Origin of the sequence: Blattabacterium sp. (Cryptocercus kyebangensis) (assembly GCF_003226855.1) — a bacterium.
Lineage (GTDB): Bacteria > Bacteroidota > Bacteroidia > Flavobacteriales > Blattabacteriaceae > Blattabacterium.
This window is the reverse complement of record NZ_CP029820.1, coordinates 230,686-288,007: the sequence shown is the minus strand read 5'-3', so window position 1 is coordinate 288,007 and position 57,322 is coordinate 230,686. Positions and strand designations below refer to the sequence as shown.

Below are 57,322 nucleotides of genomic sequence, written 5' to 3'. Positions count from 1 at the left end.
TCCTATTGTTCAAATGGGAGAATTTAAAGATAAAGAAAAACCAAAATTTTCTCCTTTATTAATTCATCAAAAAATCGATACAATATCCCTAAAAGAGGCTTTAAAACTCTTAGAGCTACCTAAATCTTTAGGATTATTTGAAGAAGATGAAATATTTCTAAAAGTCAATAAATATAATATTTATATTAAACATAAAAATAAATCAATTCCTATTGAAGAAAAAATTTTTTTTCATTCATTTAGTTTAGAAAAAGCTATTAATATTATATTAATAAATAGAAAAAAAAATAGTTAACTATCAAAATATCTTTGATTTAAATATGTTGTAGGATAGGCTTGATCATGACCTGTACGTCTAACATGATCTAAATATTTAGGAATATAGGACAAAGCTTTTATTCTATCAGATAAAGACATTCTATTCCATAGATTTTCTGCCATTTTTTTTTTACCTACTTTATATCTATAATCTATCCAAAAACGATTAAAAGACAAATCTAAAGGAATTTCCTCTATAGAAAATGCAGCTTTTGTATTTTTCATTTTATTTATAATAGATTCATTATAAGGTAAATATTTTCCTATCCATATATAATGTGATAAAGAAAGTCTTTCGGGAAAGATAATTTCCCTTAAAAAACCATTAAGATCATACTTAAAAATAATCTCTCCAGATACTAAACGGCTTCTAAATATATATTGTTTTCCTTTCATTCTTTTTTTTATTTCATCAGCATTTATGAATAAAATTATTAACTATAATATATTTATTTGATAATGAAAATTAAAAAAAACTGAAAAAATGTTTTACATAATCTAAAACCTATTTTTATTCTAATCTACAAATAGAAAATAATTCCAAAAAATAACGTATAAAAAATGACAAAAATTATGGATTTTCATTCTATAAAAAATAGAGATAAAAAAAATCTTATGATCTTTTTTTCATATATTATTCTTTTTTTATTCTATTAAATGTTATATATTGTTCCTACACCTATAGGAAATTTAGAAGATTTCACTTTTAGAAGTCTACGAATATTAAATGAAGTAGATCTTATTTTGGCAGAAAATTATAAAGTTTCAAAAAAATTATTGAATTTTTATAATATTAAAACACCTATAAAAACTTATCATATTTATAATGAACATAAAATAATTCCTTCAATTTTAGAAAAAATAAAAAAGGGTAAAAAATTAGCATTAATTTCTAATGCTGGAACTCCAAGTATATCTGATCCAGGATTTTTACTTATTAAATCTTGTATTAGAGATACTATCTCTGTAGAATGTTTGCCAGGCCCCACAGCGATTATCCCAGCATTAGTCATCTCTGGGCTTCCTATTAATGAATTTACATTTATTGGTTTTTTACCAAAAAAAAAAAGACAAACAAAACTAGAAAAATTATCGAGAGAAAATAGGACTCTTTTATTATACGAATCTCCTCATAGATTATTACGGACTTTAAACGATTTAAAAGATTTTTTTGGATTGGAAAGAAATATCGTTATATGCAAAGAAATATCTAAAATTTTTCAAGAAACATTGAGAGGAAATATTGAAGAGATGATTTTATATTATAAAACTATACAAAAAATATTTGGAGAATATATTCTTATTATTGATAAAAAGAAATAAAAATATTAAATATATTTTCTTTTTATCAATAATTCTGCAATTTGTATTGCATTCGTAGCGGATCCTTTTCGTAAATTATCTGCTACAATCCAAAGATTCAAAGAATTTAAACAGGAATAATCTCTACGAATACGTCCTACAAATACTTCATCTTTTCCATGAGAAAATAAAGGCATAGGATAAATATTTTTTTTAGGATAATCTTGAACAACAATTCCTTTTCTTTTCAAAAAAATTTTATATATATGATCAATATCAGGTTTTTTTTTAAATGTTATATTTACACTTTCTGAATGACCACCTATAACAGGAACACGTGCAGCAGTAGCTGTAATAGCTATATTTTTATCATTTATAATCTTTTTTGTTTCCTTCATCAATTTTATTTCTTCCATTGTATAACCATTTTTTACAAAAAAATCACAATGTGGTAAGACATTTTGATAAATAGGATGTGGATATATTTTTTCATAAGAAGAAAAACCATCTTTTTCCTGATTCATTTGATTCAAAGCTTTCTTTCCTGTTCCAGTAACCGATTGGTATGTAGATACAATAACACGATCTATGCAATATTCTATATGTAATGGGAATAATACCATAACTAATTGTATAGTAGAACAATTAGGGTTTGCTATGATTTTATCATCCTTAGACAAACAAGAAGAATTTATTTCAGGAATAATCAGTTTTTTTTGGGGATCCATCCTCCATGCAGAAGAATTATCTATAACTGTTGTTCCTATTTTTGCAAATTTAGGTGCCCATTTCTTAGATACATCTGATCCAGCTGAAAATAAAACGATATTAGGTTTTTTTGAAAATAATTCCCTAATACTAATTATTTTATATTTTTTATTATTATGAATAAATTCTTTTCCTATTGATTTTTCAGAAGCGGAAAGATATAATTTTTCTATTGGAAAATTTCTATTTTTCAATAGATCTACCATTACACGTCCTACCATTCCTGTAACCCCTACTATTCCTAGTTTCATATTAAATTTAATTCAGATTATTGTGATATTTTTGGATTTTTATTTTACTAACATAATACAGATATAGAAAAACAAAGTTAGAAAATAATAAATAAATAAAAAATATTACAGTATATGCTTATTTTTCATTATTAAATGAAATAGATATTATGAAAAAATGAAAAATGGAAAAATGATTATTTTATCTGGTCCATCAGGATCTGGAAAAACAACTATATCAGAATATTTACTTTCAAAAATTCCAAAATTAAAATTTTCTGTATCATGTACTACACGTTCTATACGGAATAATGAAAAACATGGAAAAGACTATTACTTTATTTCTACGAATAAATTTATTTCTAAAATAAAAAAAAATCAATTTTTAGAATGGGAAGAAGTTTATCCTAAATTATTTTATGGAACTCTAAAAAGTGAAATATCCAGAATTTGGAACGAACATAAACATGTTTTATTTGATGTCGATGTAAAAGGGGGATTATGTTTACAAAAACAATATCCATATGATTCCTTATCTATCTTTATAATGGTAAATTCTATGGAAATCTTAAAAAGAAGACTTTTTTCAAGAAATCATGAGGAATTATCTCAAATTAATATACGTTTAAATAAAGCAAAAATGGAATGGAAATATGCAAAATTATTCGATATAGTATTACTAAATATTAATTTATCTCAAACACAAAAAAAAGTAATCAAATTAGTTTATAATTTTACAGAAAATCGGGGTTGACTGGAATTGAATCATCGAACGTACGAAATGACCAATAGGAGATAATCAAATAGCCTTATTATTATATAACCAAAGCTCCCCAGGCTGGATTCGAACCAGCGACACCCTGATTAACAGTCAGGTGCTCTGACCAACTGAGCTACTGAGGATTATTTATTTTAAGAGGATTATTTATTTTAATTGGAATTTTTTTTATTCTTATTTTATGTCTTCCACCTTCAAAATCTGTTTGAATAAATATTTTAACTATTTCTAAAACATCTTTTTTATTTTCTATAAAACGAGCAGGCAAACTAATAATATTGGCATTATTATGCCTTTTTGCTAAAAAAGCAATTTCTTTTTTCCATACTAATGCAGCACGAATTTTTGGATATTTATTGGCAATCATAGCCGCTCCATTTCCACTACCGCAAATTACAATACCAAAATCAGCTTTTCCTTTTTCTATAAATTCCGCTGTAGGATGAATAAAATCAGGATAATCAACCTTTTCTCCATAACGAAATAATCCAAAATCTTTTACATGATCTCCTTTTTCAATCAAATAATTAACTATTAATCTTTTATAATCTATTCCTGTATGATCAGATCCTATTGCTATTCTCATTTATCCTAAAATTCTATAAAAATACATTAAAAATTTGGAATTTTTTTTCATTTCATGAGTTCTTGTTTTTCGTAATAAAAGATTCAATAAGTTTGTATATTTTAATTTTTATTTATATGAAAGAGGATATAAAAACTGTAAATGATTTTAATTTTAAAAATAAAACAGCTATAGTCAGAGTTGATTTTAATGTTCCTATCAACAATAAATCTAAAAAAATACTAGATGATACACGTATTCAATACAGTATTCCTACCATTCAAAAAATAATTTATGAACATGGAAAAGTAGTACTACTCTCTCATTTTGGAAGACCAAAAGGGGAACGTTCCAAAATTTATTCTTTGAAATTTATAGTTTCTTATTTATCTAAAAAATTACAAATTCCTATAAAATTTTCAGAATATTGTATAGGAAAAAATGTAGAAAAACGTGTAAATGAATTAAAAAATGGAGAAATTTTACTGTTGGAAAATATTCGATTCTACAAAGAAGAGGAAGAAGGAGACGAAAATTTTGCTTTTCAGTTATCAAAGCTAGGAGATATTTATGTAAACGATGCCTTCTCCGTCTCTCATCGTTTACATGCTTCTATTACTAGTCTTCCAAAATTTTTTGGAAAAAATAAATGTATTGGATTTCTCATGAAAAAAGAAATACATTCTTTAAAAAAGATCTTTGAAAGAGGTAAAAAACCCATTACAATCCTATTAGGAGGAGCGAAGATATATTCTAAAATATCCATTATAGAAAACCTTATTAATTTAGTAGATCATATCCTAATAGGAGGTGGGCTAGCCTATCCTTTTATCAAGGCAAAAGGAGGAAAAGTAGGAGATTCCATTGTAGATATATACAAATATAATGAAATTGAAAAAGTATTAAAAAATATTTTTTATAAATATAAAAAACAAGATAAAACAAATATCTCCTTTCCAAAAGACGTAGTTATAGCAGATTCTTTTAAAAATAATGCTAATAAGAAGATTTCTTCCATATATTCTATACCAAATGGATGGAAAGGTTTAGATTTAGGTCCAAAATCTATAAAATATTTTTGCGAAATCATCAAAAAGTCCAAAACCATTCTTTGGAATGGGCCGTTAGGAGTATTTGAATTCTCCAATTTTTCTTTAGGAACTAAAGCTATAGCAAGATCTATTGTAAATGCAACTGAAAATGGATCTTTTTCTTTAATAGGTGGTGGAGATTCCATTGCTTCATTAAAAATGGAAAAGTGCGAAAAAAAAATTAGCTATTTATCCACTGGAGGAGGTGCTATGTTAGAAAGTTTAAAAAATAAAATACTTCCTGGAATAAAATCTATAATCTCAAAGGATTTAACAAATCCTAATATTGGATCTTTTTAATTATATTTGTTTTTTAATAAAAAAAATATGTCATTTAAACTTCCTAATTTATCTTATTCATACAAGGATTTTGAACCTTATATAGATCAAAAAACTATGAAAATCCATTATATAAAACATCATGCTGCATATACCAATAATCTAAATAAAGCTATTAATGGAACAGATATGGAAAACTTATCTATAAAAGAAATTTTAAGAAGAGCGAATATTGAAAATCCAATAATAAGAAATAATAGTGGGGGTTTTTATAATCATAATTTATTTTGGGAAATATTAATTCCTCATTCAAAAAGTACTCCTCCAAGTGAGTGTCTAAATGAAGTTTTTAAAAAAAAATTCAAAACATTCGATCTTTTCAAAGAAAAATTTACGGATGTAGCAATGAATCGTTTTGGTTCTGGATGGGCATGGCTATGTGTAAAAGAAAAAGAATTAACTATTTGTTCTACAGAAAATCAAGATAATCCATTAATGTTAGGGATTGGTTGTGAAGGTATTCCTATATTAGGATTAGATGTTTGGGAACATGCTTATTATCTTCAATATCAAAATCGAAGAATCGATTATATTTCTTCATTTTGGAATATCATTAATTGGAAAAAAGTAGAAGAAAATTATAAATATTCCATAGTAGAATAACCGAATGGGAAAGATTATTCTAGAGAATATAAAATTATTTGGATTTCACGGGTGTATTCCAGAGGAAAAATTTTTAGGTTCTTATTATACAGTCAATATAGAAGTAGAATTAGATCTTTATAAGGCTTCTATTAGTGACGATTTATCAAAAACTATTGATTATGTATATTTATTTCGTATTGTAAAAGAAGAAATGGCTATTAATTCTAAATTATTGGAACATTTAGCCTATAGAATAATCCAAAGAATAAAAAAGTATAGGATAGATTTAGTTAAAAAAATAAAAATAAAGATTTGTAAAGAAAACCCCCCCCTGCAAAGCAGTGTGGATAGATTTTGTGTTATTTTAGATGACCTAAATTAATTCTTTGTAATTTTGGCACGGTGGCCGATTGGAAAGGCATGGGTCTGCAAAACCTTTTATAGCGGTTCGATTCCGCTCTGTGCCTCTATATTGTTCAATTAACTTTTTTAAAAAAAATATTTTTAAATGATATTGTACTCTTTTTAAAAGATCAATATGATTGTCAATCTTTTTTGTGTAAAAATGGTAATTGTACAAAAATTTTTTCTTTGTAAGATTATATCTTTTATAGATTACATCTTCTTCATTTTTTTTATGAAAAGAAAACTCCTGGAAAAATAAAATTTCTGTGAGTAGATTTATCATTCTTTTTTTAGAAATAAAAACACTTATAGGTATACTATTATCTGAATAAATGAAAAAAAATAGTAAAAGAATTATTTTTTTTATCAAAATAAATTTTTTATACTAGTTAATAATTTTTTTCCTTATTCTTTTTTTTTTGTAAATTTGCGAATTTAAATCATAATTAAAAATTTTTATTCTGTATAAATCAATGAATATGCAACAATAATAATGATGAAGATCAATAATATTCTCATTTCACAACCTCTAAAAGGTTCAAATTCTCCATATCTAGAATTAAGCAAAAATGTGAAAATAGATTTTAGATCCTTTATAGAAGTAAAAGGAGCATCCTCTATTGAGGTAAGAAAACAGAAAATTAATTTTTCTGATTTTACGGTAGTTCTTTTCATTAGTAAAAACTCTGTTGACCATTATTTTAGATTAGCAGAATCTATGCGATTCAAAGTTCCTATTTCCATGAAATATATTTGTCAAACAGAATCTATAGCTTATTATTTGCAAAAATATATCATATATAGAAAAAGGAAAATATACATTGGAAAAAAATCATTTAAAGATATATTGCCTTTTATTAAAAAAAATACAAATGAAAGATTCCTTTTACCATCTTCAGATATATTAAAATCAGAAATACCAAAAATGTTAAATAAACTAAATATTTCATGGAAAAGAGCTATTTTATATAAAACTAATTCTAGTGATTTATCTGATTTAAAACATATCATATATTATGATATATTGGTATTCTTTAGCCCAGCATGTATAAAATCTTTATTTGAAAATTTTCCTAATTTTGATCAAAATAATATAAAAATTGCTACTTTTGGAAAAAACACTTTAGATGCTGCTTATAAAGCTGGATTAAAAATAGCTATTAGAGTCCCAACTCCGGAATTTCCTTCTATGGCTAAAGCTCTAGAAAGATATATAAAAGAATATCAAAAAAAATAAAAAAGATTATTCTACGGTTACAGATTTTGCTAAATTTCTTGGTCGATCTACGTTTTTTCCTCTTAGAAAAGCAATTTGATAGGCCAATAATTGAAGAGGAATGATCGTAATTAAAGGACTTAATTCTTCAGAAATAATTGGAATTTTTATTACATGATCTGCTAACTTACTTGCTTGAATATCTCCATCATTGACTATGGCTATAATTTTTCCTTTTCTAGCTTTAATTTCTTGAATATTTCCTATTATTTTTTCATAACATTCTTTTTTATTAGCTATAATAACTACTGGCATATGTTCATCGATTAAAGCCATAGGTCCATGTTTCATTTCTCCTGCAGGATAACCTTCTGCATGAATGTAAGAAATTTCTTTTAATTTTAAAGCTCCTTCTAAAGCTACTGGAAAATTAATTCCTCTACCTAAATAGAGAAAATTATTTACATGATGATATAATTTAGATATTTTTTTGATAGAATTATCTATTTTTAACGTATAATTAACTTTTTCTGGAACAGATCTAAGTTCTTTACAAAAAAATTCATAACGAATATCTGTAATAACAGATCTATATTTTCCTATTTTCAAAGCTAATAAAAAAAGAACTGTTATCTGAGCTGTAAAAGATTTTGTAGAAGCTACTCCAATTTCTGGACCTGCATGTGTATAAGCTCCTGCATCTACATTTCGTGCAATATAAGATCCTGCAACATTACAAATTCCAAAAACAAAAGCACCCTTTTTTTTTGCTAACTTTAAGGCCGCTATAGTATCTGCGGTTTCTCCTGATTGAGAAATGACAATAACAATATTTTTTTCTTCTATAATTGGATTTTTGTATCTAAATTCCGAAGCATATTCTACTTCTACTGGAATATGCGTTAATTTTTCCAACAAATATTCTCCAATTAAACTTGAATGCCATGAAGTTCCACATGCAACGATAGTTATACATTTTGCATTGATAAAAATATCCTTATTAGATTCAATCCCATCAATACATATTAATCCATCAGAAATCAATAATCTACCACGCAAAGTGTCCAAAATTGTTTTTGGTTGTTCATAAATTTCTTTTAACATAAAATATTGATATTTTCCTTTTTCAATCTCTTTAAGATTAATTTTAAGTTCTTTAATTATTGGACTAAGTTTGTGATTATCTATAATTTTTCGTAAATCTAACTCTTTATCCTTTATAAGAATAGCCATTTCTCCATCTTTTAAATAAAGTGCATTATTAGTATAATCAATGAATGGAATAGGATCAGATGCTATAAAAAATTCTTTTTCATTAATTCCCAATGTAAGGGGGCTCCCTAATTTAGCAATAACGATTTTATCTGGATCAGATTTTTCTATTACAGCTATAGAATAAGCTCCAATTACTTCATTCAAAGAAATCCTAACAGCTTCTTCCAAAGATAATTGGTTTTTTTTTTGAATAAACTCAATCAAGTTTACAAGAACTTCTGTATCTGTTTCACTTTTAAAAGTGAAACCATTTTTAAGTAAAATAATTTTAATTGCATGATAATTTTCTATGATTCCATTATGAATCAGAACAAGCTCTTTAGAATTAGAAACATGAGGATGTGCATTAATATCATCTGGAATACCATGAGTTGCCCATCTTGTATGTCCTATGCCAGTTGTCCCTTTTATTGAAAAAATTTTTTTCTCTAATTCATAAACTCTTCCTTTTGTTTTATATAAATTATATTTTCCATCATAAAAAACAGCTATTCCAGAACTATCATATCCACGATATTCCAATTTTTTTAATCCATTAATAAGAATGGGATAGGCTTCTCTATATCCCAAATAACCAACTATTCCACACATTCTAACCTATAGAATCAGAATTTTTAATTTTTTTTATTGATATAGATTAATTCATCTTTTCTAAAAAAGTTTCTTTATAAAATTGTTGATAAACGGTTTCTATTTTTTCTACAGGATAATATTTTAACACTAATAATTTATTTTTTTCTATATAATCATCTATTTCTTTAGGAAAAGAAAGATCACCTTTGATTATTGCATCAGAAAAGTACATACATAACTTTATCAGATTAAAATAGTTAGGATTTTCCAATAATTTTAATTTTCTAGATTTTATTCCATCTATTTTTACTTTTTTAATAATATCCTTATTAATAGATCCTTTAAATGGAGTATTATATATAGATGTAACAATTTTTGTATTTTTATATACAGGACCATTTTTGTAAAAATTCTTAATATATAGTGGAATAAAAGAACTAATCCAACCATATATATGAATAATATCAGGACTCCAATTCAATTTTTTTACGGCTTCCAAAACTCCTTTTGTAAAGAATAAAGCTCTTTCGTCATTATCCGAAAAAAGATTACCATTTTCATCTTCATACATAGCTTTTCTTTTAAAATATTCTTCATTATCTATAAAATAAACTTGTAGTCTAGCATCGGGAATAGACGCAACCTTAATCAATAAAGGGTGATCTACGTCATTGATCATTAAGTTCATCCCTGACAAACGAATCACTTCATGTAATTGATGCCTTCGTTCATTTATCATTCCAAAGCGTGGCATGAATATACGAATGTCATTTCCTATGGATTGCATAAACTTGGTAGCTTTTAAAACCGATAAAGAAATAGGACTCTCTGAAGAGAAAGGGAATAAATCTGAAGAAACATATAATATACGTTTACCTGTCATCTTAGAGAAATTTTTTTATATTTGAAATATATATAGTAAAAAAAACGAATCATTACAAAGATAATAAATAATATCCAATACTTATTTACAGAGGTGACAGATATAAAAAATCTATAGAATCCCTTTTATATTATATTAGAGAAAACCTCGTAGATTTTAGATTTTTTTAACCGTTAATTAAAATGCCATTTTATTTGGAAAAAAAGAAAAAAAAATATTCCATTGAAAAAAAAATTCAGTATAAAAATTGGTCTACTGCTACTGGATTAATCACTATTACTAGTTATGGATATGCATTTGTAAATGTAGAAGGATTTCAAAAAGAAATTTTTATTCCTAAAAAAAAAACTAATCGAGCTATAGAAGGAGATTTAGTTCGAATAAAACTAAAAAACAAAAAATTAGGAAAAAAAATAGAAGGAGAAGTTATAAAAATAATAAAAAGAAAAAGAGAAAATTTTATTGGAATATTAAAAATTCAATCTAATTCCAAATATGGATCAGTAATAGTTCATAACAAGACTATTCATGTAAATATAGATATTCCTAAAAAAAAATTAAAAGGATATTATCATAATGAAAAAGTATTAGTTAGAATAATTAAATGGCCAAAAAATTTCAAAAATCCTTTAGGAGAAATTATTAAAGTATTTGGACCATCTGGAGAACATAAAACGGAAGTTTATTCTTTGTTGGAAGAATATGGATTATCTTATGAATTTCCTAAAGAAGTAGAAAAAGAAGCAAAAAAAATTGTATTTAAAAAAAATTCAGATAACAATCTTAGAAGGGATATGCGAAACATTAATACCTTTACTATAGATCCTTTCGATGCAAAAGATTTTGATGATGCACTTTCTATCAGAAAGTTAAATGCTAATACTTGGGAAATTGGAATTCATATATCCGATGTTTCTTATTATGTGAAAGAAGGAAGTTTATTAGATAAAGAAGCATATACACGTGCAAATTCCATTTATTTTATTGGAAAATCCATTCCTATGCTTCCAAAAATATTATCCAATGATCTTTGTTCTTTACATCCAGAAAAAGATAAATTAAGTTTTTCTTCCATTTTTAATGTAGATAGTAAAGGAAAAATATTAAAAAGTTGGTTTGGAAAAACGATTATACGATCTAACAGAAGGTTTACATATGAAGAAGTTCAAAAAATTATAGAAAATAAAAGAGGAGATTTTCACAAAGACCTTTATACCTTGTTTTCTTTTTCTAAGATTTTTACTAAAAAAAGATTAAAAAATGGATCTATTTACCTAGATAAGGTAGAAATAAAAATTCATTTGGATGAAAAAAAAAACCCTTCTAAATTAGATTTAGAAAAAAATAAAGAAGCTCATCGTTTAATAGAAGAATTTATGTTACTAGCAAACAGAAAAGTTTCAGAATTTGTTAGTTTAAATTTGGAAGGCTCCCCTTCTAAAAAAACGTATATTTACAGAACACACGATAAACCAGATTTTCAGAAGATTTTCGTTTTAAAAAAAATAATAGAGCCTTTAGGTTATTCCTTAGACTTAAAAAATCTAAAGAAATCTCTTAATTGTTTATTAACAAATATTCAAGGTAAATCAGAACAAAATATGATCGAAAATTTGATTCTTCGTTCCATGAGTAAAGCTAAATATTCCACAAAAAACATAGGACACTATGGATTATCCTTTATTTACTATTCGCATTTTACTTCTCCTATAAGGAGATATTCAGATATTATAGCACACCGTTTATTAAATTATTATTTAACTAATAATGAATCTAAATTAAAATCTCTAGATTTTTATGAAAAACAGTCTGTACATTGTAGTTATAAAGAGCGTTTATCAATAGATGCAGAAAGAGAATTTTCGAAATACATACAAGTTAAATATATAAAGAAATTTCTAGGAAAAGAATTTGATGGAATTATTACAGGATTTACAGACTGGAGTGTTTTCATTGATTTATTGTCATTTCAAACAGAAGGAATGGTAAGATTACGTGATATTGGAGGAGATATTTACACTCTAAATTCCAATAATTATAGTATAATTGGCAAAAAAAAACAAAAAATTTACCATTTAGGAGATAAAGTAAAAGTAAAACTTATAGACGCAAATATAGAAAAGAAACAAATTCTTCTTGAGTGGTTAGATATTTAGAAAATTTTCTTATTAATTCTTACATATTTAGGAACAAATATGGTATAATTTCCTCCATTTTTTATAATATCTCTTACCATACAAGAACTAATATAAGATTTTTCATAAGAAGAAAGAATGAATATGGTTTCAATACAACTTTTTTTATCTAATTCTTTATTTGCATAATAAATATTCTTTTCAAATTCAAAATCTAATTGATTTCTAATCCCTCTCAATAAAAATTGAGCCTTTTTTTTTTTACAAAAAGAAATAGTTAAACCTTGAAATAATTCTATTTCTATTTTAGGAAACTTAAAAAAAGTTTTTTTTATCCATTCTTTTCTCTTTTTAATAGAGAACATCTTATTTTTTTCCGAGTTATTTCCAATAGCTATAATAATTTTATCAAATAAATTTAAAGATCTAACAATGATGTCGTAATGTCCTAAAGTAATTGGATCAAAAGTTCCAGGAAATACAGCTATTCTATTATTCATATTTATTTATGTATTTATGAATTTATATCAAAAAAAATAAAAAGAGGAATAAAAGTTTTATTTTTGTCTTTAAAATTATTTTAATAATGGAAAAATTATGTTCCAGTTGTTTAACAACACAATGTTTTATTAACAAGGAAAATAATATTTCCAATAAAAAACAATGTTTAAAACTGAATGTAGTGGATTGGTTATCCGATATAAAATCTCCTTTTGGAGATGAATATGATCTTGTAGAAGTTCAATTTAAAAATGATAGAAAAGAATTTTTTCATAATCAGGATAAAATATCCCTTTGTAAAGGGGATATTGTAACTGTAGAATCTAAATCTATTGGATATGATATAGGAATAGTGACTTTAACAGGAGAATTGGTAAAATTACAGATAAGGAATAAAAATATTTCTTTGAGTTCTTTAAAAAGAAAAAAGATATATAGGAAATCTACGGATATAGAAATAAATATTTGGAAATCTTTAAAAAAAAAAGAACATATATATCTTTCAAAATCTAAAGAAATTGCAAAAAATTTGAACCTTTCTATGAAAATTTGTGATGTAGAATATCAAGGAGATGGAGAAAAAGCTATTTTTTATTATACATCGGAAAATAGAATTGATTTTAGAAAATTAATTAAAAAGTTAGCTATCTCATTTCATACACGTATAGAAATGAAACAAATAGGATACAGACAAGAATCCGCAAAAATTGGAGGAATAGGATCTTGTGGTAGAGAACTATGTTGTTCTACTTGGTTAAAAAATTTTAAAAGTGTTACGACTAATTCAGCTAGATATCAACAACTTTCTATAAATATAGAAAAATTAACTGGACAATGCAGCAAATTGAAATGTTGTTTAAATTATGAATTAGACGCTTATTTATCAGCTATAAAAGATTTTCCAGATTTTGAGAGTAAAATACACACAGAAAAAGGAGTTGCAAAATGTATGAAGATTGACGTATTCAAAAAACAAATGTGGTTTTCTTATATTAAGAATCCAAATACTTGGTTCAGAATAGGAATAAAAAAAATAAAAGAAATTTTAGAAAAAAATAGAAAGAATCAAAAGTCTTCTCCTCTAGAGGAACTATCAATAATTAAGATCATTCAAAAAACAGAATTAACATTTCAAGATTAATTTATTATAAATAGATGATTCTAAAATTTAGATTATGCAAATAAAAAAAAGAATTCTTTTAAGTGTATACTAAAAAAAGAAAAAAAATTAGCTTTGATTTTCGTATACTTCTTTTTTATTTTTGGTTTTTCTTTTTTCTAGGGATTTTTTCTATTTTTTTTATATTTTATGCAGCTTCTAAAGGTTATTTAGGAACTTTACCAAGCACTAAAGACATAGAAAATCCTACAATGGAAGTAGGATCGGAAGTATATGATTCCAATGGAATTTTATTAGGAAAATTTTTTTCCGAAAATAGAACTCTAATTACTTATAAAAAACTTCCAAAAAATCTTATTAATGCTCTCATAGCAAAGGAAGATATTCGTTTTAAATATCATTCTGGAATTGATGCAAAATCTCTTCTTAGAGCTATTTTTTCTTTAGGTAAAAAAGGAGGAGGTAGTACCATTTCTCAACAATTAGCTAAACTTCTTTTTACAGGTCCATCTGCAAAAAACAAGTTGCAAAGAATGCATCAAAAACTTTTAGAATGGGTAATGGCTATTGAATTAGAAAAACGTTATACAAAAGAAGAAATTATTACTATGTATTATAACAAATTTGATTTTTTATATAATGCAAAAGGAATTGAAACAGCTGCACATACTTATTTTAATAAAACAGCTTCTGAACTTAATTTGGGAGAATGTGCTACGTTGGTGGGGATGTTAGAAAATCCTTCATTATACAATCCAAAAATATATCCTTATAGAGCAAAAAAACAAAGAAATTTAGTTTTATCTCAAATGAAAAAATATGATTTATTGAATGAATATAAATATAAAGAAGAATTGAAAAAACCCGTAAAAATAAATTTTAAAATGCAGAAAAAAGATTTTGAATTGTTAACTTATTACGGTGAATTTTTGAAAAAAGAAATTCAAGAAGCATTAAATGACCATGAAAAAGAAACTGGACAAAAGCTTAATCTTTATTCTAGTGGATTGAAAATATATACATCTATTGATGAAAAAATGCAAGATTATGCAGAAAAAGCAGTAAAAAAACACCTTAGTAAATTACAAATTTTATTTAATAGTTCTCAAAAAAAAAATAAAAATGCTCCATTTTTAAATATTACTCCAGAAAAAACAAATAGGATTTTTCTATCTGCCATGCGTAGGACACAACTTTATCAATATCTTAAACAAAAAGGGATGACAGAGGAAAAAATTATAAAAGAATTAAAAAAACCAAAACCTACAAAAATATTTACCTGGAATGGATCCCAAAAAGTATTAATGTCTCCATGGGATTTTATTCGTTATCAAAAAAGTATTATTCAAGCTGGTATGCTATCTATAGAACCTTATACAGGCTATATAAAAGCATGGGTCGGTGGAATAGATTTTAATTATTTTCAATATGATCATGTTGCTAAAACAAAACGTCAAGTTGGTTCTGTTTTCAAACCTATTTTATATGCTGCAGCAATTAAGGAATTGCATTATAATCCTTGCACAAAAATATCAAATGAAAAATTTCATATAGGAAAATGGAGTCCTAGAAATTCAAATGGAAAATATGGTGGTCACCTTACTTTAAAAGATGGATTAGCATTATCCGTTAACACTATTTCTGCTAGACTTATAGCACAAATAACTCCAGGCCCAGTAATAGATTTAGCAAAAAGAATGGGAGTGGAATCCATGATCCCTGAACATCCATCTATAGCTCTTGGATCTTCTGATTTAACCTTATATGAAATGACAGGAGCTTTTAATACATTTACTAATTATGGTAATTATGTAAAACCAAGTATTTTAGTAAGAATAGAGGATAAATATGGAAAAATAATTAAAGAACGAATAGATATTAGCATAAGGAAAGTATTTAGTGAAGAAGTTGCGTATATTATGTTAAAATTAATGGAAGGGGTAGTACAGTATGGAACGGCTAAAAGATTACATAAGTATAATTTTATTTTGGAAAATATAGCAGGAAAAACCGGGACCACTAATGAAAATTCGGATGGATGGTTTATAGGAATGATTCCTAATTTAACTACTGGGGTTTGGGTTGGTTGGGAAGATCGATTTGCTCATTTTGAAAACATAAAATTAGGACAAGGAGCGAACATGGCATTGCCTATATGGGCTTATTACATGAAAAGTCTATATAAGGATACAAGTCTTGTATATCATGAAAAATTGTTTTTTCATAAACCAAAAAATTCCAAATATAATTGGGATCAATGTGAGGAAAATAAAAATAATAATGAGGAAAATAATTTCAAAGATTTTCTAGATTTTGATGAAAGTTTAAATACTGAAAATCCTTTAGATTACGATAAATAGATGGTATCTTATTATTGAAAAATGTATGATAAAAAAAATTTTAATTTTAGATAAAAATCATCCTTTTATCATATATAAATTAAGAAAAGAAGGATTCATTTGTAATGAAAATTATTATGATCCTATAGAAAAAATTATAAAGATCATATCTCTATATGATGGAATTATTTTAAGAAGTCGATTAAAAATAGATAAAGAATTTATTAAAAAAGCTAAAAATTTAAAATTTATAGCTCGTGTAGGATCTGGAACAGAAAATATAGATCAAAATTATGCTTTCAAAAATGGGGTCACTTTAATTTCTTCTCCAAAAGGGAATAAGGATGCTGTAGCAGAACATGCTATAGCTATGCTTTTATCTATGATGAATCATATCATTCGTTCTAATCAGGAAATTAGAAAAGGGAAGTGGAATAGAGAATCTAATAGAGGAATAGAAATAATGGGAAAAACAATAGGGATTATTGGATATGGTAATACAGGAAAGGCATTTGCTAAAAAAATTTCTGGATTTGAACCTACAATATTTTGTTATGATATCCTTCCTAAAGTAGGAGATATTTATGCAGAACAAGTAGATATGAAAACAATTTTTATGAAATCGGATATAATTAGTCTACATGTTCCTTACACAAAGGATACTAAAGGAATGGTAAACGAAATATTTATAAAAAAATTTTTTAAACCTTTTTATTTTATTAATACATCTAGGGGTGGGTGCGTACTTACCGAACATTTAGTGACCGCTTTAAAAAATGGAAAAATATATGGAGCATGTTTAGATGTATTAGAATATGAAAAATATTCTTTTGAACATTTTTTTTATCACCGTAAACTTCCAAAAAATTTTTTTTATCTTATTTATTCCGATAAGGTTATTTTAACCCCACACATAGCTGGATGGACTAAAGAATCAAAATATAAAATGGAAAAAGAGATCGTTGAAAAAATTATTTTTCTAAAAAAAAGTTTATATAATTCTTCAATTAAAACTTGAAATCTATGAAAACTATTTTTTACATGTTTTTTTTCTTAATTACCTTATATAAAATTCGAATACTCTAATAGGATCACCAAAATACCTAAAGAAAAAACATTATTATTCCAATAATGTATTCCTAAGAAAAAAAAAGTTATTGCACTATAAGTAATAACAAAAAATTTTCCGATTTTATTATATATATTTAGGAGTTTTTCATTCCATCTTTATAGATAGATCCACAATATTAGAAAAAAATACAGTCAAAGGAAATATAAAAAATTTATAGAAAAAAAACTTTTTATTAATTTTTTTTCTGTTTTTTTTTTTCAAATGAGTTTTTTAAACATTGATTCGTTAATTCATTTAATTTTTTTACTTTAAAATCAAAATTTCCTTTCAATTTTTTTCTTATTTCATGCATTTTAATCAATACTTCATTTAATTCATGAGGTAAAAAATACGAAAAAATTTCTTTTAAACGTTTAGCTATAGTAGGAGATTTACCATTGGTAGAAATGGCTATTTTTAGATTACCTTTTTGTACAATAGATCCAAGATAAAAATCACAAAGTTCAGGTTTGTCAGATACGTTTACTAGTTTATGCATTTTTTTTGCATCTTTTTTTATTTTCTCACTTAAAATTAGATTATTAACAGCAACAATAATAACATCCATATTTTCTAAATCGGATACCCCATATGATTTTTTAATTAATCTTATGGAATTAAATAATTTAGATAGTTCATAAAATCTTTGATCAATATGAGAAGCTATCAGATTAATTTTTGTATCAGGATTATTTCGTAATACGGTATTTAATTTTTCTAAAGCAGTTTTTCCTCCTCCAATAATTAAAAGAGAAAGTTTTTCTAACTTTAAAAAAATCGGAAAAAGTCGATTATTTTCTTTTTTTATCCTCATTAGATTATACAATCCATTTCTTTCTAAAAGAAAAATTTCCTAATTTTTCTCCAAAAAATCTTTCTTTTTTAAAAAAATAAAAAATAAGATCAAGTTCCTTTAAAATAGAAAATTCATCCATATTTTTTTTATATAGTTTATTCAAACGTCTTCCTTCTTGATCCCCTCCTAAATAAAGATTATATCTTCCATAAGAAACCCCTACCAATCCTATTTCTGATAAATAAGGACGAGAACAACCATTGGGACATCCGGTCATACGAATAATAATATTTTCTTTATCCAACTGATACTTTTTTAAAATAGTTTCTATTTTAGATATTAAATGAGGAAGATAACGTTGTCCTTCAGCTAATGCTAAAGGACAAGTATTAAATGCAACACAGGCCATAGAATTTTTTCTTATAGAAGAAAGACTATTCATATAATTGTAAATTCCATATTTATCAAGAAAAAATTCTATTTTTTTTTTATCATTTCTATGAATATGAGTTAATGTCATATTTTGATTACAAGTAAATAAAAAATCACATATTTGATATTCTGCTATTTTTAATAAAGCAGATTTTAATTTAAAATTTTTTCTATCAAAGATTAGACCATTTTCTATAAAAAAAGTATAATTCCATAATTTTCTATTATCTTGAATCCAACCAAAATAATCACATCTTTCTGTAAAAAAAAATGGGTGTTCTTTTTTTAAAAAAAATCCAATTCTTTTTTCTAATTTATTCTTAAACCAATCGATTCCATAATGGTCTATGGTATATTTTAAACGAGCTAATTTACGATCTCCTCTATTTCCATAATCACGTTGAATTTTTAAAATTTCGTATATTATTTTTAGTATTTCTTTCTCAGAATCATAAAATCCAATTACTGTACCTAATCTAGAATAAGTTTTGGAATTTCCATGTGTAGTAGATAATCCTCCTCCAACAGATATATTAAATCCTTGAAATTGGTTATTTACGATAATAGCTATTAATCCTATATCATTTGCAAATACATCTACATCATTATTTGGAGGTATAGCTATTGCTATCTTAAATTTTCTAGGCAAAAAACAATCCAGGTAAAGAGGTTCTTTCTTTTTTTTTTCAAGAATTTTTTTTTCATCTAACCATATTTCATAATAGGCTCTTGTTTTTGGAAGTAACATTTTGCTAATTTTTAAAGCATAGTTAAATATTTCTTCATGAAAGTATTTTCCAATATATGTACTACATACCACATTTCTATTAACATCACCACAAGTAGCAATAGAATCCAATTTTTCAAGATTAAAAGATTGAATAGTAGGTTTTATTTTAGATTTTATTAATCCATGTAATTGAATAGTTTGTCTAGTTGTAACTTTGATTACTCCGGTTGAATTTTTTTCCGAAATTTTATGTATAGCTATCCATTGTTTAGAATTAATAAGACCTCCTGGGATTCTTAATCGAATCATAAAAGAAAAAAAACGATCTAATTTTTTTTTAGATCTTTCTTCTCTTATATCTCGATTATCTTGTTGATATAAACCATGAAATTTAACTATAATTTTATCCTGATCATCAAGGCCCCCAAATAATTCATTTTTTAAACTATCGATAATAGTCCCTCTAAGACCTAGACTTTCTTTTTTTATTTTTTCCTCTCTTGTTTTTTTTTTTTTTTCTAAAAAACTATCTTTTTTCATATTATCAATCAATTTAATTCTAAAAAACAATTTTTGAAAAAATTAGTATACATCTTTTAAATAACGTCCATCTTCTATCATTTTTTTTACAAAAAATTCTGGAGAAGAATATCCCCCAACTTCTTTTATTATACGAAATATAGTGTTTTCAACATCTATACTCATAGAAATTTTTTTTCCACAAACGTATACATAAGCCCCATTTTTTATCCATGAAAAAAATTCTTTCCTATTTTCCCATATTTTATTCTGTACATATATTTTCTCTTTTTGATCTCTAGAAAAAGAAAGACTTACATGATGTAGTATTCCATTTTTTTTCCAATTTTGTATTTCCTTCTGATATAAAAAATCCGTGTAAAAGTGTTGGTCTCCAAAAAAAAGCCAATTTTTACCCGTAGATCCTATAGCTTCTCTTTCATATAAAAAAGAACGAAAAGGAGCTATTCCTGTTCCAGGTCCAATAAGGATAATATCCTTATTATTGGATTCTGGCAACTTAAATAAATGATTTTTGTGTATATAAAAGAATAAATCATCCCCTACTTTTAATTTAGAAAGAAAATTTGAACAAAATCCATATCTAATTTTTCCATTATTCGTTTGAAAACGATGACGTGATACTGTAATATGTATTTCAGAATGATGTACTTTAGGAGAAGAAGAAATAGAATATAATCTAGGTTTTATAGGATCCATTATTTGAACCAAATCTTTTAAAGAAATTTTCTTTCCTATAGGAAATTCTTTTAAAAGATCAAAAAAGATCCATTCTCTATTATTAGGTATATCTTTTCCTACCAATAAAGAATATTTTTTTAACATATTCCTGGATAAATAAAAAATACTCAAGTTTTTTTTCAATAAATTAAAGATCATTTTTACTTCATTGGAATTTTCCAGTATATCTTTATCTTGTAAAAGATTTATAATTTTTTTGACTTCATATTCAGAATTTTCAGCTTTAACAGCTATAGAATCTCCTGGAAGATAATCGATTTTTTCCGATTCATTTTTTTGAATTAAAATTTCAATATGATAAATTTCTTTATTAGATCCTCTATCTTTATCATTTAAAAGTATTTTAGTCAAAATTTTTCCATGAATCTTTTTTTTACCATCCTTTTTTTGGAATATATTTTCTTCCAGTTTTTTTATTTTAAAAATATTTAAAAAGTTTAAAAACCAACTTTCTGCTCTTGATTCAAAATCAACATCACATTTATATAAGGGGATCTTCCTATCTGCTCCCATTTCATATAAACGTTTATCTAAATCCTCTCCAGCTTTACAAAAAAAAGAATAAGAACGATCTCCTAATGCTAATACTCCATATTTCATATTATCTAAACGAAGATTTTTTTCTTGAAAAAGGAAATTGAAAAAAGATCTTGCGGATGAAGGGGGCTCTCCTTCTCCATGTGTGCTAATAATTATGAAAAAATAATCTTCTATTTTTAAATCTATAAAACGATATTGATCTAAACTTATTAATCTAATTTTAATTTTTTCTTTTTTAGCTTTTTCTACAATAGAAAATGCTAAATTTTTAGCATTTCCAGTTTCTGTTCCATATACAAGTGTAATTTTATCTTTATTCTTTTTCAATTCTTTCGAATTTTTTTGAAAAGAAGAGAATATTCCAGATATATATCCATACATCCAAATAATTTCTTCTTTAGAAGAATTTTTTATTAATTCTACAAATACTTTATTTTTTGATTCAGATAACATTTCATTCAAATTAAAAAAACATAAATAAATAGAAAAAAACAATAGGATTTTAATAAATAAAATAATTCTTTTTATCGAGAAAATTGGATCTATAATTCCATTTAAAATAACTATATAGATTGACTATTTTTCCAAAAATCACTAAAGAAGGAGATAAAAATTTTTTTTCTTTTTTTATCATATCTTTGAAATTATAAAGAGTACTTGTATATACTTTTTGCATAGGAGTTGTAGCTTGTTCTACAATTGCTATCAATTTATCTGTGTAAAGATTCCTTTTATTCATCATCAACTTATCCATAATATGATATAATTTATGAACACACATATAAAATACCAAAGTATCCTTAGTTTCCATAAATTCATTCCACTGATTTTTATCAATAGAATTTGGATTATGAAGAGTAACAAAACGTACTGAAGAGGCATATCCTCTTGCTGTGAGAGGAATTCCTGTATAAGCAGAAGCTCCTATAGCTGCAGTAACTCCTGGAATAATTTCATAAGAAATATCATATTTTTTTAGTTCCATTAACTCATCCATAATATTAGAAAAAATAGAAACATCACCTCCTTTTAATCGGACTACATATCTTCCTTTTAATGCATGATAAACCATGAGATGGTTAATACTTTTCTGAGTATGAGTAAAAAATGATTTTTTCTCCTTTTTATTATGCATATCATTATACTTACCTACATAAATAATCTTTCTTCTAGGATTTAAATATTTATTTACTATTTCAGGACTTACAAGACGATCTACCAATACTACTTCAGATTTTTTTAAATGATTAATAGCTTTAATGGTAATTAAATCAGGATCTCCTGGTCCTGCTGAAATAAAAATTACTTTTTTCATATTTAAAAAATATATAGGAAATCATAAAAAAAGATTCTTCACTGAGATATACCTTTCTCCAGTATCATAATTGAATGTAAGTATCCTTGAATTTTTAGAAAAATTAGGTAATTGTTTTGCAATAGCAGACAAGGAAGCTCCAGTAGAAATACCCACCAAAATTCCTTCTTTTCTGGCTGTTTTACGAACGTAACTAAATGCTTCTTTTTTGGAAACTAAAAAAGTTCCATCCAATATATTTTTATTTAAAATAGTAGGAATAAAACCAGCTCCAAGTCCTTGTAATTCATGAGGATTAGGCTTACCTCCAAATATAACTGGAGACTCTACAGGTTCTACAGAAAATATTTTTATCATCGGAAATTTTTTTTTTAATACTTCTCCTATTCCAGTAATATGACCACCAGTTCCAACACCCGTAATAAAATAATCTATTCCATCAGGAAATGATTTTATAATTTCTTTTGCTGTAATGTATTTATGAATATTGGTATTAGATAGATTATCAAATTGTTTTGGTATCCAAGAATTAGGAATTTTACGACTTAATTCTTCTGCTTTTTTTATAGCTCCCTTCATTCCTTCTTCTCTAGGAGTAAGAAAAAATTCCGATCCAAAAATAGAAAAAAGTTTTCTTCTTTCTATACTCATAGAATCAGGCATTACTAGAATAAGACGATACCCTTTTACAGCTGATACCATGGATAATCCTATTCCAGTATTCCCAGAAGTAGGTTCAATGATTACATTTCCTTTTTTAATAATTCCTCTTTTTTCTGCATCTTCTATCATTGATAAGGCAATTCTATCTTTAATACTTCCTCCAGGATTACTCTTTTCCAATTTCATCCAAACTTGATGATATGGATACAATCGACGAAGAAGTACATGAGGTGTATTTCCAATAGTTTGCAATATATTTTCTACTTTCATTTTTTTTATTGGTTAACCTTTCTTTATATTATATAATTAATAGGGGTAGAAAAAGGACTATTATTCCTCATTTTTATTTCACTTTTTTGATAAACTATGGAAAAAGGAGGGATGCTATGTGTAATCCATACATTTCCACCAAGTATACTATCATGACCAATCACTGTCTCCCCTCCCAAAATTGTTGCTCCAGAATAAATAGTAACTTGATCTTCTATAGTTGGATGACGTTTTTGATTGGCCAATTTTTTATTTACATGAATAGCACCTAAGGTTACTCCTTGATATATTTTAACACTATTTCCTATTTTCGTACTGGATCCAATTACTATTCCTGTTCCGTGATCAATAACAAAAGCTTTTCCTATTTCTGCAGAAGCATGAATATCCACTCCAGTTTTACTGTGAGCATATTCGGTTATAAGTCTTGGAAGAATTGGGATTTTTAAAATCCATAGTTGATGAGCTATTCGGTATAATGCAGTAGCAAAAAAACCAGGATAAGATAGAAAAATTTCCTCTATAACTGTTGCCGCAGGATCAAAATTTAATATAGCATTAGCATCTGTGATCAATATTTGATAAATATTAGGAATATGTTCAAAAAAATTTTGAACATATTTTTTGGACTTTTTTTCTTCAAAGTTAAATTCAATGAAAATAGAATATAATTTATGTTTTAATTTTTGGTAATTTTTTTTTAAGGAATCTATTCCTTCTAAAAGATATTGATCCGGGGTAAAAAGAAAATGAAATAAATCTTCTAAAAATTTTTCATATGTATTCTTATTAAAAAATGGATATTTCCATTTTTTTTTATTATTTTCGAATAATTTCTTTAAAAAATTTGGATTAGACATTTTTTTAATTTTTTCATGATTGAATCATACAAGCCGCTACTGTAGAATAACTTATCTCATCTATTAAAATAGAGCATCCATTTTCTTTTATTTTTTTATAAGGATCATGTGGAATAGGATTAGATGTTTTTATTCTAACTTTTACCAAATCATTTAATCTTGCATTTTTGGGATATTTTTCTTTTTTTAAAGTATTGACATCTATACGGTAAATGATATCTTTTATCAAAGCCGGTACTTGTAAACTATGAATTTGAAATAAATATTTATCTCCTCGTTTCAATAAACGTTTTTCCATCCAACAAAGAAGAACATCAAACTCTTTAGAAATTATAGGAAGATCCTCGTTACTCTTTACAAGAAGATCTCCACGGGAGATATCTATTTGCTCTTCTAAATACATAATGATGTTTTGAGGAGCAAATCCTTCTTGAATTTTTTTTCCATTCATTTCTATATATCGTATTTTTGTATGAAATTGAGAAGGATAAACAATGATTTCATCACCTACCCTATAAATACCACTAATAATTTTTCCTGCATATCCACGAATACTTCCATGAATATTTTTCGAATGTAAAACATATTGTACGGGAAACCTAGAAGGTTCTAAATGAGGATATTTTTGAATAACAATATTTTCTAACAAAGAAAGTAGGCTAGACCCCGTATACCATTTCATAGAAGACGATTTATCTACAACATTATCTCCGTTTTTTGCACTTATTGGAATTTTTTCTATTATTTTCAAACCTACTCTACGAGCAGTCAATTGATACTGACTTATTATAGCTTTGTATACTCTAAAATCATAATTAATCAAATCCATTTTATTAATAGCTAAAATAATTTTTGGAATATTGAGAATTCCAAGAATTAAAGAATGTCTTTGTATTTGTTCTACTACTCCATAACGTGCATCAATCAATACAATAGCTAAATCTGCATTGGAAGCTCCTGTTACCATATTTCTAGTATATTGGAAATGTCCAGGAGTATCTGCTATAATAAATTTTCTTTTAGATGTAGAAAAATATTTATAAGCTACATCAATAGTTATTCCTTGTTCTCTTTCAGCACGTAATCCATCTGTTAATAACGATAAATCTATTTTTTTCTCATATTTTATATTTTTTTCCATGATTTCAGATAATTGATCTATCCATACAGAATGACTATCATATAATAAACGTCCAATAAGAGTACTTTTCCCATTATCTACACTTCCCGATGTAATGAACCTTAAAGTATCCATAATTTTTTAAAAATATCCTTGTTTTTTTCTATCTTCCATGGAATTGTCTGAAACAGTATCATCAATTCTTGTTTGTCCTCTCTCACTTATTTTTGTATTTAAAAGTTCCTGGATTATTTGTTCTACATTTTTAGCCTCTGATTCTATAGCTGCCGTACAAGTCATATCTCCTATAGTACGATATCGCAATTTTTTCACATGAATAGATTCATCATTTTTAGGCTGAATGATCTTAGAGATAGCTATCCATTTTCCTTTAAAATTAATAACTTTTCTCTTATGTGAGAAATAAATGGAAGGCAATAAAATATTTTCTTTTTGGATATAATTCCATACATCTAATTCTGTCCAATTACTGATAGGAAAAATTCGCATATTTTCTCCTTTATGTATTTTTCCATTATAAATATTCCATAATTCAGGTCTTTGTAATTTTGGATCCCAAAATCCAAATTCATTTCGAATAGAAAAAATTCTTTCTTTAGACCTAGCTTTTTCTTCATCTCTACGTCCACCTCCAATACATGCATCAAATTGGAATTCTTCAATTGTATCTATAAGTGTATATGATTGTAAAATATTTCTATTAGGAAATCTTCCTTTAGGTTCAGATAAATTTCTACTTAAAATAGTATCTTCTACTTTACGTATAATAATTTTCTCTTCTATTTTTTTTACAAAAAAATTTCTAAATTCTAAAGTTTCAGGAAAATTATATCCAGTATCTATATGGACCAACGGAAATGGAATTTTTCCAGGTCTGAAAGCTTTTAAAGCCAAATGAACTAATAAAATAGAATCTTTCCCACCTGAAAATAACAAAGCGGGTCTATCAAATTGTCCTGCTACTTCTCTATAAATATGGATGGTTTCTGATTCTAATTGTTCCAAATAATTTAAATGATAAGTTTTCATATTCATCTTAATCCACTTTATATCATTATTTTTTTGATTCCAAATTTTTAAAATGCAATCCACATTCTTTTTTTACAGAGTTGGATTCCCACCACCAACGTCCACTACGATAATTTTCTCCATATTTCACTGATCGAGTACATGGAGCACATCCTATACTCAAATATCCTTTATTATACAAATGATTATAAGGAATATTATATTTCTTAATGATTTTTTCTATTTTTTTTAAATTCCAATCAAAAAGAGGATGATACTTAATTAAATTATAATTAGCGTCCCATTCTAAATCATTTAATTCTTTTCTTTCAATAGAGTGTTCTGAACGTAATCCAGTAATCCAAATTAAATTCCCTTTTAAAGCTCTTTTCAAGGGTTCTACTTTTCGTAAAAAACAACATTTTGTTCTATTTTTAACATTTTCATAAAAAGAATTAGGGCCTTTCTCTGATAAAAATTTTTCTAATCTATTCGGATCTGGAAAATAGGCGGAAATAGAATGATTATAAAATTTATTTGTATCTGACCAAACTTTATAAGTTTCTTTAAAAATCCTACCTGTATCTAAGGTAAATATTTTTATAGGAATTTTTCTATCAAGAATAAAATGAGAGATTAGTTGATCTTCGATATTAAAACTTGTAGAAAAAACTATTTTTCCGGAAAATATTTCTGAAAGAGTTCTTAATTTTTCTTCTATAAAAGAAGATCTTATTTTTTTTGAAAGATCAGATAAATATTTTTTTATGGGTTTTTCAATTTCATATTGTACCATACCATTATTAGAAGTAGATTAATTTTTAAAAAATCCTTTGAATGAATAAGAATTCAAAGAACGGAATATTGTAAATAAACCCCCTTTAAAAAACAAATATAAGAATTTCTTTTCTTAATATTTTATTAAAAATATGTAATATTATTATAAAATAATTCATTATGGTAATATGAAAAAAATAAAAGTTACTAATCCTATAGTAGAAATGGATGGAGATGAAATGGCCAGAATTATATGGAAGTATATTAAAAAATATTTAATTTTTCCTTATTTAGATATCAAAATTATCTATTTTGATTTAGGAATAGATAATAGAGACTTTACAGAGGATAAAATTACTATAGAAGCTGGTTATGCAATCAAGAAATATAATGTTGGAATAAAATGCGCAACAATTACACCTGATGAAGAAAGAATGAAAGAATTTCATTTAAAAAAAAAGTGGAAATCTCCAAATGGTACAATAAGAAATATTCTTGATGGAACTATTTTTAGAGAACCTATTATAGCAGGAAATATACCTCGTCCAATTCCAAATTGGAAAAATCCCATATGTATTGCTCGTCATGCATACGCAGATCAATATAATGCAATAGATATTCTTGTTAAAGAAAAAGGAAAATTATACCTTAAGTTTATACCAGATAATAAAAAAAAGAATTTTAAAAAATTTGAAATCCATCATTTTATAAAACCAGGAATTTCCATGGCTATGTATAATACTGATCAATCTATCTATGGATTTGCCCGTTCTTGTTTCAATTATTCCATTTACAAAAAATGGCCTCTTTTTCTCTCTACAAAGAATACTATTCTAAAAAATTATGATGGAAGATACAAAGACATTTTTGATGATTTGTATAAAAAAGAGTTTTTGTCAATTTTTGAAAAAATTAAAATTACTTACGAACATCGTTTGATTGATGATATGATAGCCTATGCGATAAAATCTAATGGAGGATTTGTATGGGCTTGCAAAAATTATGATGGAGATGTTCATTCGGATACTATAGCTCAGGGATTTGGTTCTCTAGGAATGATGACTTCAATGTTGCTAACTCCAGATGGAAAAACAATGGAATCAGAAGCAGCTCATGGAACAATAACTAGACATTATAGATTATATCAAAGAGGATTAAAAACATCTACAAATCCTGTTTCTTCTATTTTTGCTTGGACTCGTGGTCTTAAACACAGAGCCTTTTTGGATAAAAATTCTAGTTTAAAAAAATTTTCGGAAGATCTGGAAAAAACTTGCATAGAAGTAATAGAATCAGGAACAATGACTAAAGATTTATTCAAACTTTTATACGGATATAATACTTATGAAAATAGAATGAAAAACTACAACTACTTAGATACAGAATCTTTTTTTAGTGTGTTAAAATCTAATTTTGAAAAGAAAATACTAGAGTAAAATTTAATTTTTATTTATAATATTTTCCATCAGTTTATTTTTAATTTCTTTTCTTTTAAACTTACCCAAAGTATTTTCTATAAAATTCTGTACAAAAAAGATATTTTTGGGTTTATAAAATCTTGTTTTCCCTATAAAAATTGATTTTGGAATTTTAACAGAATAAGGAGATCCTTCAATAATTAGTATTACTTTTTCTCCCAATATTTTATCTGGAATCGAAGAAATAAAAAATCTTTTGTAAAAAGGAATAAAAGGAGATATTATTTTTTCTACCAATTCAGGAATAATTTTTATCCCCCCGCTATTAATAACATTATCGTATCTACCTATCCAATTAAATTTATATATAGAAATCATATGAACAATATCATTGGTTTGAATAAAGGAGTTCATACAATATGGAGAAAATATTCCTAAGCAATTTCTTTTATCTATACTAATAGATATATTTTTTAATGTTTGATAATAATTAGTTTTATATAATCCATTAATCTTTTTTAAGGCTATATGACCCAATGTTTCTGTCATTCCATAAGTAGCATAACAAATAGTAGAAACATTTTGTAATTTTTTCTCTAAATCAATGGAAATTGGGCTACCTCCTATCAAAAGAATTCTTATTTTCCCCAAATTTTTTAAACTATAATAAACTTGCATTGGAACCATAGATACAATATCAAAATATTCTTTTATATTTTTCAAAGGATTAGATGATGGAGGAATGCAATAAATATCCCACTGAAATATAATAGCACGAATCAAAAACATTTTTGCTGCTATAGAATCTGGAGATAAACATAAAAGACCTCGAATTTTTTTATCTTTTAGATTTAAAAAGTCGACCGTTTTTTTTGCATATTCATACATATATTTTTTATTTAGAAAAATTTTTTTAGGAATCCCAGTTGTACCAGAAGTAAAATTAATCAATACCGATTGATTCCCATTATTCCAATTTTCTAAAAAAGAAAAAATAGATTTTTTCCATAAATATAAAGGGTCCTCCTTAAAAATTAAATTATTCGATCTTTTTTTTGAAGAAAAATTAATCCTTATTTTTAAATAAGATTCTTGAACTTCCATATTTTTAATGGATTATACCAAATACAACCTTTTTTTATATGCAAAGGAGAATAAAAATCATTATGAAAATATCCTATATTTAATCCATGAACTCCCGTATTATATTTTTCTTCCATTTTAACAGTCCATTGTGCTATTGCATTAATTCCTATTTTACTCTCTAAAGAAGAACTCATACACCATTTTATTTTTCTTTGATATGCTTCTATTATCCATTCCTTGGATCCGGAGAAACCTCCGCATATACTAGGTTTTAATATTATATATTTAGGGGATATAATATCTAATAACCTTTTTTTTAATTTTAAATTATTAATTCCTACTAATTCTTCGTCTAATGCTATAGGTAATTTTGATTTTTTACATATCTTGGATAGATCTTTCCAATTTCCAGATTCTATAGGTTGTTCCACTGAATGAACAATACTTATATCATAAAGCTTATTAATACAATATAAAGCCTCTTTACTATTCTTAAAAGATCCATTTGCATCAACACGTATTTTTATATATGGATACTTTTTTTTTATTTTTTTTAAAACTAAAAATTGATAAGGAAATAATTTTGGGCTTATTTTCATTTTAATAAATGAAAACCCCCTATCAATCTCTTTTTCTATCTTTTTTACTTCATTTTCTACCTTAAATAAAGAAAATAACCATATTAAGCTATTGATAGAAAGACCCAATTCTCCATTGGTAAATTTAGAATCATACAATATTGGATATCTATTTTCTAATCCTAGAAATGCTTGTTCTAATCCAAATAAAATTGAGGAATAAGTAATATAGGAATGATAATAATAAAATTCTTTTTTTTTAATGATATTTATTCTATCAGAAAGATATCGCAATTCTTTTTCATAACGATCTAAATTTTTAAATGAAAAATTATCCAATAATGGATTACATTCTCCAATTCCTATCTTATCTTCTTTTCTTAAAATTAAGAACCAAATTATATTATAATGGAATGTTCTTTTAGAATTTTTTATTTTTCCTTTAAAAAAAAATTTATGCTTTCTTAAAAAAGAATTTATTATCATATTAAAACCTATTTAAAATATTTTAAAAATTAATTTTAAAATAGGATAAATTAAATACATATAGATTCTCCCATTTCTAATAAAAAAAGTTGTTTTTTCTTATCAAGAAATTTTTCTTTTGCTTTTTTTCGATCAATTTTTATTGATTCAAAAGTATCGTAATGTACCCCTAATATTTTATCACATTGTAAAAAATTTGAAGCAATAATAGCTTCTTCAACATCCATAGTATAAATTCCTCCTATAGGAAGAATAGATATTTTCAAATTTCCAAATTTAGGAATAAGATTCATTTCATATGTTAAAGAAGTATCTCCAGATAGATAAATATTTCCTTTATCTGTATGTAAAAGAAACCCCCCAGGATTTCCTCCATAAGTTCCATCATTAAAAGAACTAGAATGAGAAGCCCAAACATATTTTAATTTTCCAAATGGAAAAGAAATGAAAGATCCATAATTTATTCCATACGTTTTTAATCCTTTTTTATTAAAAAAATTAGATATTTCATAATTTGAAATGATTAAAGAATTAAATTTTTTTGCAAAAAATTCTACATCACATACATGATCATAATGAGCATGAGTTAATAAAATATAATCAATTCTTTCAAAAGATTGGATATATTTATTTGATAATAATGTCCTTTTTTCTAGAATAGGATTTTCGGAAAAAAAAGGATCTATCAATAAAAAATTTTTATGTATTTCTAACATACATGTGCTATGAGTAAAAAAAGTAATTTTCATTTTTATTTTTTTTTGATTCTTTTATGAAGAAAAATATAGAGCTCCTATACCTATGCTCATAGAATATGAAAAAGTTAGTATAACTAACTTTTTTAGTTCATAATTGAAGTCTTTTGGATTATTTATATAAATAATTTTCTTTAAATGTTGTATCAAAAAAGGGATATTTAATATAAAAAAAATCCATTGGTAAAAATTCTTATAAATTAAAAAATTAAATAAAAATCCTAAAAGTATAGATAATATAACAGATAAAATATGGTATATTTTTGCATATTTAATCCCCAATATTCCTGCTACAGTATATTTTCCATTTTTATAATCATTATCTATATCTCTCATATTATTAATATTTAAAACAGAAATATTCAACAATCCTATTGATAAAGATAGAAAAAATATTTCCTTTGGAAATATTTTTGTATATAAAAAATAACTCCCTCCTATAGAAATAAAACCAAAAAATATTAAAACAGATAAATCCCCCATTCCTAGGTATCCATAAGGATAAGTTCCAATACTGTATTTAATAGAACTATATATACAAATCAAAATTCCTATAAAATAAAAAAAAAAAGGAAAATATTTTGTAATTTAATAGATTTATAAATTAATATAAATCCAAAAATAAAAGATAAAATAGAAAATATATTTATTGCTTTTTTCATTGAATTTAATGAAATTAATCCACTTTGAATCGTTCTATTTGGTCCAATTCGTCTACAATTGTCTACTCCCTTTATACTATCTCCATAATCATTTGAAAAATTAGCTAACATTTGCAAAAGTATAGCTGTTACAAGACATAAAAAATATGTACAATAATCTCCATATCCTCTGGATTTAGATATTAAGAAACTTAAAGTAATTCCAGAAGAAGAAAGGAGTAAAGTATGTAAACGAATTGCATAAATCCAATATTTTAAATTCATAAAAATTTTGTAAATTTTCTAAAATTTGGTTCTCTTTTTTCTAAAAAAGCTTTTTTACCTTCTTGTGATTCTTCCATTAAATAAAACATTAAAGTAGCGTCCCCTGCTAATTGCATTAATCCATGCTGTCCATCTAATTCTGCATTTAAACAACGTTTAATCATTCTCAAAGACATGGGACTCCTCTTTTGTATTAATTGACACCATTTTATAGTAGTTTTTTCTAATTTATTTAAGGGGACTACTTTATTAATTAATCCCATTTTTAAAGCCTCATTAGCAGAATATTTTTTACATAAAAACCACATTTCTCGTGTTTTTTTTTGACCAATATGACGAGCTAAATAAGAGGAACCGAATCCCCCATCAAAAGATCCTACTTTTGGACCTACTTGACTAAAAATAGCATTATTAGAGGAAATAGTTAAATCACAAACTACATGTAATACATGACCTCCTCCTATAGAAAATCCATTAACCATAGCAATAACCGGTTTAGGTATTTCTCGTATTTTTTTATAAAAATCTAAAATATTTAACCTTGGAATCCCATCTTTTCCTAAATAACCTCCCAATCCTCTTTTATTCTGATCCCCTCCAGAACAAAAAGCCTTTTCTCCATATCCAGTTATAATCAATACATCTATATCTCTTCTATCACGACATATATCTATAGCATCTATCATCTCTTCTACTGTTTCTACACGAAAAGCATTATGACATTCAGGTCTATTAATTTCTATTTTAGAAATTCCTTTCCAAAAACAGAATAAAATATCCTCATATTTTTTTATAGGACTCCAATTTATTTTAGAACACATGACAAAATAAAATAATTTATTTTTACAAAATAACAAAAAAAATACTTTTTTAATAATATTCTATGTATAGAAATTTTTTTGCAGTAGTCATAGGACTATCAGTTAGTATTATTGAAATAATTTATTCCATTAAATTAATAAAAAAATGGTTTATAAATATAGAATTCATTCCATTAAAAAATTTACAATATGTATTTGTTAATGCCCCTTATGAATTTTTTATAACCTTATTTTTTTTCTATGCTTTTAGTGCTTTATTAGGAGGAATTACAACCGCTTTTTTTGTACAGAATGCTAAAAAAGCTTATGCAGGATTAACAGGAATTATTCTATTTATTATTGCTTTTATTCACATTTTTTTATATACACTTCCATTGTGGTTCAAAATTATAATTCTTCCTATTTTTTTTCATTTTTCATATTTAGGAGGAGCATTTATAGAATTATTACAAAGAAAAAAATGGATAAATTAATAAATATAAAAAACCAGATAAAAATCCTATAAAAGCTAACCAACTAATTTTTTTTAAATACCAAAAAAAATCTATTTTATCCATTCCCATAGCTGTTATTCCAGAAGCAGATCCTATAAGAAAAATACTACCTCCTGTTCCAGACATATAAGCCATAAAATGCCAGAATTCATGATCTATAGAATAATTAAACATAGCTATAGTAGCTGCTACTAAAGGCACATTGTCTATAAAAGAAGATATTAATCCTAATATAAAAGTTTTTGTTTTCCATGAATAAACGATATGACTAATCCAATTAGATAAATCATACAGTTTCCCTAAAGATTCCAAAGAAGAAATAGAGAGTAAAATTCCTAGAAAAAATAATATACTAGAAAAATCTAACTTTTTAAATACTCTATCCATAGAAAAATGATTTTTATAATAAATATTAGTTATTAAACAAAGCATTCCAAATGAAAACATCATCCCCATATATGGAGGAATACCAGTTATAGTTTTTAAAATAGGAACAAATAATATAAGACCTAAGCCCAATTTTAATATCCAAAAACCTTTTTTAAGGTCTGATTTTGATAAATTATTTTTTTCTATTTGAATAGATCCGTTAAAAATAGGCATTAATGAACCTATAAAAGTAGAAACAAACATACATAAAGCCGATGGTATGAATACCTTTTTTATAAGATTTATAGTTGTTACTTTATTAGAAATCCATAACATTGTAGTAGTTATATCTCCTATTGGAGACCAAACTCCTCCTGCATTAGCAGATATAATGATTAATCCTAAATAATTCCATCGTTCTTTATAATTAACTATAATTTTTTTTAGAATAGTAATCATAATTATAGTAGCTGTAAGATTATCTATAATTGCAGATAAAAAAAAAGATAAAATATTTATTATCCATAAAAAATTACGTTTTGTATTGGAATAAAAAAAACTTACTAAAACTTCAAAACCGGAATACATATCAATAATGGATATTATTGACATGGATCCAATAAGAAAAAAAATAATTTCAGAAGCATTTCCTAAATGATGCAATAATAAGTAATTAGGATCTTTCCATTTAATTAAAGAATTATCTAATTCAAAAACGGGGATGTTCCAAAACATAATTAATGACCAACAAGTAGTTGCCATAAGAATAGATGGAATTACCTTATTTAAGGATATAAAATTTTCAATGGTAATAAATAAATATCCTATAATAAAAACTAATATGATTACTGATTCCATAGTTTTTTAAACTAAAAAAAATCGTTTTACGATTTTTTTTAGTTTAAAATCCATCTTGGATAATAAGAATTTTTTCCAAGTAATTCTTCAATACGCAATAATTGATTATATTTTGAAGTACGTTCCGAACGACAAATAGAACCTGTTTTAATTTGTTCAATATTAAAAGCAACAGAAAGATCTGCTATAAAAGGATCTTCTGTATCTCCAGAACGATGAGAAATAATATTATTATATTTATTCTTTTTTGCTATACTTATAGTTTCTAAAGTCTCTGTAAGTGTTCCTACTTGATTTACTTTTATAAGTATAGAATTTGCTATTTTTTCTTTTATTCCTTTATTTAATCTTTCGACTTGTGTAACAAAAAGATCATCTCCAACTAATTGAATTTCTTTTCCTAATTCACTAGTTAATAATTTCCATCCACCCAAATCATTTTGATCCATTCCATCTTCTATAGATATAATTGGATAACGTTTTGTTAAATAAGATAAATAATTAACATGTTCTTTTCTAGATTTTTTTACCTCTCCTTTACTTTCTTTTATTTTTTCAAATCTAGAATAATTATATTTTTCTTCTTGATAAAATTCAGAAGCTGCACAATCTAAAGCTATCCCTATTTGATCATAAGGTTCATAACCTGATAAGTGTATAGCCTCTAAAATATTATCTAATACGTCTTCAATATTATTAAAATTGGAAGAAAAACCACCTTCATCACCTACATTTGTTGATAAACCCTTTTCATATAAAATTTTTTTTAATTTATAAAAAACTTTATATCCCATTTGAATAGATTCAAAAAAAGTATTTGCACCCAAAGGAACTATCATAAATTCCTGAAATGCTATAGAACTATCAGAGTGTTTTCCCCCATTTACAATATTTATTAAAGGAACCGGTAGAGTATGTGCATATATCCCTCCCATATATTTATAAATAGGAATATTTAATTCTTTGGCAGCAGCTTTTGTTACTGCTAATGAAACACCTAAAATAGCATTAGAACCTAATCTACTTTTATTTTTTGTTCCATCTAGATTCAAAATTAATTGATCTATATATAATTGATCCATTACAGATTTTCCTATTAACTCAGGAGCAATAATATTATTTATATTCTGAACTGCTTTCAAAACTCCGTTCCCTAAAAAAGATTCTTTTTCTCCATCTCGTAATTCAACTGCTTCATTTTCTCCTTTTGAAGCTCCAGATGGAACTGAAGCACGTCCTAATATGTTATTGTTTGTGATAATATCTACCTCTATAGTAGGATTTCCTCTAGAATCTAATATCTGTCTTGCTTTAATAATTTTTATTTTTCTCATTATTCTATTGGGTTAATCCTTTTCTTTTTTCCACTACGTCTTACAGATTTTAAATTTTTTTTGGAATTATAAATATTATTAAAATCTACTAATTCAATAAGAGATAGTTTCGCCATATCTCCATAACGAAATCCCATTTTTATAATCCTTATATATCCACCAGGACGTTCTCGAACTTTTTTAAAAGATTCATTAAAAAGTTCTGAGACAGCAATTTTATCTCTCAATAAAGAAAATATATTTCTTTTGGAATGAGTTGTATTTATTTTAGACTTTGTTATAATAGGTTCCACATATTTTTTCAAAGCTTTAGCTTTAGCAAGAGTAGTAAAAATTTTTTTCTTTTTAATTAAGGATGAAGACATATTAGATAAAATAGATTTCCTATGTCCATATTTTCTTCCTAAATGATTATTTTTTTTTCTATGATTCATAAAAATAAAAAATCTATTTATTTTTATTTATTTCATATTCAGATATATTCATCCCAAAATATAAACCTTTATTTTTCATTTTATTTTCTAACTCTTCCAATGATTTTTTTCCAAAATTTCTCATGTTTAACATACTGGTTTTATTACAAATTACTAAATCAGCTATAGTTTCTATAGAAGCATATTTTAAACAATTTTTTGTACGTACAGATAAATCCATTTCATTTAATTTAGATTTTAGTAATGTACGCATACGTAAAAATTCTTCATCATATTTATTTTCTTTTCCAATTTTTTCAGGTTCTTCTTTTCCAATTTTTTCATGAGAAAAAATAGAAAAATATTGAATCAATATATTAGATGCCTCCATTAAAGCCATCTTAGGGCATATAGATCCATCTGTTTTTATTTCTAATGAAAGGGTTTCAAAATCTGTTTTTTGACCGACACGACAATTTTCTATTGTATATTTTACATTTTTAATAGGAGTGTAAATAGAATCTATAGGAATATTTCCAATTAAATCGTTATTGTTTCTTTTATTTTCTTCTGCAGGAACATAACCTCTTCCTTCTTCAATAGTAAAACTCATTTCTAATGGAATAGATTTATCTTTATTACAAATTAATAAATCCGTATTTAGAATTTGAAAACTAGAAATAAATTTATTAAAAGTTTTTCCGGTTATTTTTTCATCTTTAATTAAAGAAACATTAACTACTTCTTTATTTACTCCATATACTTTCTGTTTTAAACGAATTTTTTTTAAATTCAAGATAATTTCAGTAACATCTTCAATTACTCCTTCTATAGTGGAAAATTCATATTTAACACCTTTAATTCTAACAGAAGTTATAGCAAATCCTTTCAATGAACCTAAAAGTACTCTTCTCAAAGAATTTCCTAATGTAATTCCATAACCAGGTTCTAAAGGCTTTAAATGAAAAGTTCCCTTATAATCTGAAAATTCAGATACTGTAACTTTATTAGGTTTAACAAAATCTAAAATATCCATGGATATTGATTTTTATTTTGAATAAAATTCAACAATTAATTGTTCTTTAATGTTTTCTGGTATTTGCATCCTCTTTGGCATAATTCTAAATATTCCAAACATATTCTTATCATCCAAAATTAACCATTCTACTATAACTCCTATTTTTTTATTTATAGATTCTAATATAACTGGATGTTTTCTAGACTTTTCTCTTATACTAATTTTATCTCCAGGTTTTAATCTAAAAGAAGGAATATTAACAATAGAATCATTTACCAAAATATGTTTATGAGAAATCATCTGACGTGCAGAAGATCTAGATGGAGCAAATTTTAATCTAAAAACAATATTATCAAGACGAGATTCACATGATTGTAATAACAATTCTCCAGTAATTCCTTTTTTTTTTGCAGATTCAATAAATAATCTTTTAAATTGACGTTCTAATATACCATAAGTATATTTTGCCTTTTGTTTTTCTATCAATTGTACAAAATATTCTGATTTTTTACCCCTACGACGACTATTTCCATGTTCACCAGATGGATATTTTCTTCTTTCAAAATATTTATCTTCTCCATATATACATTCTCCAAATTTACGAGAAATTTTCGTTTTTGGTCCTATATATCTTCCCATAATTTTAAAAATTAAACTCTCCTTCTTTTTGGTGGACGACAACCATTATGAGGTAAAGGAGTAATATCTTTTATTAAGGTTACTAAAATTCCAGAATTACTCAAAGCTCGTATTGCCGCATCTCTACCTGCACCAGGTCCCTTTACTTTTACTTCAATTTTTTTTATTCCTGCATTTAATCCTTCTTTTGCTACATTTTCTGCAGCCATTTGAGCAGCATAAGGTGTATTTTTTTTAGATCCCTTAAAATTCATTTTTCCAGCAGAGGACCATGCTATAACCTCTCCTTTTTTGTTCGTTAATGTAATAATAATATTGTTAAACGTAGATTTAATGTGAGCTTCTCCTAATGGATCTACTACTACTGATTTTTTTTTACCCGATGATAATTTTGCCATATTTTTTCTATGAAAAAATTTTATTTTGTTATTTTCTTCTTGTTTGCTACAGTTTTTTTTCTTCCTTTTCTAGTTCTACAATTATTTTTAGTTTTTTGACCTCTCAAAGGTAGCCTTTTCCTATGTCTAGTACCTCTATAACATCCAATATCCATTAATTTCTTAATATTCAATTGAATCTCAGATCTTAATTCTCCTTCTATTTTTAGATTATTTGATATATATTTTCTTATATTACTGATATCTTCATCAGACCAATTTTCTACTTTTATATTTTTATCAATTCCAACATATGATAAAATTTTACTTGATAAACTTTTACTTATTCCATATAAATACATAAGACCAATAACTCCTTTCTTATGTTTTGGAATATCTATTCCTGAAATTCTAGCCATAGAATACAATAATATATATATTAAAACTAACCTTGTCTTTGTTTAAATCTAGGATTTTTTTTATTAATAATACGTAAACGTCCTTTTCTTCTAATAATTTTACAATTATCCGTTCTTTTTTTTAAAGAAGTTCTTACTTTCATAACATATAATAAATTTTATTAATTTTTTTTAATATCTATAGGTGATTCTACCTCTCTTCAAATCATAGGAGGACATTTCTAATCTAACCTTATCCCCAGGTAAAATTTTTATATAATGCATCCTCATTTTTCCTGAAATATGAGCTTTAACAATACAACCATTTTCTAATTCAACACGGAACATAGCATTTGGAGAAGATTCTATAATTATTCCATCTACTTCTATATGCTTTTGTTTAGCCATAAAAATAAAAAATTAAATAGATTATATTATATTATGTGACAATATACATAAAAAATTAAACATAAAATTACTACATTTTATTACTAGAAATATACCTACTATTACGATTTTTTATCATCATTAAATCATCATAATAATAATTCAGTAAATATATTTCAACTTGTTGTATAATATCTAATATAACGCCTACAACAATTAATAATGAGGTTCCACCATAAAATAATGAAAAATTTTGAGTAATTCCTATACGAAAAACTATAGATGGTAATATAGCAATTATAGCTAATAATATAGCTCCAGGAAGTGTTATTTTTGACAAAATAGAATCTATATATTCTACAGTTTCTTTACCTGGTTTTACTTTAGGTATATGTCCCCCATTTCTCTTTAAATCATCAGCTATTTGATTCACTGGAATAGTAATTGCCGTATAAAAAAAAGTAAATATTATCACTAATATAGAAAAAGCTAAATTATACCATAAACCATAAACATCTTGAAATAGATAAAAAAAATTTTTAATTTTTTCATTATTTACGTAATTAAAGAAAGTTAATGGAAAAAGCATAATTGCTTGAGAAAAAATAATAGGCATTACACCTGCAGCAGTCATTTTTAATGGAATATACTGATGTTTTTTATGAATCAATTTAGAGCTTAATCTTAAAGATTTATAATGAGAAACATATTGTACAGGAATTTTTCTAATAGATTGAATAATTACAATGCAAAAAAGAATTACTATTAACCATAATAAAAATTCGAGAAATAAAACAATCATTCCTCCATTTCCAATTTTTAATTTATTATATATTTCTTTTAAAACAGAATCCGGAAAACGAACTATAATTCCGGACATAATAATTAAAGAAATTCCATTCCCTATTCCTTCATCCGTTATTTTATCTCCTAACCACATAGTAAATAATGTTCCAGAAGTCAATATTATTATTCCAATTGTCCAAAATAAAGTTTTTCCATAAAAAGTATTTATATCCAAAAGATAAGTATTAGATAATAATAAATCAGAAGATGATGAATAAGTAATAGGACTAAATTGCTTTGTTAAAGAAATGAGATATAAAGGAGCTTGAATCAAACATATTCCAACAGTTAACCATCTTGTAATAAAGTTAATTTGCCTTTTCCCACTCTCTCCATCCCTCTGTAATTTCTGTAAAAAAGGAATAATAATACACATCAATTGTATTATAATAGAAGCAGATATATATGGCATAATTCCTAAAGCTAAAATAGAAGCACGATTAAAAGCTCCACCAGTAAAAGAAGAAAGAATTTGCATTAATCCTTTAGAACCTGAATTAACGGGTTTCATAAAATCAATAATTCCTAAAGGATTGATTCCAGGAATGGGAATATATGCACCAAAACGATATACTAATAAATAACTTAAAGTTATTATTATTTTTTTCCTTAATTCTTTTGCATTCCAAATATTATGAAATGTAACTAAAAAATTATTCATGAAAATCAATCTATATTCATACGGATAAAGCTTCTCCACCAGCTTTTTGTATATAAAAAACAGCTTTTTTACTAAATTTAGATGCAGTAATTTTCAACGGATATTTTAATATTTTTCTTCCTGCTAAAATTTTTACTAGTCCATTTTTTTTATTTAATAAACGATTATCCAATAATGTTTGTTTATTAATAATATTTGAAACTTTTCCCCTATCTACTAATTCTTGTATAGAATCTAAACTGATTATAAAATATTTTTTTCTATTAGGGCTCCTAAATCCAAATTTAGGAATCCTTCTTTGAATAGGCATTTGTCCTCCTTCAAATCCCAATTTTTTGGAATACCCAGAACGAGATTTAGCTCCCTTATGCCCTCTTCCACAAGTACCACCTTTTCCAGAACCTTGCCCTCTTCCTAATCTTAATTTTTTTTTTTTAGATCCTTTTCTTGGAATCAAAAAATTTAACTCCATAATAAAAATTTATTTATATTTTTTATTTATTATTCCACACCATTATATACTCTTTCAATAGAAATCCCTCTTTCTCTAGAAATAACCTGAACATCTCTCATATATTTTAATGCTTTAATTGTCGCTTTAATTATATTATGAGGATTCGATGATCCTTTAGATTTTGATAAAACATTTCTTAATCCTACAGCTTCAAGAACCGCTCTTAAAGGTCCACCTGCTATAATTCCAGTTCCTTCAGAAGCAGGTTTAATAAGAATATGTGCACCACCATATCTAGCTTCTTGTTCATGAGGGATAGTTCCATTATAAATACAGACTTTACATAAACTCCTTTTTGCTTGTTCTCCTGCTTTACGAATAGCATCAGGAGCTTCCTTAGATTTTCCAAATCCATATCCTACCATTCCATTTTCATTTCCTTTAATAACAATAGCACTAAAACTAAAATATCTTCTTCCTTTAGTAACTTTACATACTCTTGTCACTCCAACTAATCTTTCTTTTAGTTCTAATCCTAAATGTTTTCCTTTTTTATCCAAATAAATCACCACAATTTATTTAAAAATCTAAACCCATTTCTCTAACTCCTTCTGCTAAGGATTTTATCCTCCCATGATACAAATATCTTCCCCTATCAAAAACAACCTTTTGTATTTTTAATAGACTTGCTCTTTTACCTAATAATTTACCAACTTCATTAGATAATTTTATTTTCGTTCTCTTTATTTTCATACTATTTCTAAATATTTTTTCTCTCGAAGAAGAAGATACCAAAGTTTTTCCAGATAAATCATCAATTATTTGTGCATATATAGCTCTATTACTTCTGAAAACAGTAATTCTAGGTTTCTTTTTAGTTCCAAAAATCCTCCCTAATTTTCTTTTATTTTCTTTTATCATAATATTTAAGCAGATTTTCCCGCTTTTCTACGAATATATTCCTTTAAATATTTTATTCCTTTACCCTTATATGGTTCTGGTTTTCTCAACGAACGAATTTTCGAAGCTATCATACCTAAAAGTTGTTTATCATAAGATTTTAATATAAGAATTGTATTTTTCCCTTTTTCTATTCTTACTTCTGCATAAATTTCTTTAGGAATTTTCATCATAATTTTATGAGAAAAACCCAAATTAAACTCCAATATTTCTCCATAATAAGATACTCTATATCCAATTCCTACCAATTCTAATTCCTTTTGGAATCCATTAGAAACTCCTTTTACCATATTATCAATCAATATACGATATAATCCATGTAAAGATTTAGTTTTTTTATCTTCTTGTATTCTACTTAAAAATAATTTATCGTCTTTAAAAATTATCTTTACTTTTTCGGAAATTTTTTGACTTAAAATTCCTAATTTCCCTTTTATAATTATTTTATTATCAATAATATTTACATGGACATCTTTAGGTATAGATATAGGAATTTTTCCAATCCTAGACATAATAAAAAAAATTTTTAGTAAACATAACACAAAATTTCACCTCCTAATTTTTTTTTTCTAGCCTGTTTATCTGTTATTATACCACAAGAAGTAGAAATAATTGCAATTCCCAATCCATTTAAAACACGAGGAATATCTTTATATTTAACATATTTTCTTAATCCTGGTTTACTTATTCTAATTAATCGTTGAATTACGGAATTTTTTTTAAAATATTTTAAAGCAATTTTAATTACTTCTTTATCTATTTTATCTCTTTTTTCCAATTTATAATCCAAAATATAACCATTTTCTAATAAAACTTTAGAAAGTTCTTTTTTTAATTTAGAAGAAGGGATTTCTAATAGTTTATGTTTTACAAAACATGCATTTCTAATTCTAGTTAAAAAATCTGCAATAGGATCGGTATTCATATTTTATTTTTTTTTATAAATTACCAACTTGCTTTTTTTACTCCAGGAATAAGACCTTGGGAAACCATATTTCTGAAAACAATACGAGATATTCCAAACAATCGCATATATCCCCTACTCCTTCCTGTTATAGAACATCTGTTCCGTAAACGAACTGGAGAAGCATCTCTAGGTAATTTTTGCAATAATTCATAACTTTTAGACTTTTTCAAACTCTCTCGTTTTTTTGCATATTTTAATACTATTTTTTCTCTTTTTTTTTGTCTCGCTTTTACAGATTCTTTAGCCATTTATTTATCATTTTTTGAATGGTATTCCAAAATAAAATAAAAGAGATTTTGCTTCTAAATTACTTTTTGCAGAAGTAACAAATGTTATATTCATCCCTATATTTTTTTTAATTTTATCGATATCAATTTCTGGATAAATTACTTGTTCCGTAATACCCATGTTATAATTTCCAAATCCATCAAAACTAGTTTTTTTTACTCCATTAAAATCTCTTACTCTAGGTAAAGAGACTGTGATCAGTCTTTCCAAAAATTCATACATTTTTATCCTTCGTAAAGTAACTTTTACACCTATAGCCATCCCTTTTCTCAACTTAAATCCAGATTCATCATGTTTTGAATAACAAAAAACGGCTTTTTGGCCTACAATAGATGTTATTTCATTCATAGAATGATCTATAAGTTTTTTATCTAATGTTGTAGAACCTACTCCTTGATGTAAAATTATTTTCTTAAGTCTAGGAACTTCCATTACAGAGCTATATTCAAATTTTTTTATTAAATTTGGAATTATTTCTTCTTCATATAATTTATTTAGTCTAGACTGATAAATCATTTATTTTTCCTTTTTTTTCTTTTTTTAAATTAGATATATGTATAGGAGCTTCCTTTTTTATAATTCCTCCTTTAGGATTTTTTGCACTAGGTTTAATATGTTTCTTAATCATATTTATTCCAAATACAATAACTTTTTTCTTTTTAGGAAAAACTTTTAAGACTATTCCTTTAACTCCTTTATAATTTCCTGATAAAATAGAAATTTCATCTCCTTTTTTTATCATATATAAATAAATAAATTTTTATAAAACTTCTTGAGCTAAAGAAATAATCTTCATATATTCCAAATCTCTTAACTCTCTTGCTACTGGTCCAAAAACTCTAGTTCCCATCATTTCTCCAGAAGGATTAATCAAAACACAAGCATTATCATCAAAACTTATATATGAACCATCCTTTCTTCTTGTTCTTTTTTTTGTTCTAATTACTATAGCTTTAGTGATTTGACCTTTTTTTACTATACCACCGCTAGAAATAGCTGATTTTATTGTAACAACTATAGAATCACCTAAAAAAGCATATTTTTTTTTAGACCCTCCTAAAACACGAATAATTAAAGCTTCTTTTGCTCCTGAATTATCCGAAACTCTACATCTAGATTCTTGTTGTAACATCCTATCCTATTTTTCCTAAAATTGAAATTAATCTCCAACATTTATTTTTACTAATAGGTCTTATTTCCATAATTCTTACTTTATCTCCATTTTTGGATTTATTTTCCTCATCATGAACCATATACTTTTTCTTTTTCAAAATACTTTTTCCGTAATACTTATGTTTTACTTTTTTTATTTCAGAGACAATAATTGTTTTATTCATCTTATTGCTAATTACTATTCCCGTTCTTTGTTTTCTAACCTTTCTAAGGTTAGAAATTCCCCTACTTTCCTGTTTTATTATCATTTATTCTTTTATTTAATTCAGTTTTTAATTTGGCAATATATCTTCTCAAAATTCTAATTTTTACAAAATCCTTTTTTAGGTTAAAAACTTGATCAAATTTCATTTTTTGGTAATCCTTTTTTTTAATTTCTATATTCGTTTTAATATCATTAATAGACAAAATTTTAATTTCCGAATATTTTTTCATTCTACAAATTCTTTTGAAAAAATAAATTTCATTTTTATAGGAAATTTTTGAGAAGCTAATCTTAATGCTTCTTTAGCTATTTTCATCTCTACCCCGTCTATTTCAAATAATATCCTTCCAGGTTTAACAACAGAAACCCAAAATTCTACAGGGCCTTTTCCTTTTCCCATACGAACTTCTTGTGGTTTTTTTGTTATTGGTTTATCTGGATAAATATTTATCCACAATTTTCCCTCTCTTTTCATATATCTAGTAGCAGCTACACGAGCTGCTTCTAACTGTCTGGAGGTTATCCATGCCCCTTCCATTGCCTTGATTCCATATAATCCTCTTGAAAGAAAAAGTCCTTTTGATGAATTACCACGTATTCTACCTTTTTGATTCTTTTTATATTTTGTTTTTTTTGGTTGTAACATAAATAATAACTAAATAAAATAACAATAATTATAAAAAATTTATACTTTTTTCTTTCTTTTTAAAAAAGGAGACTTGTTATTATAAAAACGTGATTTTTTTGGTTGTAATCCAAATAATGGAGATAGCTCTTTCTTTCCATATATTTCTCCTTTCATAATCCAAACTTTAACCCCTATACTTCCATAAACTGTATGAGCTACTTCCATATGATAATCTACATCTGCACGAAAAGTTCCAAGAGAAATACGTCCTTCTTTATAAAATTCACGTCTAGCCATCTCAGATCCATTCAATCTTCCAGAAACCTGAATTTTTATACCTTGAGCATTCATTCTCATAGCTGAAATAATAGATAACTTAATTACTTTTTTATAAGATATTCTATTTTCTAATTGTCTAACTAAACCCTTAGCTACTAGAGGAGCATCTAATTCAGGTCTTCTAACTTCAGATATATTAATTTGAACTTCTTTTTTAGTAAGTCTTTTTAATTCTTTTCTAATAGTATCCACTTCATCTCCTCCCTTTCCTATAACAAGTGCTGGTCTAGATGTTCTAATAGTTATCGTAATGAATTTCAAGGTCCTATCTATAAAAATACGAGAAACGATCCCTTTAAGTAAACGAGCTTCTATATATCTTCTAACTTGAAAGTCTTCTTGTATTCTATCCTTGTAATTATTACACCAACTAGATTGCCATCCCATAACTATCCCCAAACGATTAACAATTGGATTTGTTTTTTGTCCCATATAATTAATTTACATATATTTTCTCTCTACTAGAGTAATTAGTACATTACTTGATCTTTTTCTAATTCTATGACCTCTACCTTGAGGTACAGGACGTAATCTTTTTAAAGTCCTACCTTGATTAACTCTAATTTCTTTTATATAGAATAATTTTTGATCAAAATCATCTTCTATATATTTTTTCTTACAATTGGATAATAAAGAGAGAAGTAATTTCCTTAATGAAATAGAAATATTATGTTTCTTACTATATTTTAGTATATTCAAAGCATTTTTAATCTCTTTATTTCGAATAATATCAACTACTAATCTCATTTTTCTTGGAGAACGACGAATTCTATTTAAAGAACCTGAAACAATAGTTTTTTCTTTAAAATTCATTTTATTTTAAGAAAATTCTAATTTTTTACCTTCAATTTGTTTTTAGATCCAGAATGTCCTCTAAAAGTACGAGTAGGAGAAAATTCACCTAACTTATGACCAATCATATGCTCTGTAATATACACATTAATAAATTGTCTTCCATTATGAACTGCAAAAGTTTGCCCTACAAAATCTGGAAGTATTGTAGATGGTCTAGACCATGTTTTAATAACAGATTTCTTTTCAAGTTTAATATTATTCAAAACTTTTTTATACAATTTTTGAGAAACAAATGGACCTTTCTTTAAGGATCTTGCCATAATATAAAAAATTTATTTTTTTCTTCTTTGTAAAATATATTTATCTGAATATTTATTTTTAATACGTGTTTTAAATCCTTTAGAAGGAATTCCTTTTCTACTTCTAGGAATCCCTCCAGAAGCTTTTCCTTCTCCTCCTCCCATCGGATGATCTACTGGATTCATAGCAACACCTCTAGTTCTAGGTCGTCTTCCAAGATGACGATTTTTACCAGCTTTTCCATATATTTCTAATTGATGATCCATATTAGAAACTATACCAATAGTAGCCATACAAGAAATCATAATTATTCTTAGTTCTCCAGAAGGAAATTTAATAGTGGCATACTTTCCATCTTTTGCAAATAATTGAGCATAAGATCCTGCACTTCTAGCTATTTTAGCTCCTTGTCCAGGAGTTAATTCTATACAGGAAATATTTGTTCCTAATGGAATTTCACTTAAAAAAGTAGAATTTCCTATATTAAAAGGTATTTCTTTTCCAGATATAACTTTTTGTCCTATTTTAAATCCATCCATAGCTATGATATAGCGTTTTTCTCCATCTTTATAATGTAAAAGAGAAATAAAAGAAGATCGATTTGGATCATATTCTATAGATTTTATAATAGCATATATTCCAAATTTTCTTCTTTTAAAATCAATAATTCTATATTTCTTTTTATGACCACCTCCAAAATAACGCATAGTCATTTTTCCAAAATTATTTCTACCTCCAGTTTTACATTTTCCTTTTGTTAAAGATTTTTCTGGATTAAAATTTGTAATTTCATCAAAATTATTGATAATTTTAAAACGTTGACTAGGGGTTGTTGGTTTTAATTTTTTTACTGACATTTAGATATTTTTTTGATTAAGAAAATCAATTTTTTGATTTTCTTTTAATTGAATAATAGCTTTTTTCAATCTAATTGTTTTTCCATATAAAAATCCTTTTTTAGTATATTTAGATTTATCTTTTCTAGGATAAATCATTGTTCGAATTTTTTTTGTAGAAACCCCAAATACTTTATCTATTTCTTTTTTTATTTGATTTTTATTGCTTTTTATACATACAGAAAAAGTATAACAAGATTTCTCTTCATTCATGGAAGATTTATCTGTAATAAAAGGTTTAATTAAAATCATATATAACTAATTATTCAATAATTCATGAATCTTATCCATTGAATTCTCAGAAAAAATAACATATAAAGAATTTAATAGAGAATAACTATCTAATTCATTTATATTTAACAATTTAAAATTTTTTAAATTCCTAGATGATAAATATAAATTTTTATTTGGTTTTCCAATTATCATTAGTGATTTTTTATTTTCTAATTCCAAGGATTTTAATATTTTTAAGATTAATTTAGTTTTTGGAACCTCAAATTGAAAATCTTCTATAATTTTTATTTTATTCTCTTTTAATTTATATCCTATAATTGTTTTTTTTACTAAATTCTTAGTTAATTTATTTATTTTTTCAAAATAACGTCTAGGACGGGGACCAAAAATTCTTCCACCTCCTCTAAATATAGGATTTTTAATATCTCCTTTTCTAGATCCTCCAGTCCCTTTTTGTCTATGCAATTTTCTAGTACTTCCAGATAAATCTCCTCTTTCTTTAGATTTATGTGTTCCTTGACGTTGTGCAGATAAATACCTCTTCATTTCTAAATAAATAGAATGATCATAAGATTTTTTACCAAAAAAATTCTCATTAAATTCAATTTTTCTAGTTGTATAATTTCCTTTAATATCCAAAATTTTTAATTCCATTTTTTTTTCTTAATCATTAAGTATGAATTTTTATTTCCTGGAACAGCTCCCTTCAATACTAAAATATTTTGAGATATATCTATTTTTAATATTTTCAAATTCTGAATAGTTACATTTTGACATCCCATTCTACCAGCCATTTTTTTCCCTTTAAAAATACGTGATGGATCAGATCCAGCTCCAACAGATCCAGGTGATCTTAAACGATTATGTTGACCATGGGTCCTTTCTCCCACTCCTGAGAATCCATGTCTTTTTACTACTCCTTGAAATCCCTTTCCCCTAGAGATTCCTTGTACGTCAACTAATTCTCCTTCTATAAGGAAATCTGGATTTATTTTACTGCCTAATTTAAAAGATTCTCTATTTTCAACAAAAATTTCTCTAACTTCCATAAGTTTTTTTTTTGGAGAGATCCCCGCTTTTTTAAAATGTCCTTGTAAAGGATTAGTCGTATGTTTTTTCTTTTTTTCTTCTATTCCTAATTGAATAGAAGAATAACCATCTTTTTTTATAGTTTTTATCTGTACTATATAACATGGACCAATTTTTATAATAGTACATGGTATGTTTTTTCCCCCTTTAGAAAAAAAACTGGTCATACCAAGATTAATTCCTATTAAACCATTCATTTTATTTTTTATTATACTTTAATTTCTGCTTCAACTCCACTTGGTAATTCTAATTTCATCAAAGCATCTACTGTTTTTGATGAAGCATTATGAATTTGTAAAAGTCTTTTGTGGGTTGGAAGAAGAAACTGCTCTCTAGACTTTTTATTTACATGAGGAGAACGTAAAACTGTAAATACTTTTTTTTCAGTAGGTAATGGGACTGGACCATTCAAGATCACTCCTGTTGGTATAACAGAGCTTACAATTCTTTCAGCAGATTTATCTAATAAATTATAATCGTAGGATTTTAATTTAATTTTTATATTATGACCCATGGCGTCAATATTATTTATTTTTTATTTTTTTTTTTTTATTAGCTACATAATAATTTCCCATAATAATATTATCCATAATAGTTTTTGGAACTATATCATAATGAGAAAATTCCATAACGGAACTACCCCTTCCAGAAGAAAGTGTCCGTAATATAGTAACATATCCAAACATTTCAGATAAAGGGACTAAAGCTTGAATTACTTTTATATTTTTTCGATTATCCATATTTCTAACAATACCTCTTCTTCTATTTAAATCTCCTATAATATCTCCCATATTTTCTTCTGGAATTACTACTTCCAACTTCATAATTGGTTCTAATAAAACAGGATTAGATTTTTTTGTGGCTTCTCTAAAACCAAGTTTTCCTGCTATCTCAAAAGATAACTGATCAGAATCTACAGAATGATAAGATCCATCTAATACTGTAACTTTTGCACTATCTATTTCATATCCTGATAAAGGACCACTTTTCATCATTTCTTTACATCCTTTCTCTATAGAAGGAATATATTCTTTAGGGATATTTCCACCTTTTATTTTATTAATAAATTCTAATCCAGATGTACCTATATTTCCTGGTTCTATTCGAAATAATATATCTGCATATTTACCTCTACCCCCTGTTTGTTTTTTATAAATTTCTCTATGTTCTACTAAATCTTTTAAAGCTTCTTTATATTCTACTTGCGGTTTTCCTTGATTTACTTCTACTTTAAATTCTCTTTTCATACGGTCTACAATAATTTCTAAATGTAATTCTCCCATTCCGGAAATAATAGTTTGTCCAGTATAATTATCTGTACGAACTTGAAAAGTAGGATCTTCTTCCATTAATTTAGATAAAGCTAAACTCATTTTATCTATATCTGATTTAAATTTAGGTTCAATAGCAATACCAATAACTGGATCTGGAAAAGATATATTCTCTAAAAGAATTGGAAATTTTTCATCACATAAAGTATCTCCTGTTTTAATATTTTTAAATCCCACTATAGCAGCAATATCTCCTGCTCCTATCTTACAAATAGGATTTTGTTTATTGGCATGCATTTGATATATTCTAGAAATACGCTCTTTATTTCCAGATCTTGTATTCAAACTATATGATCCAGAATGAACTTTTCCAGAATATACTCTAAAAAAAGCCAAACGTCCTACAAAAGGATCACTGGATATTTTAAATGCTAAGGCAGAAAAAGGTTCTTTTTCACTAGCCTTTCTCGTTTCTATTTTTTTATTGATAGGATTAATTCCTACAATATCTTTAACATCAAGAGGAGAAGGAAGATAACGACATACTCCATCTAGCATGGCTTGTACTCCTTTATTCTTAAAAGAAGAACCGCAAAATACAGGAATTATTCTCATATTTATTGTATTCTTTTGCAAAGAATTTATGATTTCTTCTTCAGAAATAGGAGAACCATTATACAAGAACTTTTCCATAATAACATCATCATACTCCGATAAAGATTCAATAATCTTATTTTGATATTCTTTTACTATATTTTTCATTTCAAATGGAATAGGAACTTCCTGATATGTAACTCCATAATTATTTTCATCCCATACAATAGCTTTATTAGATATTAAATCTACAACTCCTACAAAATTATCTCCATATCCAATAGGAATTTGTAATGGAATAGAATTAGCCCCCAGCATTTTTTTCATTTGTAAACAAACATTAAAAAAATCTGCTCCTTGACGATCCATTTTATTTACAAATGCTATTCTAGGAATATTGTATTTATCTGCCTGTCTCCATACTGTTTCTGATTGAGGTTCTACCCCATCCACTGCACTAAATAAAACAACCATTCCATCTAATATTCTCAATGATCTTTCTACTTCTACAGTGAAATCAACATGACCAGGAGTGTCAATAATATTGATTTGATATTTTTTATTTCTGTATATCCATTCACAAAATGTAGCTGCAGAAGTAATAGTAATTCCACGTTCTTGTTCTTGTAACATCCAATCCATTGTTGCAGCTCCATCATGGACCTCTCCTATTTTATGATTTATTCCAGTATAAAATAAAATTCTTTCTGTAGTTGTAGTTTTACCTGCATCAATATGTGCCGCAATTCCTATATTTCTTGTATATTTTAAGTCTCTTTCCATTTTTATTTTCTAAAATCTAAAATGAGAAAAAGCTTTATTTGCTTCAGCCATTTTATGAATATTTTCTTTTCTTTTTACTGCTTCTCCTTGTTCTTTATGTGCATCTAGTATCTCAAAAGCTAACTTACTTGACATACTTTTTTCACTTCTAATAGAAGCACAAGATATAAGTAATTTCATTGCTTTTGTTATTTTACTATTGGAGGAAATAGGAATAGGAACTTGAATATTAGATCCCCCCATACGACGACTTTTTACCTCTACATGAGGCATTACATTTTTTAATCCATTTTTCCATATTTCTAATGCAGATTTTTCTTCTTTTTCTTTAATATCTTCTATTTTTTTCATCGCATCATAAAATATTTTATATGCTAAATTTTTTTTACCATTTTTCATTAAATGATTAATAAAACGAGAAACTAGAGGATCATTAAATCTTGGATCAGGAAAATATATTTTTCTTTTTTTCTTTATTTTTCTCATTTTAGATAGAAATTACTTTTCTTTTTTAGAAATTTTAGCTCCATATTTACTTCTACTTTTTTTTCTTCCATTTACACCGGCTGTATCACGAGCACCTCGTACTATTTTATATTTTACTCCTGGTAAATCCTTTACTCTACCTCCTTTTACTAACACTATAGAATGTTCTTGAAGATTATGACCTTCTCCAGTTATATAACAAATAACTTCTTTACCATTTTTAAAACGAACACGAGCTACTTTTCGCATAGCAGAATTAGGTTTTTTTGGAGTAGTAGTATAAACACGTGTACAAACACCTCTTCGTTGAGGACAAAATTCTAATGCAACAGATTTTCTTTTTTTAGAAATAGATGATCTTCCCTTTCTAATTAATTGTTGTATAGTAGGCATATTTTATTTAGGATTAGAATACAAAGAAAACAAATTATATTATTTAATAACAAATTACAACTAAAATTCAAAAATAAAATTAAAAATTATCAATTTAAATTTTCTCATTTTGAAAGGGTTCTTCTTCCAAAGAATGAACATTAAGTTCATCATAAATATAACGGAAAGTAGAAAGTAAACAAGGATATCCATCAACAATAGCTACATTATGTTCAAAATGAGCAGAAAGATCTCTATCTAAAGTAGTAATAGTCCAACCATCTTTATGAAAAAAGATTTCAGGGGTTCCTTTATTAACCATTGGTTCTATAGAAAGAACCAATCCTTCCCTTAATTTTATTCCTTTTCCTTTTTTACCAAAATTAGGTACTTGAGGATTTTCGTGCATTTTTTTTCCTAATCCATGACCTACAAGATCTTTTACTACACTGTACCCATGTTTTTCAATACAAGATTGTATAGAATATCCTATATCTCCAACATAATTTCCTTTTTTACATTTAGACAATCCAATATAAAGAGATTCTTTTGAAGAATTAAGAAATTTTTTTATTTTACTTGAAACTTTTCCAACTTCAAAAGTATACGCATGTTCTCCATAAAATCCATTCATATAAACACCACAATCTATAGACAAAATATCTCCTTCATATAAAGGATTTTGATTAGGGATTCCATGTACAACTTGATAATTAGGAGAAACACACAAAGTATTTGGAAAATCATATAATCCTAAAAAAGCAGGTATTCCTCCATGATCACGAATAAAATTTTCAGCAAGTTTATCTAAATAAAGAGTATTTACACCAGGTTTTACTTCTTTTGTTAACATTCCTAATGTTTTTGATGCTAGAAAAGCACTCTTTTTTATAAGAATGATTTCTTCAATTGTTTTAACCATAATACATTTACTTACTTATCTTTTCTATTATAGATATTCCATTCATAATATTAGGTTTCGGTAAATTCATTAATTGAAGAATAGTAGGAGAAACATCTGATAAAACAGCTTCTTTTTTTAAAAGAATATTTTTATTATTCTTAAAAATTTGATCCAACAGAATAAAAGGGACAAAAGAACTAGAATGAGAAGTATTTGGACTTCCATCAGGGTTAATCATATAATCTGCATTCCCATGATCTCCAACTATCATAACTGTATATAAATTTTTTAAAGCTTCTTCGGAACAAATTTTTGTACAATAATCAATAAATTCACATGCTTTTATTGTTTCTTTCATTTTTCCAGTATGACCAACCATATCCGGATTTGCAAAATTTAAACAAATAAAATCAACTTCTTTTTTTTTTAATTCAGGAATAATTCTATTTACAATTTTTTTTGCACTCATTTCAGGTTTTAAATCATAAGTAGTCACTTTAGGTGATTTACACAGAATACGAGTTTCTCCAACAAAAGGAATTTCACGTCCTCCTGAGAAAAAAAAAGTAACATGTGGATATTTTTCTGTTTCAGCTATACGAATTTGTTTTTTCCCTTCTTTTTCTAATATTTCTCCTAAAGTATTTGATAAATTTTCTTTTTTAAAAAGAACATAAACATTTTTATATTCAGGATTATAACAAGTCATAGTTATATAATACAAATCTAATTTTTTTATTCCAGAAAAAGAATTGGTATTCGTATCTTTTTCAAGATTATTTGTTAAAAATTCTGTTAATTGTCTTGATCGATCCGAACGAAAATTAAAACAAAAAACTACGTCATCTTTTTCTATTTTAGAAATAGGATTTCCAAAATTATCAATACTTATTATAGGTTTTAAAAATTCATCAGTAATTCCTTTATTATAAGAATCTTCTATATATCTCAATATATTATCGTATTTACAATAATATCCTTTTGAATGAACGATTGCATCGTATGCTATTTGAGTCCTATCCCATCTTTTATCCCTATCCATGGAATAATATCTTCCAATAACAGAAGATAATTTTCCAACATTTTTTCTCATAAAAGAGAAAAGATTTTTTAAATAAAAAATTCCTTTTTTAGGAGAACTATCACGTCCATCTGTAAATGCATGTACAAAAACCTTTTTTATCCTTTTTTTATGAACCATTTTAAGCAAATAAAAAAGATGATTTATATGTGAATGGACTCCTCCATCTGATAATAAACCAATAAAGTGAATTTTTTTTTTAGTATAAGAAACATAATCAAAAATAGAATTTACTTTTCTTTGAAATATTTTATTTTGAATAGAATTATTTATTTCTTCCAAACTTTGAATTACTTTTCGACCAGATCCTAAATTTATATGACCTACCTCTGAATTTCCCATTTGTCCTTCTGGTAATCCTACAGATAATCCAGATGCCTGTAATTTACTAAAAGGAAAATATTTATAACAAGAATCTATAAATGGAGTTTTAGCCATATGAATAGCAGAACTAGAATATTTTTCAGAAGAAGATAAACCCCATCCATCTAAGATTATCAATATCAATTTTTTCATTTAGGAAATACTTATTCTTTTATAAGAATTTATTTTTACGTTTTTCGAAAATGATCTATTCATATATTCTTGAACCGTTATATTATTATCTTTTATATATTTTTGATTAAATAGAGTATTCTCCAATATAAATTTTTTCATTCTTCCCAAAATCATTTTTTCCTTTATTTGATCTGTTTTTTTTTCTTTTTCTATCTGAAATCTAATAATTTCTAATTCTTTTTTTATTAAATCTTCTGGTATTTCTTTTTTATTTATAGCTATTGGATTCATAGCTGTAATATGCATAGCAATATTTTTTGCAATTGATTTTTTAATTTCAAAAGAAAATCCAACTAAAGACGCTATTTTATTATTATGTGTATAATTTACCACAAATGGAGAATTTATTTTCTCAAATATTTTTAATTCTAATTTTTCATCAAAAACACTTATTTTTTCAATAATCATTTCTCGAATACTTCTTCCATGATATGAACTAGATAAAAAATCTTTTTTTGTATTGTATAAAAATGATTTTTCAGATAATTTTGATAAAAAATTCAAAAAATCTGAACTTCTGGAAAGAAAATCAGTTTCACAACTTAAACCAATAATCGTTCCAGATGTTTGATCAATATTTACAGAAGATAAAATTGCCCCTTCTTTAACTTCCAAAGAAGAACGATTTATAGCAATTTTTTCTCCTTTTTTTCTTAAAAAATCGATAGCCTTTTCAAAATTTCCATTGGTTTTTGTTAAAGCTATCTTGCAATCCATTATTCCAATACCAGTAATTTTTCTTAATTTATAAATTTGAAAAATTGAAATTTTCATAATTTTTCATTTATAGATTCTTTTTCTTCACGTTCATTTTTTTTCAATAAAAGACCTTGTTGAATTGCTTTTGTCACAAATTGTAAAATAATATCAATAGATTTAGAAGAATCATCATTGGAAGGAATAGGATAATCTATTCCATTTGGATCTGTATTAGTATCCACCATAGCGAATATAGGAATCTTTAACTTTATAGATTCTGATAGAGCTATTTTTTCTTTGAATGGATCTACCAAAAAAACACCTCCTGGAAGATGATTCATAAAAGAAATACTTCCTAAATTTTTATACAATTTAACATATAATCTATTTATCAATAATCTTTCTTTTTTAGATAAAGTCTCAAAAGTTCCATTTTTTTTCATTTTTTCTATACTATTCATTTTCTTTACAGACTTTCGAATAGTAGTAAAATTTGTTAATAATCCACCTAACCATCTTTCTGTTACACAAGGCATATTTACACTTTTTGCATAAAAAAAAACTTTTTCTTTAGCCTGAGCTTTCGTTCCTACTAACAAAATTTTTTTTCCAAATGTTACAATTTTTTTTAATTCTTGGCATGCCTTATCTAATTTAATTACCGTTTTTGATAAATCTATAATATGAAATCCTCCTTTTTTCATAAAAATAAAAGGACGCATTTTTGGATTCCATTTACGAGCAATATGACCAAAATGGACTCCTGCTTTTAATAAATCTTTAGTATTAGCTTTCATTTTTTATTTTATTTTGAATCAATTTTCTAACGTTTTGAAAATTGAAACTTTTTTCTTGCTTTTTTTTGGCCAAATTTTTTTCTTTCTACTTTTCTAGAATCTCTAGTTAATAACCCATTAAATTTCAATATTTTTCTATTATTTTGATCCAATTTACAAAGAGCTCTAGATATAGCTAGACAAATGGCTTCTGCTTGACCATTAAATCCTCCTCCACAAACTTTTATTTTTATATCAA

Annotated in this window: 72 protein-coding genes and 2 tRNA genes (2 of these 74 running past the window's edge); 14 read left to right on the top strand and 60 right to left on the bottom strand. The window is 25.7% G+C overall.

All coding sequences use genetic code 11. From position 1 onward, the window contains the following. Positions 1–295, top strand: partial view of a type I DNA topoisomerase gene (topA, locus tag DM815_RS01485; RefSeq protein WP_110508836.1) — the 3' end only. Its footprint begins 1,811 nt before the window's first position; 295 of the gene's 2,106 nt are visible here — the last part of the coding sequence; its start codon lies off the left edge, out of view; it ends in the stop codon at positions 293–295. On the opposite strand, the gene DM815_RS01480 is transcribed toward topA, so the two are convergent. After that, the gene (locus tag DM815_RS01480; RefSeq protein WP_110508835.1) at positions 292–714 is read right to left on the bottom strand and encodes a hypothetical protein; all 423 of its coding nucleotides are present in this window, start codon (positions 712–714) and stop codon (positions 292–294) included. The two genes, topA and DM815_RS01480, sit on opposite strands and share 4 nt — an antisense overlap. Positions 715–975: 261 nt before the next feature. Here DM815_RS01480 and rsmI point away from each other — a divergent pair, with 261 nt between their 5' ends. Further along, positions 976–1,641 carry a 16S rRNA (cytidine(1402)-2'-O)-methyltransferase gene (gene rsmI / locus DM815_RS01475; protein ID WP_110508833.1) on the top strand — a complete coding sequence of 222 codons (666 nt, stop codon included), beginning with the start codon at positions 976–978 and terminating at the stop codon, positions 1,639–1,641. Between the two features lie 5 nt (positions 1,642–1,646). Here rsmI and DM815_RS01470 read toward each other — a convergent pair whose 3' ends face one another. Continuing rightward, on the bottom strand, positions 1,647–2,639 hold the full coding sequence (locus DM815_RS01470; protein WP_110508831.1) for an aspartate-semialdehyde dehydrogenase: 993 nt from the start codon (positions 2,637–2,639) through the stop codon (positions 1,647–1,649). Between the two features lie 157 nt (positions 2,640–2,796). On the opposite strand from DM815_RS01470, the gene gmk reads away from it, so the two are divergent. Next, entirely contained in the window at positions 2,797–3,372 is a 576-nt protein-coding gene (gene gmk / locus DM815_RS01465) for a guanylate kinase (protein WP_110508830.1), read from the top strand. 75 nt (positions 3,373–3,447) lie between these two features. Here gmk and DM815_RS01460 read toward each other — a convergent pair. Next, positions 3,448–3,521: transfer RNA gene (locus DM815_RS01460), tRNA-Asn, on the bottom strand. Beyond that, positions 3,512–3,982: an RpiB/LacA/LacB family sugar-phosphate isomerase gene (locus DM815_RS01455; RefSeq protein WP_110508828.1), complete on the bottom strand. Its 471-nt coding sequence runs from the start codon at positions 3,980–3,982 to the stop codon at positions 3,512–3,514. The genes DM815_RS01460 and DM815_RS01455 overlap by 10 nt, the downstream gene beginning before the upstream one ends. 116 nt (positions 3,983–4,098) lie before the next feature. Here DM815_RS01455 and DM815_RS01450 point away from each other — a divergent pair, with 116 nt between their 5' ends. The 5 genes from DM815_RS01450 (at position 4,099) to DM815_RS01430 (ending at position 7,618) form a co-directional block, all read left to right on the top strand. After that, entirely contained in the window at positions 4,099–5,352 is a 1,254-nt protein-coding gene (locus DM815_RS01450; protein WP_110509387.1) for a phosphoglycerate kinase, read from the top strand. Between the two features lie 27 nt (positions 5,353–5,379). Then, positions 5,380–5,994, top strand: a complete 615-nt coding sequence (locus tag DM815_RS01445; RefSeq protein ID WP_110508826.1) for a superoxide dismutase — start codon at positions 5,380–5,382, stop codon at positions 5,992–5,994. Positions 5,995–5,998: 4 nt separating this feature from the next. After that, entirely contained in the window at positions 5,999–6,358 is a 360-nt protein-coding gene (gene folB, locus DM815_RS01440) for a dihydroneopterin aldolase (RefSeq protein ID WP_110508824.1), read from the top strand. A gap of 14 nt (positions 6,359–6,372) precedes the next feature. Continuing rightward, positions 6,373–6,443, top strand: a tRNA-Cys gene (locus tag DM815_RS01435). 434 nt (positions 6,444–6,877) lie between these two features. Beyond that, positions 6,878–7,618 carry a uroporphyrinogen-III synthase gene (locus DM815_RS01430; protein ID WP_110509385.1) on the top strand — a complete coding sequence of 247 codons (741 nt, stop codon included), beginning with the start codon at positions 6,878–6,880 and terminating at the stop codon, positions 7,616–7,618. A gap of 6 nt (positions 7,619–7,624) precedes the next feature. Here DM815_RS01430 and glmS read toward each other — a convergent pair whose 3' ends face one another. Together glmS and DM815_RS01420 are read right to left on the bottom strand one after the other, a co-directional pair. Beyond that, positions 7,625–9,463, bottom strand: a complete 1,839-nt coding sequence (gene glmS, locus DM815_RS01425) for a glutamine--fructose-6-phosphate transaminase (isomerizing) (RefSeq protein ID WP_110508822.1) — start codon at positions 9,461–9,463, stop codon at positions 7,625–7,627. 46 nt (positions 9,464–9,509) lie between these two features. Continuing rightward, a complete protein-coding gene (locus DM815_RS01420; protein ID WP_110508820.1) occupies positions 9,510–10,328 on the bottom strand; it encodes a glycogen/starch synthase in 819 nt (272 codons plus the stop codon). A 182-nt stretch (positions 10,329–10,510) separates the two neighbouring features. Between DM815_RS01420 and rnr the strand changes: the two genes are divergently transcribed. Further along, positions 10,511–12,484 (top strand): ribonuclease R, encoded by a 1,974-nt coding sequence (gene rnr / locus DM815_RS01415; RefSeq protein ID WP_110508818.1) that lies wholly within the window; start codon positions 10,511–10,513, stop codon positions 12,482–12,484. Here rnr and coaD read toward each other — a convergent pair. After that, entirely contained in the window at positions 12,481–12,963 is a 483-nt protein-coding gene (gene coaD / locus DM815_RS01410; protein WP_110508816.1) for a pantetheine-phosphate adenylyltransferase, read from the bottom strand. The two genes, rnr and coaD, sit on opposite strands and share 4 nt — an antisense overlap. 86 nt (positions 12,964–13,049) lie before the next feature. Between coaD and DM815_RS01405 the strand changes: the two genes are divergently transcribed. The 3 genes from DM815_RS01405 to DM815_RS01395 all read left to right on the top strand — a co-directional run bounded on the left by DM815_RS01405 (position 13,050) and on the right by DM815_RS01395 (position 17,441). Next, entirely contained in the window at positions 13,050–14,105 is a 1,056-nt protein-coding gene (locus DM815_RS01405; RefSeq protein ID WP_110508814.1) for a stage 0 sporulation family protein, read from the top strand. 62 nt (positions 14,106–14,167) lie between these two features. Continuing rightward, positions 14,168–16,444, top strand: coding sequence for a transglycosylase domain-containing protein (locus DM815_RS01400; RefSeq protein WP_110508812.1), 2,277 nt, complete (start codon positions 14,168–14,170; stop codon positions 16,442–16,444). A gap of 25 nt (positions 16,445–16,469) precedes the next feature. After that, positions 16,470–17,441 carry a 2-hydroxyacid dehydrogenase gene (locus tag DM815_RS01395; protein WP_110508811.1) on the top strand — a complete coding sequence of 324 codons (972 nt, stop codon included), beginning with the start codon at positions 16,470–16,472 and terminating at the stop codon, positions 17,439–17,441. A 286-nt stretch (positions 17,442–17,727) separates the two neighbouring features. Here the strand turns inward: DM815_RS01395 and DM815_RS01390 are convergent, their stop codons facing one another. The 9 genes from DM815_RS01390 to DM815_RS01350 are packed head-to-tail and all read right to left on the bottom strand — an operon-like array spanning position 17,728 to position 27,366. Further along, a complete protein-coding gene (locus DM815_RS01390; RefSeq protein WP_110509383.1) occupies positions 17,728–18,348 on the bottom strand; it encodes a bifunctional precorrin-2 dehydrogenase/sirohydrochlorin ferrochelatase in 621 nt (206 codons plus the stop codon). Between the two features lie 4 nt (positions 18,349–18,352). After that, positions 18,353–20,032, bottom strand: coding sequence for an NADPH-dependent assimilatory sulfite reductase hemoprotein subunit (locus DM815_RS01385; protein ID WP_110508810.1), 1,680 nt, complete (start codon positions 20,030–20,032; stop codon positions 18,353–18,355). A gap of 42 nt (positions 20,033–20,074) precedes the next feature. Beyond that, positions 20,075–21,766 carry a sulfite reductase flavoprotein subunit alpha gene (locus tag DM815_RS01380; RefSeq protein ID WP_110509381.1) on the bottom strand — a complete coding sequence of 564 codons (1,692 nt, stop codon included), beginning with the start codon at positions 21,764–21,766 and terminating at the stop codon, positions 20,075–20,077. 49 nt (positions 21,767–21,815) lie between these two features. Continuing rightward, positions 21,816–22,628 (bottom strand): uroporphyrinogen-III C-methyltransferase, encoded by an 813-nt coding sequence (cobA, locus tag DM815_RS01375; RefSeq protein ID WP_110508809.1) that lies wholly within the window; start codon positions 22,626–22,628, stop codon positions 21,816–21,818. Between the two features lie 21 nt (positions 22,629–22,649). Next, a complete protein-coding gene (cysK, locus tag DM815_RS01370) occupies positions 22,650–23,561 on the bottom strand; it encodes a cysteine synthase A (protein WP_110508808.1) in 912 nt (303 codons plus the stop codon). A 23-nt stretch (positions 23,562–23,584) separates the two neighbouring features. Further along, complete coding sequence (locus DM815_RS01365) at positions 23,585–24,421, bottom strand: serine O-acetyltransferase (protein ID WP_110508806.1); 837 nt, start codon at positions 24,419–24,421, stop codon at positions 23,585–23,587. Between the two features lie 13 nt (positions 24,422–24,434). Then, on the bottom strand, positions 24,435–25,676 hold the full coding sequence (locus tag DM815_RS01360; RefSeq protein ID WP_110508804.1) for a sulfate adenylyltransferase subunit 1: 1,242 nt from the start codon (positions 25,674–25,676) through the stop codon (positions 24,435–24,437). Positions 25,677–25,682: 6 nt separating this feature from the next. After that, entirely contained in the window at positions 25,683–26,591 is a 909-nt protein-coding gene (gene cysD, locus DM815_RS01355; RefSeq protein ID WP_110509379.1) for a sulfate adenylyltransferase subunit CysD, read from the bottom strand. Between the two features lie 25 nt (positions 26,592–26,616). Next, positions 26,617–27,366: a phosphoadenylyl-sulfate reductase gene (locus DM815_RS01350; protein ID WP_110508803.1), complete on the bottom strand. Its 750-nt coding sequence runs from the start codon at positions 27,364–27,366 to the stop codon at positions 26,617–26,619. A 169-nt stretch (positions 27,367–27,535) separates the two neighbouring features. On the opposite strand from DM815_RS01350, the gene DM815_RS01345 reads away from it, so the two are divergent. After that, positions 27,536–28,783, top strand: a complete 1,248-nt coding sequence (locus DM815_RS01345; protein ID WP_110508801.1) for an NADP-dependent isocitrate dehydrogenase — start codon at positions 27,536–27,538, stop codon at positions 28,781–28,783. A gap of 3 nt (positions 28,784–28,786) precedes the next feature. Here DM815_RS01345 and DM815_RS01340 read toward each other — a convergent pair whose 3' ends face one another. From DM815_RS01340 to menB, 6 genes are read right to left on the bottom strand one after another with little or no spacing between them, the layout of a single operon-like run. Then, positions 28,787–29,869 carry an AMP-binding protein gene (locus DM815_RS01340; RefSeq protein ID WP_110508799.1) on the bottom strand — a complete coding sequence of 361 codons (1,083 nt, stop codon included), beginning with the start codon at positions 29,867–29,869 and terminating at the stop codon, positions 28,787–28,789. Then, positions 29,845–30,915, bottom strand: coding sequence for an enolase C-terminal domain-like protein (locus DM815_RS01335; RefSeq protein ID WP_110508797.1), 1,071 nt, complete (start codon positions 30,913–30,915; stop codon positions 29,845–29,847). Before DM815_RS01335 ends, DM815_RS01340 begins: the two co-directional genes overlap by 25 nt. Before the next feature lie 50 nt (positions 30,916–30,965). After that, positions 30,966–31,664, bottom strand: a complete 699-nt coding sequence (locus tag DM815_RS01330) for a metal-dependent hydrolase (RefSeq protein WP_110508795.1) — start codon at positions 31,662–31,664, stop codon at positions 30,966–30,968. A 21-nt stretch (positions 31,665–31,685) separates the two neighbouring features. After that, the gene (gene menA / locus DM815_RS03240) at positions 31,686–32,216 is read right to left on the bottom strand and encodes a 1,4-dihydroxy-2-naphthoate octaprenyltransferase (RefSeq protein WP_317046302.1); all 531 of its coding nucleotides are present in this window, start codon (positions 32,214–32,216) and stop codon (positions 31,686–31,688) included. Between the two features lie 5 nt (positions 32,217–32,221). Continuing rightward, a complete protein-coding gene (locus tag DM815_RS03235) occupies positions 32,222–32,596 on the bottom strand; it encodes a prenyltransferase (protein WP_317046301.1) in 375 nt (124 codons plus the stop codon). Next, entirely contained in the window at positions 32,593–33,417 is an 825-nt protein-coding gene (gene menB / locus DM815_RS01320; protein ID WP_110508793.1) for a 1,4-dihydroxy-2-naphthoyl-CoA synthase, read from the bottom strand. Before menB ends, DM815_RS03235 begins: the two co-directional genes overlap by 4 nt. Before the next feature lie 62 nt (positions 33,418–33,479). Here menB and DM815_RS01315 point away from each other — a divergent pair, with 62 nt between their 5' ends. Continuing rightward, on the top strand, positions 33,480–33,890 hold the full coding sequence (locus tag DM815_RS01315; RefSeq protein ID WP_110508791.1) for a hypothetical protein: 411 nt from the start codon (positions 33,480–33,482) through the stop codon (positions 33,888–33,890). Here DM815_RS01315 and DM815_RS01310 read toward each other — a convergent pair. The 38 genes from DM815_RS01310 to rpsI all read right to left on the bottom strand — a co-directional run. After that, on the bottom strand, positions 33,864–35,138 hold the full coding sequence (locus DM815_RS01310) for an SLC13 family permease (protein WP_110508789.1): 1,275 nt from the start codon (positions 35,136–35,138) through the stop codon (positions 33,864–33,866). The genes DM815_RS01315 and DM815_RS01310 overlap by 27 nt on opposite strands. A 38-nt stretch (positions 35,139–35,176) precedes the next feature. Beyond that, positions 35,177–36,472 carry a phosphopyruvate hydratase gene (gene eno, locus DM815_RS01305; RefSeq protein WP_110508787.1) on the bottom strand — a complete coding sequence of 432 codons (1,296 nt, stop codon included), beginning with the start codon at positions 36,470–36,472 and terminating at the stop codon, positions 35,177–35,179. Continuing rightward, positions 36,472–36,906, bottom strand: coding sequence for a 50S ribosomal protein L17 (rplQ, locus tag DM815_RS01300; protein WP_110508785.1), 435 nt, complete (start codon positions 36,904–36,906; stop codon positions 36,472–36,474). Before rplQ ends, eno begins: the two co-directional genes overlap by 1 nt. A gap of 13 nt (positions 36,907–36,919) precedes the next feature. Then, a complete protein-coding gene (locus DM815_RS01295; RefSeq protein ID WP_110508783.1) occupies positions 36,920–37,921 on the bottom strand; it encodes a DNA-directed RNA polymerase subunit alpha in 1,002 nt (333 codons plus the stop codon). Positions 37,922–37,933: 12 nt separating this feature from the next. Continuing rightward, positions 37,934–38,542 (bottom strand): 30S ribosomal protein S4, encoded by a 609-nt coding sequence (gene rpsD / locus DM815_RS01290; protein ID WP_110508781.1) that lies wholly within the window; start codon positions 38,540–38,542, stop codon positions 37,934–37,936. Positions 38,543–38,553: 11 nt separating this feature from the next. Then, a complete protein-coding gene (gene rpsK, locus DM815_RS01285) occupies positions 38,554–38,940 on the bottom strand; it encodes a 30S ribosomal protein S11 (RefSeq protein WP_110508779.1) in 387 nt (128 codons plus the stop codon). A 20-nt stretch (positions 38,941–38,960) separates the two neighbouring features. Beyond that, positions 38,961–39,338 (bottom strand): 30S ribosomal protein S13, encoded by a 378-nt coding sequence (rpsM, locus tag DM815_RS01280; RefSeq protein ID WP_110509377.1) that lies wholly within the window; start codon positions 39,336–39,338, stop codon positions 38,961–38,963. A gap of 26 nt (positions 39,339–39,364) precedes the next feature. After that, entirely contained in the window at positions 39,365–39,481 is a 117-nt protein-coding gene (gene rpmJ, locus DM815_RS01275; RefSeq protein ID WP_110508777.1) for a 50S ribosomal protein L36, read from the bottom strand. Between the two features lie 28 nt (positions 39,482–39,509). Beyond that, positions 39,510–39,725 carry a translation initiation factor IF-1 gene (gene infA, locus DM815_RS01270; protein ID WP_110508775.1) on the bottom strand — a complete coding sequence of 72 codons (216 nt, stop codon included), beginning with the start codon at positions 39,723–39,725 and terminating at the stop codon, positions 39,510–39,512. Positions 39,726–39,795: 70 nt separating this feature from the next. After that, positions 39,796–41,211, bottom strand: coding sequence for a preprotein translocase subunit SecY (secY, locus tag DM815_RS01265; RefSeq protein WP_110508773.1), 1,416 nt, complete (start codon positions 41,209–41,211; stop codon positions 39,796–39,798). Positions 41,212–41,227: 16 nt separating this feature from the next. Next, positions 41,228–41,683 carry a 50S ribosomal protein L15 gene (gene rplO, locus DM815_RS01260; RefSeq protein WP_110508771.1) on the bottom strand — a complete coding sequence of 152 codons (456 nt, stop codon included), beginning with the start codon at positions 41,681–41,683 and terminating at the stop codon, positions 41,228–41,230. Between the two features lie 29 nt (positions 41,684–41,712). Next, positions 41,713–42,231 carry a 30S ribosomal protein S5 gene (rpsE, locus tag DM815_RS01255; RefSeq protein WP_110509376.1) on the bottom strand — a complete coding sequence of 173 codons (519 nt, stop codon included), beginning with the start codon at positions 42,229–42,231 and terminating at the stop codon, positions 41,713–41,715. 13 nt (positions 42,232–42,244) lie between these two features. Further along, the gene (rplR, locus tag DM815_RS01250) at positions 42,245–42,586 is read right to left on the bottom strand and encodes a 50S ribosomal protein L18 (RefSeq protein ID WP_110508769.1); all 342 of its coding nucleotides are present in this window, start codon (positions 42,584–42,586) and stop codon (positions 42,245–42,247) included. Between the two features lie 5 nt (positions 42,587–42,591). Next, positions 42,592–43,137 (bottom strand): 50S ribosomal protein L6, encoded by a 546-nt coding sequence (gene rplF, locus DM815_RS01245; RefSeq protein ID WP_110509374.1) that lies wholly within the window; start codon positions 43,135–43,137, stop codon positions 42,592–42,594. Positions 43,138–43,151: 14 nt separating this feature from the next. Next, complete coding sequence (gene rpsH, locus DM815_RS01240; RefSeq protein WP_110508767.1) at positions 43,152–43,550, bottom strand: 30S ribosomal protein S8; 399 nt, start codon at positions 43,548–43,550, stop codon at positions 43,152–43,154. Positions 43,551–43,570: 20 nt separating this feature from the next. Continuing rightward, positions 43,571–43,840, bottom strand: a complete 270-nt coding sequence (gene rpsN, locus DM815_RS01235) for a 30S ribosomal protein S14 (protein WP_110508765.1) — start codon at positions 43,838–43,840, stop codon at positions 43,571–43,573. A gap of 7 nt (positions 43,841–43,847) precedes the next feature. Further along, positions 43,848–44,396, bottom strand: coding sequence for a 50S ribosomal protein L5 (gene rplE, locus DM815_RS01230; protein ID WP_110508763.1), 549 nt, complete (start codon positions 44,394–44,396; stop codon positions 43,848–43,850). After that, entirely contained in the window at positions 44,380–44,622 is a 243-nt protein-coding gene (gene rplX / locus DM815_RS01225; RefSeq protein WP_110508761.1) for a 50S ribosomal protein L24, read from the bottom strand. Before rplX ends, rplE begins: the two co-directional genes overlap by 17 nt. An 18-nt stretch (positions 44,623–44,640) precedes the next feature. Further along, positions 44,641–45,012, bottom strand: a complete 372-nt coding sequence (rplN, locus tag DM815_RS01220; RefSeq protein WP_110508759.1) for a 50S ribosomal protein L14 — start codon at positions 45,010–45,012, stop codon at positions 44,641–44,643. Between the two features lies 1 nt (position 45,013). Then, complete coding sequence (rpsQ, locus tag DM815_RS01215; protein ID WP_110508758.1) at positions 45,014–45,301, bottom strand: 30S ribosomal protein S17; 288 nt, start codon at positions 45,299–45,301, stop codon at positions 45,014–45,016. Next, a complete protein-coding gene (locus tag DM815_RS01210) occupies positions 45,279–45,488 on the bottom strand; it encodes a 50S ribosomal protein L29 (protein WP_110508756.1) in 210 nt (69 codons plus the stop codon). Before DM815_RS01210 ends, rpsQ begins: the two co-directional genes overlap by 23 nt. After that, positions 45,485–45,904 carry a 50S ribosomal protein L16 gene (gene rplP, locus DM815_RS01205; protein ID WP_110508754.1) on the bottom strand — a complete coding sequence of 140 codons (420 nt, stop codon included), beginning with the start codon at positions 45,902–45,904 and terminating at the stop codon, positions 45,485–45,487. Before rplP ends, DM815_RS01210 begins: the two co-directional genes overlap by 4 nt. Before the next feature lie 39 nt (positions 45,905–45,943). After that, positions 45,944–46,657, bottom strand: a complete 714-nt coding sequence (rpsC, locus tag DM815_RS01200; protein ID WP_110508752.1) for a 30S ribosomal protein S3 — start codon at positions 46,655–46,657, stop codon at positions 45,944–45,946. A 9-nt stretch (positions 46,658–46,666) separates the two neighbouring features. Continuing rightward, entirely contained in the window at positions 46,667–47,038 is a 372-nt protein-coding gene (rplV, locus tag DM815_RS01195; RefSeq protein ID WP_110508750.1) for a 50S ribosomal protein L22, read from the bottom strand. Between the two features lie 17 nt (positions 47,039–47,055). Then, on the bottom strand, positions 47,056–47,340 hold the full coding sequence (gene rpsS / locus DM815_RS01190) for a 30S ribosomal protein S19 (RefSeq protein ID WP_110508748.1): 285 nt from the start codon (positions 47,338–47,340) through the stop codon (positions 47,056–47,058). Between the two features lie 12 nt (positions 47,341–47,352). Next, the gene (rplB, locus tag DM815_RS01185) at positions 47,353–48,177 is read right to left on the bottom strand and encodes a 50S ribosomal protein L2 (RefSeq protein WP_110508746.1); all 825 of its coding nucleotides are present in this window, start codon (positions 48,175–48,177) and stop codon (positions 47,353–47,355) included. Then, the gene (gene rplW / locus DM815_RS01180; RefSeq protein WP_110508744.1) at positions 48,178–48,468 is read right to left on the bottom strand and encodes a 50S ribosomal protein L23; all 291 of its coding nucleotides are present in this window, start codon (positions 48,466–48,468) and stop codon (positions 48,178–48,180) included. 6 nt (positions 48,469–48,474) lie between these two features. After that, positions 48,475–49,104, bottom strand: coding sequence for a 50S ribosomal protein L4 (gene rplD, locus DM815_RS01175; protein WP_110508742.1), 630 nt, complete (start codon positions 49,102–49,104; stop codon positions 48,475–48,477). Beyond that, on the bottom strand, positions 49,095–49,736 hold the full coding sequence (gene rplC / locus DM815_RS01170; protein WP_110508740.1) for a 50S ribosomal protein L3: 642 nt from the start codon (positions 49,734–49,736) through the stop codon (positions 49,095–49,097). Before rplC ends, rplD begins: the two co-directional genes overlap by 10 nt. 11 nt (positions 49,737–49,747) lie before the next feature. Next, a complete protein-coding gene (gene rpsJ / locus DM815_RS01165) occupies positions 49,748–50,053 on the bottom strand; it encodes a 30S ribosomal protein S10 (RefSeq protein WP_110508738.1) in 306 nt (101 codons plus the stop codon). 10 nt (positions 50,054–50,063) lie between these two features. Then, on the bottom strand, positions 50,064–52,187 hold the full coding sequence (gene fusA, locus DM815_RS01160) for an elongation factor G (RefSeq protein ID WP_110508736.1): 2,124 nt from the start codon (positions 52,185–52,187) through the stop codon (positions 50,064–50,066). 9 nt (positions 52,188–52,196) lie between these two features. Further along, positions 52,197–52,673, bottom strand: coding sequence for a 30S ribosomal protein S7 (rpsG, locus tag DM815_RS01155; RefSeq protein WP_110508734.1), 477 nt, complete (start codon positions 52,671–52,673; stop codon positions 52,197–52,199). 12 nt (positions 52,674–52,685) lie between these two features. After that, positions 52,686–53,066 carry a 30S ribosomal protein S12 gene (rpsL, locus tag DM815_RS01150; protein WP_110508732.1) on the bottom strand — a complete coding sequence of 127 codons (381 nt, stop codon included), beginning with the start codon at positions 53,064–53,066 and terminating at the stop codon, positions 52,686–52,688. A 94-nt stretch (positions 53,067–53,160) separates the two neighbouring features. Then, complete coding sequence (gene map, locus DM815_RS01145; protein ID WP_110508730.1) at positions 53,161–53,967, bottom strand: type I methionyl aminopeptidase; 807 nt, start codon at positions 53,965–53,967, stop codon at positions 53,161–53,163. A gap of 7 nt (positions 53,968–53,974) precedes the next feature. Continuing rightward, positions 53,975–55,546: a 2,3-bisphosphoglycerate-independent phosphoglycerate mutase gene (gene gpmI / locus DM815_RS01140; RefSeq protein ID WP_110508728.1), complete on the bottom strand. Its 1,572-nt coding sequence runs from the start codon at positions 55,544–55,546 to the stop codon at positions 53,975–53,977. Then, a complete protein-coding gene (tsf, locus tag DM815_RS01135) occupies positions 55,547–56,362 on the bottom strand; it encodes a translation elongation factor Ts (protein ID WP_110508726.1) in 816 nt (271 codons plus the stop codon). Next, the gene (gene rpsB / locus DM815_RS01130; protein WP_110508724.1) at positions 56,359–57,084 is read right to left on the bottom strand and encodes a 30S ribosomal protein S2; all 726 of its coding nucleotides are present in this window, start codon (positions 57,082–57,084) and stop codon (positions 56,359–56,361) included. Before rpsB ends, tsf begins: the two co-directional genes overlap by 4 nt. 26 nt (positions 57,085–57,110) lie before the next feature. After that, positions 57,111–57,322 carry the 3' portion of a 30S ribosomal protein S9 gene (rpsI, locus tag DM815_RS01125; protein ID WP_110508722.1) on the bottom strand. The gene runs 163 nt beyond the window's last position, so 212 of the gene's 375 nt are visible here — the last part of the coding sequence; its start codon lies beyond the right edge, outside the window; its stop codon occupies positions 57,111–57,113.

Coding starts and splice junctions, on each gene's coding strand:
- DM815_RS01385 (WP_110508810.1), bottom strand. CDS start 20,032: ATGAAAAAAGATAGTTTTTTAGAAAAAAAAAAAAAAACAAGAGAGGAA.
- gmk (WP_110508830.1), top strand. CDS start 2,797: ATGAAAAATGGAAAAATGATTATTTTATCTGGTCCATCAGGATCTGGA.
- secY (WP_110508773.1), bottom strand. CDS start 41,211: ATGAATAATTTTTTAGTTACATTTCATAATATTTGGAATGCAAAAGAA.
- rsmI (WP_110508833.1), top strand. CDS start 976: ATGTTATATATTGTTCCTACACCTATAGGAAATTTAGAAGATTTCACT.
- rpsN (WP_110508765.1), bottom strand. CDS start 43,840: ATGGCTAAAGAATCTGTAAAAGCGAGACAAAAAAAAAGAGAAAAAATA.
- DM815_RS01350 (WP_110508803.1), bottom strand. CDS start 27,366: ATGGTACAATATGAAATTGAAAAACCCATAAAAAAATATTTATCTGAT.
- map (WP_110508730.1), bottom strand. CDS start 53,967: ATGGTTAAAACAATTGAAGAAATCATTCTTATAAAAAAGAGTGCTTTT.
- glmS (WP_110508822.1), bottom strand. CDS start 9,463: ATGTGTGGAATAGTTGGTTATTTGGGATATAGAGAAGCCTATCCCATT.
- folB (WP_110508824.1), top strand. CDS start 5,999: ATGGGAAAGATTATTCTAGAGAATATAAAATTATTTGGATTTCACGGG.
- rplW (WP_110508744.1), bottom strand. CDS start 48,468: ATGATTTTAATTAAACCTTTTATTACAGATAAATCTTCCATGAATGAA.
- rnr (WP_110508818.1), top strand. CDS start 10,511: ATGCCATTTTATTTGGAAAAAAAGAAAAAAAAATATTCCATTGAAAAA.
- DM815_RS01480 (WP_110508835.1), bottom strand. CDS start 714: ATGAAAGGAAAACAATATATATTTAGAAGCCGTTTAGTATCTGGAGAG.
- coaD (WP_110508816.1), bottom strand. CDS start 12,963: ATGAATAATAGAATAGCTGTATTTCCTGGAACTTTTGATCCAATTACT.
- rpsJ (WP_110508738.1), bottom strand. CDS start 50,053: ATGGGTCATAATATAAAAATTAAATTAAAATCCTACGATTATAATTTA.
- DM815_RS01455 (WP_110508828.1), bottom strand. CDS start 3,982: ATGAGAATAGCAATAGGATCTGATCATACAGGAATAGATTATAAAAGA.
- DM815_RS01395 (WP_110508811.1), top strand. CDS start 16,470: ATGATAAAAAAAATTTTAATTTTAGATAAAAATCATCCTTTTATCATA.
- rplX (WP_110508761.1), bottom strand. CDS start 44,622: ATGATAAAAAAAGGAGATGAAATTTCTATTTTATCAGGAAATTATAAA.
- rpsH (WP_110508767.1), bottom strand. CDS start 43,550: ATGAATACCGATCCTATTGCAGATTTTTTAACTAGAATTAGAAATGCA.
- rplE (WP_110508763.1), bottom strand. CDS start 44,396: ATGATTTATCAGTCTAGACTAAATAAATTATATGAAGAAGAAATAATT.
- DM815_RS01365 (WP_110508806.1), bottom strand. CDS start 24,421: ATGTCTAATCCAAATTTTTTAAAGAAATTATTCGAAAATAATAAAAAA.
- cobA (WP_110508809.1), bottom strand. CDS start 22,628: ATGAAAAAAGTAATTTTTATTTCAGCAGGACCAGGAGATCCTGATTTA.
- rpsG (WP_110508734.1), bottom strand. CDS start 52,673: ATGAGAAAAATAAAGAAAAAAAGAAAAATATATTTTCCTGATCCAAGA.
- DM815_RS01330 (WP_110508795.1), bottom strand. CDS start 31,664: ATGAAAATTACTTTTTTTACTCATAGCACATGTATGTTAGAAATACAT.
- DM815_RS01360 (WP_110508804.1), bottom strand. CDS start 25,676: ATGGATACTTTAAGGTTCATTACATCGGGAAGTGTAGATAATGGGAAA.
- DM815_RS01315 (WP_110508791.1), top strand. CDS start 33,480: ATGTATAGAAATTTTTTTGCAGTAGTCATAGGACTATCAGTTAGTATT.
- rplN (WP_110508759.1), bottom strand. CDS start 45,012: ATGTTACAACAAGAATCTAGATGTAGAGTTTCGGATAATTCAGGAGCA.
- DM815_RS01335 (WP_110508797.1), bottom strand. CDS start 30,915: ATGATAATAAATTCTTTTTTAAGAAAGCATAAATTTTTTTTTAAAGGA.
- rpmJ (WP_110508777.1), bottom strand. CDS start 39,481: ATGAAAGTAAGAACTTCTTTAAAAAAAAGAACGGATAATTGTAAAATT.
- infA (WP_110508775.1), bottom strand. CDS start 39,725: ATGGCTAAACAAAAGCATATAGAAGTAGATGGAATAATTATAGAATCT.
- rpsS (WP_110508748.1), bottom strand. CDS start 47,340: ATGGCAAGATCCTTAAAGAAAGGTCCATTTGTTTCTCAAAAATTGTAT.
- DM815_RS01345 (WP_110508801.1), top strand. CDS start 27,536: ATGAAAAAAATAAAAGTTACTAATCCTATAGTAGAAATGGATGGAGAT.
- rpsM (WP_110509377.1), bottom strand. CDS start 39,338: ATGGCTAGAATTTCAGGAATAGATATTCCAAAACATAAGAAAGGAGTT.
- gpmI (WP_110508728.1), bottom strand. CDS start 55,546: ATGAAAAAATTGATATTGATAATCTTAGATGGATGGGGTTTATCTTCT.
- eno (WP_110508787.1), bottom strand. CDS start 36,472: ATGAGAAAAATAAAAATTATTAAAGCAAGACAGATATTAGATTCTAGA.
- rpsC (WP_110508752.1), bottom strand. CDS start 46,657: ATGGGACAAAAAACAAATCCAATTGTTAATCGTTTGGGGATAGTTATG.
- DM815_RS01295 (WP_110508783.1), bottom strand. CDS start 37,921: ATGGATATTTTAGATTTTGTTAAACCTAATAAAGTTACAGTATCTGAA.
- rpsB (WP_110508724.1), bottom strand. CDS start 57,084: ATGAAAGCTAATACTAAAGATTTATTAAAAGCAGGAGTCCATTTTGGT.
- DM815_RS01210 (WP_110508756.1), bottom strand. CDS start 45,488: ATGAAAAAATATTCGGAAATTAAAATTTTGTCTATTAATGATATTAAA.
- DM815_RS01390 (WP_110509383.1), bottom strand. CDS start 18,348: ATGAGGATAAAAAAAGAAAATAATCGACTTTTTCCGATTTTTTTAAAG.
- menB (WP_110508793.1), bottom strand. CDS start 33,417: ATGTGTTCTAAAATAAATTGGAGTCCTATAAAAAAATATGAGGATATT.
- rpsK (WP_110508779.1), bottom strand. CDS start 38,940: ATGGCAAAATTATCATCGGGTAAAAAAAAATCAGTAGTAGTAGATCCA.
- rplO (WP_110508771.1), bottom strand. CDS start 41,683: ATGGAGTTAAATTTTTTGATTCCAAGAAAAGGATCTAAAAAAAAAAAA.
- rplP (WP_110508754.1), bottom strand. CDS start 45,904: ATGTTACAACCAAAAAAAACAAAATATAAAAAGAATCAAAAAGGTAGA.
- DM815_RS01380 (WP_110509381.1), bottom strand. CDS start 21,766: ATGTTATCTGAATCAAAAAATAAAGTATTTGTAGAATTAATAAAAAAT.
- rplQ (WP_110508785.1), bottom strand. CDS start 36,906: ATGAATCATAGAAAAAAAAATAATCATTTAGGAAGAAAATATGGACAT.
- fusA (WP_110508736.1), bottom strand. CDS start 52,187: ATGGAAAGAGACTTAAAATATACAAGAAATATAGGAATTGCGGCACAT.
- DM815_RS01450 (WP_110509387.1), top strand. CDS start 4,099: ATGAAAGAGGATATAAAAACTGTAAATGATTTTAATTTTAAAAATAAA.
- cysK (WP_110508808.1), bottom strand. CDS start 23,561: ATGAAAGTAGAAAATATATTGCAAACTATTGGAAATACACCTCATGTA.
- DM815_RS01445 (WP_110508826.1), top strand. CDS start 5,380: ATGTCATTTAAACTTCCTAATTTATCTTATTCATACAAGGATTTTGAA.
- DM815_RS01310 (WP_110508789.1), bottom strand. CDS start 35,138: ATGGAATCAGTAATCATATTAGTTTTTATTATAGGATATTTATTTATT.
- rplV (WP_110508750.1), bottom strand. CDS start 47,038: ATGAATTTTAAAGAAAAAACTATTGTTTCAGGTTCTTTAAATAGAATT.
- rpsL (WP_110508732.1), bottom strand. CDS start 53,066: ATGCCTACTATACAACAATTAATTAGAAAGGGAAGATCATCTATTTCT.
- cysD (WP_110509379.1), bottom strand. CDS start 26,591: ATGAAAACTTATCATTTAAATTATTTGGAACAATTAGAATCAGAAACC.
- rplF (WP_110509374.1), bottom strand. CDS start 43,137: ATGTCTAGGATTGGAAAAATTCCTATATCTATACCTAAAGATGTCCAT.
- DM815_RS01430 (WP_110509385.1), top strand. CDS start 6,878: ATGAAGATCAATAATATTCTCATTTCACAACCTCTAAAAGGTTCAAAT.
- rpsQ (WP_110508758.1), bottom strand. CDS start 45,301: ATGATAATAAAACAGGAAAGTAGGGGAATTTCTAACCTTAGAAAGGTT.
- DM815_RS01420 (WP_110508820.1), bottom strand. CDS start 10,328: ATGACAGGTAAACGTATATTATATGTTTCTTCAGATTTATTCCCTTTC.
- DM815_RS01470 (WP_110508831.1), bottom strand. CDS start 2,639: ATGAAACTAGGAATAGTAGGGGTTACAGGAATGGTAGGACGTGTAATG.
- DM815_RS01340 (WP_110508799.1), bottom strand. CDS start 29,869: ATGGAAGTTCAAGAATCTTATTTAAAAATAAGGATTAATTTTTCTTCA.
- tsf (WP_110508726.1), bottom strand. CDS start 56,362: ATGAAAATTTCAATTTTTCAAATTTATAAATTAAGAAAAATTACTGGT.
- rplD (WP_110508742.1), bottom strand. CDS start 49,104: ATGGAATTAAAAATTTTGGATATTAAAGGAAATTATACAACTAGAAAA.
- rplR (WP_110508769.1), bottom strand. CDS start 42,586: ATGATAAAAGAAAATAAAAGAAAATTAGGGAGGATTTTTGGAACTAAA.
- rplB (WP_110508746.1), bottom strand. CDS start 48,177: ATGTCAGTAAAAAAATTAAAACCAACAACCCCTAGTCAACGTTTTAAA.
- DM815_RS03235 (WP_317046301.1), bottom strand. CDS start 32,596: ATGAATTTAAAATATTGGATTTATGCAATTCGTTTACATACTTTACTC.
- DM815_RS01405 (WP_110508814.1), top strand. CDS start 13,050: ATGGAAAAATTATGTTCCAGTTGTTTAACAACACAATGTTTTATTAAC.
- rpsD (WP_110508781.1), bottom strand. CDS start 38,542: ATGGGAAGATATATAGGACCAAAAACGAAAATTTCTCGTAAATTTGGA.
- rplC (WP_110508740.1), bottom strand. CDS start 49,736: ATGAATGGTTTAATAGGAATTAATCTTGGTATGACCAGTTTTTTTTCT.